Source organism: Streptomyces sp. NPDC001507 (genome assembly GCF_042894765.1).
Taxonomy (GTDB): domain Bacteria; phylum Actinomycetota; class Actinomycetes; order Streptomycetales; family Streptomycetaceae; genus Streptomyces.
This window is the reverse complement of record NZ_JBIAVV010000019.1, coordinates 1-57,671: the sequence shown is the minus strand read 5'-3', so window position 1 is coordinate 57,671 and position 57,671 is coordinate 1. Positions and strand designations below refer to the sequence as shown.

Here is a 57,671-nt window from a genome sequence, read left to right as displayed (position 1 = left end):
CACGGCGAGGATCTGCTCGGCCTGCACCATGAGCCGCTTGCGGTCGCCCGTCGAAAGGTCCGTCTGCCCGGCCAGCGCCTCGGTGACCGCCTCGACAACCCGCTCGTCTACTCTTCCTGTGCCGGGGGCCGGGGCCGGCGGCTTCCGGGACCGTCCATCCACCAGTCCCCACAGCCCCTCGGCCTCATACCGCTGCCGCATCCGTAGAAAGGTCCGCCGGCTGAGCTGCTGCCCACCCGCCGCCAGTTCGGCGAGCTTCGCTGCCTCTCGCTCCAGCAGATTCCGCCAGGCCGGGTCGTACTCGGGCCGAGGAGACGTGCCTTCGGGAGCGTCCGGGGGCAACCCGGTGAGCACTTCCACCACGTGCTGTTCCCAGAACCGGGCCTGTTCGACGACCGGCGGCGGCAACGCATCCATCAGGGCGAACGGCGGCAGGACTCTGTCCGGGACCGCCTCCGCCCCTCGGTCCAGCACCTCGAAATCGGCGGCCGCCATCACGTAGCCAGCAGCCATGACACTGGTGTCGCCCTCCTCGCTGAGCAGCCGCAAGGCCACCCCCTCCAGGCCGATGACCTGCTGGTTGCGGCCCTCGAACCGGATTCGGTCCCCGACCCGCAGAACCCCGCGTGGTGCCAGTTCAACCATGGCTCACCACCGCGCGGCCGATCATGGAGCCGTCTCCCAGCGGCACTGCCACGTCAAGACACAGGTCCCCGCACCACAGCAGGTGGTAGAGCGTCGGCAGGACGGACAGCGGGTCCCCCACCGCTTCGGCGCCGTCCATGAGCAACCGCGGATCGTCGAAGGCATCCATGAGCCGGTTCGCAACGTCACCGACCCGGTTGCGCGGATGCCGATAGCCCGACAGCCAGCGGACGTTGGCCATCTCCACTGGGTCGGGCTCGTGTACCAGCGCGTAAGACCAGCAGCCCATCTCCTGGCACATCGCTTCGGTCGCCGAGAACTTCACCGCATCCTCCGGGCCGACGCGGTCCGCCGGCCGGACATCGACGACCAGGCCCGAACCGTCCTCCAGCCGTGCGAAGTAGTCCGGCGTATGCGAGATCCGGCGCTTCTCGCCCTGCCATGTCACCCGGAACGGCTGCGAGGCCAGCCCCAGCACTCGCCGGTCGTGATCGAGGAGCATGGCCCGGTCCCGCTCCAGCCACGACTCGAACCCCACCAGCGACTCCGTCGTTGCCGCCCAGTACCAGCCCGTGAAGTGCCGCTGCCCGCGGTACGACGTGAAGCGCCGTACCGGGAGCGCCGACTCGAACCGAACCCCGGAGACCGCCTCCAGCACGTACTTCCGCAGCCCACCGTTTTCACCGTCAGCCCACTCGACATCGACCAGACCAAGATCCATGGCCACCCCCGGCTTCGCGTACCTGACGCAAACGACCGTGACAGGTACAGCGAGAACCGGACCAGGAAATTGAGATCAAACCCTACGTACGGGGCAAACGTCGCCGCTCAGCGCTCGACGCAATGAGAATCCGACAGTACGAACGAGAAGCCGTGAGAATCCGACAGCTTCCGTGCGACAGGACACCGGACGGTCTCACGGTCGATGTCGCATCCGACATCGATCCGACATTGGCCGCGAGATTCCGACACAAAATTTGAGACCCTACAGAGGGGGCTCGGGGCCCGCCATACGGAGGTCTGCGATGCCCCGGAGCATCTGGTCTGGTGCGATCAGCTTCGGGCTGGTGACGGTGCCCGTTCACGTGGTCAGCGCGACCGAGGACCAATCGGTGCGCTTCCACCAGTACCACCTGGACGACATGGCCCGGGTGCGGGTGCGCAAGTTCTGCGAGCTGGAGGACCGTGAGGTCCGCTCGGACGAGATCGGCAAGGGCTACGAACTGACCAAGACGCAGGTCATCCCGCTCACCGACCAGGAGCTGCGCAACCTGCCGCTGCCCACGGCGAAGGCGTTGGAGATCCACGGGTTCGTGCCGTTGGAGTCCGTCGACGTCATCCGTATCGGCGAGGGCTACTACCTCCAGCCCGACGGGCCCGTTGCCGCGAAGCCGTACGAACTCTTGAGGCAGGCGCTGGAGAGGTCCTCGCGGGTCGCGGTGACCAAGTTCGCCTGGAGCGGCCGGGAGCGGCTAGGGCTGCTGCGGGTGCGGGAGAACACGATCGTTCTGCACGCGATGCGCTGGCCCGATGAGGTCCGCGATCCCAGCGAGCTGTACCCGCCGGCGGCGGACGTCTCGGACGCGGAAGTCGGCGAGGCCGTGGCACTGATCGAGCGGATGACCACCGACCGGCTGGAGGCCCGGACTTCGCCGACCACTACACCGAGGCGCTGGAGAAGGTCCACCACTCGCGTCCGTGGCCAAACCGCGAGGGAAAGGGCCTCGCTACGGGTAGAGGCGCCTCAGCAGAATGAGTCCCGACCCGGCTCGTCTGGCCGGTCGTTGGCCGGGATTGTTCTGCGGGCCTCGTGCTGGGCGCGGGTCTTGGGCCAGGTCGGCTGCAGCCCATCTCTGCGGTGAAACGGGGGGCTTGGGAAAGGATTGGTCAGGGTGGGGTCAGGATTGCGCAGGTCGCTTCTTGTTCATCTCGCGGCTCTACTCGCATAGACCCAGGTGGTGGTGTCATGCCGTCAGCCGCCCGGCACGCACCCCACTTTCCGGGCCGATCCCGCGGGAGACCCCACTGATGCGCCGCTTCACCGCTATTACCTGCGCCCTGGCCCTGGCGGCCGCCGGCGTGATCGCCGCTTCGGCCGGCACCGCCCAGGCGTCGACCTGCTCCCACGCCTACCTGCCGCTGCCCGACTCCTCGTGCACGCCCGGCGCCTACAACCCGGATGTCACGCAGTCGAACATCCACAGCACGATCTGCGTGTCCGGCTGGACGGCCACCGTCCGCCCGCCGACGTCCTACACCAACCCGCTCAAGGCCCAGGGCATCATCGACTACGGCTACTCCGACACCAACATGGCCGACTACGAGGAGGACCACCTGGTCCCCCTCGAACTCGGTGGCTCGCCCCGCAGCACCAGCAACCTGTGGCCCGAGCCGTACTCCGGCACGAAGACCGCCACCACCAAGGACGGCGTGGAGACGAAGCTGAAGAACGCCGTGTGCGCCGGCACCATCACCCTGTCCGCGGCCCGCAGCGCCATCAAGACCAACTGGACCACGGCCCTGCAGGTGACCGGCATCGGCTGACCCCGCCCCCGCCGGGACATCCAGCTGGATGTCCCGGCGGGGGCGGCGAGTTCCTGCCCGGGCCGGTTATCTTTGCCCTTCCGGATGCCGGTTCTCGGCTGCGGGCCGCTGTCTGGCTAGGTGACGTTGACGCCGTGGGCCCGGGCGAGTCCGTCGAGGCCGTCGGCCCAGCCCTGGCCGATGGCGCGGAGTTTCCAGACCTGCTGGCCGTTGGTGGTGTGGCGGTAGAACTCGGCGATGGACATGGCCCGGACGTCGGGGTCAGCGGGGGGCTGGAAGGTCCAGGCGGCTCCGGTGACGCAGTCCGTGTACAGGCTTGCGTGGGTGAGGGCGCCGCAGGTCAGGCCGGTGTCGACGTCCATGTTGATGGCGATCGTGATGCGCTGGATGTGGGTGGGCAGCGCGTTGAGGTGAAGGGCTGCGCGTTCGACGGTGTGCGGGCCCTCGCTCTGCTTACCCAGCAGGCGGGCCGCGCCCTGCGCTGTCGAGGGCTGGTTGTAGAAGACGAAGTCCTCATCGCAGGTGACCTGGCCGTCGGCGTTCGTCAGGAAGAGGGTGAGGTCGGCGTCGGCGCCGGCGAAGCTGAAGGCGATGAGCAGCCCCTGCCGGGCTTCCTCGGGCAGCACCAGGTTCTGCCCCGGAGTGAGCGCGGTCGCGGTGCCACGGCCCGTCAGCGCCGGGGCGTGGGCCGGCGCCGTCGGAGCGGGCGGCGTCGGGGGAGCGGTCTGGGTTTTCCACTCGGCGAAGGGGCGGATCCGGTAGCGGTCGGGCAGGGGAGCCGCGTGCGCGGCGGGGACGTTGGCGCGCACGTCTCCATCGAGGTCGGCCAGGGTCGCATCGCCGGATCCGGCGTCGTCCTGGGCGTGGTCGAGAAGGCTCTGCAGGCCGGGCAGCCGGCTGGTGTCCAGGGGCTTGATGGAGCTGGACAGGTTCCCGGACGCGGTCGTGGTGACCGAACAGGCGACGTCCTGGCCGATGTCGAGGAACCGCAGCGCGTCGGTCGTCTCCCGCCACGGGCCGGCTTCGATGGCCTGGCGCGTCCAGCGGCCGTAGGCCACGAACCCCAGACGCTGAGTGTCCGGCAGGCGCGTGAGCACGGCCAGGTCGATCGCGGTGATCCCCGGCGCGACAGCGAACGCCTCTTTGAGCGTGGCCACGACGTTCGACCCCATCGAGGTGAGCCACCACAAAGTGCGGTCTCGCTTGCTCAGGGCCTTGAGCGTGGGGCGCCCGCTCGGGGTGAGGCCTGGCATCTGAGCGGGCAGCGAGTCGATGTCCTGCTGCCGCATCACCACCGACAGGACAGTCCCGTCCGCTCCCACCGCGCAGCCTGCGGCCGCGTTGTCGGAGAACGCGTAGTTGACCGCCTCGCACACGGTCTCCTCGTCGTTGGCGACCAGGGCCTGCCACCACTGGCCGGCCTCAGCGGTCAGCTCGCCGTGCACGGCCTGCAGGCGCGCCTCCTCGGCGGCCAGATAGGCAGGGGCGTCTTCCTCGGCCCTGCGCTTGGCCACTGCCCTCTCGGCGCGGGCGAAGAGCCCCAGCCCCGCCAGGTGATGGGCCTGGGCCTCTGCCAGGGCCCAGGCCAGGCTCAACTGCTGAGGCCCGGGAACCACCGGCGGCCGGGCCGACGGGAAGGACTGCAGATGGACACTGGTCGTCTGCCGCCGCAACTCCTCCAGCCGCGCAATCGCCGCATCCCGCTCCGCCTGCTGCTGGGCACGCTCCGCCTGCCGGCGAGCACGCTCCAGCTGCGCTGCCGACGGGGCCACAGCCCGCGAGCCGGTTGTACGGCTCGGGCTGGTGCGGCGGCGCCCTCCGCCCAGGGAGGTGGAGGCAGAAAACGGGCCCATCCCCGAAGAGATCCGCGTGCCGCCGCTGCCCATGCTGATGCGCGCCGCGCGGGGCCCCACGGAGGTGCGTACACCCCGGGTGGAGATCCGTACGCTCATCCCCGGCACACCCACACGAAAGCCGAAAGCCATGGTCCCTCTCCGTTCCTGCCTTCCTCACGCACAGCGCACCGCTTGCGTCGCGACCACTCCGGCCGCCCCACACGGCCTGGCTGCTTTGCGGCCGGCACAACCGATGACGACTGGAGAGCCGGTGGGCCGCCTCACCAACTTTGTTACTAGCCCGAGCACAGCCGCACCGCAGCGCGCTCGCTACCGGTAGAAGACGGCGACACCGCCGTGATGGGAGCACGCTCCCTGGTGATGAGCGGCGTAGCTGTAGGTGCCGTCATTGCACAAGGCGGTGGCCCCTGCCGCAGCAGCCGTGCCGCCGGAACCCGACGAGCCGCCCGATGACGAACCGCCGCTGCTGCTGTCCGAGGAGCCTGAACTCGACTTGTGCGTGGCCGCCGACGCTGGCTTGGCCGTCTTGGTCACGGTGACCGTGGGGGCCGGCGCCGCCGACTTCGTCACGGTGACCGCCGGGGCCGGCGCCGCTGTCTTCAATGTGGTAGCCGTAACGGTGACCGTTGGGCGCGGTGCGGGACTGGCCGCGCTGGAACTACCACCGCTGCCGAACGCGGCACCGACCGCGAGTAGTGCGAAACCGCCGGCCCACACACGCTTGCGCTTGTGCAGCGGGCGGATGTCAGGCATACGGACAGGCTCAGGCGGACGGACCGCCCACGGCCCGGGCTGGTACTGGCTCACGCGACGATCCCCCCGTGACGGACACCCGGACACACGCCACGGGGCAGTCGCATACTTTACAAAACATCCCTATAAACTGCGCAAGCCCCATGAACATCACTGATGTTGAGTGACAGCCGCGCCGACATCGCGCCAGCATCAGTAGGCACGCCAGCCTGGCGATCGCGAGAAGGCCGTCGCGGATACCGCGGCACCGGCACACGGAGACGGGGCGCCGGGCGGCCGCGGACCGCGCCCTCCCCGGCGCAGCGCGCCTTCGCTGCCCGTGACGCGTGACTCAACTTCGCCCAGCAGATCCACGATGAACGCAGTGGAGGCCCGTTCCGTCTCGGCCTGGCGCGGCTCGGGCTGAACTCGTCGGCGGGTGTGCGTCTGCGCGCCGTACCCCGCGCGATATGGCGCTGGCTCGGTAGGGCAGCATCTGGGCAGCCGTCGCCTGACCGTGAGGGGCCGTCATGCTGTCCATCCGCCGCGCCATGCCGATCGTGGTGCTGTCCTGCCTGCTGCTCGCGGGCTGCAAGACCGGTTCGCTGGGCGGCTTGTCGCCGTCTGGGAGCGCGAGCGCTTCGGCGACGGCCGCCGGTGGGAGCGGTGCGGCCAGCGCGGCGCGGGCGATCGCGGTGGGGGCCGGCCCGCAGAAGAAGTACACGGTGCAGCAGCAGCCGGCCGCCGGTTCGTGCCACTACCGGTACGAGAAGGGTGAGCCGCTGGAGGACCCGGCCTGCACTCCGGGCGCGATCTCCCCGGCGGTCACCCAGGCCAACCTGGCGTCGACGATCTGCCGCAAGGGCGGCTACACCTCCGGTGTGCGGCCCTCCACCTCCGTCACCGGCAAGGAGAAGAAGCTCAACGCGGCTTCCTACGGCTACACCGGCGCGATGGGCGAGGCCGAGTACGACCATCTGATCAGCCTGCAGCTCGGCGGTGACCCCAACGACCCGCGCAACCTCTGGGTTGAACCCCAGGACCCGGGCCACAAGACGAGTCAGGGCATCAACAACAAGAAGGACCCCGTGGAGACGAAGCTGCACACCGCGGTCTGCGCGGGCAAGGTCACCCTCGCCCAGGCCCAGCAGGCGATCGTCACCGACTGGACCACCGCCCTCACCACGCTCGGTCTCAGCTGACGGCCTTTGCCCGGCGAGACGAACCTCGTGCGGTCGGCAGGCAGGGTGTGCGATCGTGAGGGTGTCCGGGCCCGCTGCTTTCCCCCGTAGCTGTGGGCCCGGACTCGTGTTCAACCACCGACGGGGTGTCGGCCTGCCCGGTCTGCCGCCCGGACTCCTCGCTGCACACCGTCGGCTTACGGGCGCTGCGCTTCGGCTTGGGGCGGCGCCGGCCAGGTGAAGGTCGCGCAGGGAGATCTTGCTGTCGTGGTTGCTCCACCTGTTCGGGCTACGGCGTCTGTTACGCACTTCCCGGCCGCGGCCCGTCGGCCGGAGGCGGTCCGTGCGGCCCGCTCGCGGCCCCGGAGCCGCCTATTCCGCGGCACCGGCTGATGACAGGCAGTCAAATCGTCATGTTCATCACATACATGTTGTTTCCATGCGAGAGTCACAGAAATATCCGTGATTCGTCACGTGCTTCGCGTTTCCCTCACCTCGTGCCGGTGGGCGGGCAGGGTGTGCGTGTGCGGCCGACCGGCCGCCGACCCGCACCACACACCCCGCCTGACCTGCGGCTATATGCCGTGCGCCTGGGGGTGTCCGGCCCCGTGAAGGGGGATCCCGTGTCTGTTTCTGTGACCGTCCGCCGTGTGACTGCCGCTGCTGCCGTGGCTGCTGCCTGTGTGGGTGGGCTCGCGCTGCCCGCCGCGGCCGCCGACCGGCCCGCTGCCCGCCCGCATGACCGGGCGGTGGTGATCAGTGACGTGCAGTACGACTCGCCGGGCCGCGACGACCGCACCAACTGGTCCCTGAACAAAGAATGGGTGGACGTCACGAACACCTCCGGGCGGGAGGTGAACCTGGACGGCTGGACGCTCTCGGACGAGGCCGGCCACACCTACACCTTCGACCGCTTCCGCCTGGACGGCCGCTCCACGGTCCGTGTCCACACCGGGATCGGCCGCGACCGTTCCACCGACGTCTACCAGGACCGCCGCAGCTACGTGTGGGACAACGACTCCGACACGGCGACCCTGCGCAACGACCACGGCCGCTTCATCGACGAGGTCTCCTGGGGCTACCACCGCGGTGACGGCCACCGGATCGGCGACGGCGACCACCGCGATGGCGGTGATCGCTGGATCGGTGGCGAGCACCGCGGCGGCGGCGACCACCGGTTCGACGGTGAGCACCGTGAGGGTGGCGATCACCGGATTGGTGGTGATGACCGCCGTGGTGCGCACTACGGGGGCGACGACCGCCGGTTCGAGGGCGAGCACCGCGGCGGCGGCGACCACCGGTTCGACGGTGAGCACCGTGGGGGTGGCGATGACCGGATTGGTGGTGATGGCCGCCGTGGTGAGCACCGCCGGGGCGACGACCGCCGGTTCGAGGGCGAGCACCGCGGCGGCGGCGACCACCGCCGCTGACCGCACGCGGTGCCAGTGGCCGGGAACCCCGGTCCGGTCACCGGCACCCCCCCGCCGACCGGCGGTGTCCGGGACGTACCGCCGGTCCGCCGCCGCGTACTGTCTCCCTGTCCGGCCCGTCACCCGCTTCCGCCGTGGTGACGGGCCGGAGGGCCTTTCAGTGGGCGTAGGTGACGGTGATGGGCTGGTCGGGGCAGGCGGCGAGGCGCTCGGTGAGCGCGTTGTGCTCGGTGGGGTCGACGCTCAGCTGGTAACGGGTTTTGTCGGCGACCCAGTTGGTGACGTACTCGCACCAGTAGGGCGCGTACGGGGGCAGCCACTCGGTGGGGTCCTTGTCGGCTTTGGACCGGTTGGAGGCCGCGGAGACCGCGATCAGGGCACGGGGGTCGTCGAGGTCGTTGGCGTAGGCCTCGCGTTCCTTGGCGGTCCAGGCGGAGGCGCCGGAGTCCCAGGCCTCGGCGAGCGGGACCAGGTGGTCGACGTCCAGCTTGCTCGCGCTGTCGAGGTAGCGGTCGTCGTACGGCGAGTACCAGCTGCCGCTGGTCAGCACGCACTTCGGTCCGACTTCGGGGGCGGTGACGGCCTCGGCCAGGAGGACCTCGGCGCGCGTGCCGCGCGTGTTGCAGCCGTCCTTGTCCGCGTCGGTCCAGTGCTTGAACTTGTCCCGGGAGTAGCCGGCGCGGCTCTCGTCCGCGACAGTCAGCGCTGCCAGCGCGTCGCGGACCGGCAGGGTGATCGTCTCGCCCGGCGCGTGGCGCACGGGCGCCGCGGCGGCGTGGGCGGCGGTGGTGGGGGCGATCAGGACGAGCGGTGTGAACAGCGCGGCGATCAGGGTGCGTCGGGTGCGGGCGAGGCGCACGGACGGGTCTCCGTTCCGAAGATCACGAACAGGGCTGTGATCTTCGTAGCGGTCCCGGCGGTGTGGTGTGAGCCGGCCGGGGCTGGTTCACCCGACCGGCGAACTAGTCACACCATCGACGGGCGAGCACCGTGAACAAAGCCGCAGTGGGCTGAGTTCGGCGGCGCGGCTGCGGTGGAACGCCCCGAGCTTGGGCTCGTTGCCCAGGCCGCTCACGCGATCGTCTCTTGCGTGGCCCAGGGCGTTCGCCGGCATCGCAGACGGCGCCGGACGTCCGGGGTGCTGACGCAAGGCCGCTTCCGCCCGGCGCGTGGGTGGCTGGGCGGAAGCGGTGCGGTGTCCCCTTCGGTCGTTCTTCAGCACAAGGGGGCCGCGCGGCCTTCCGGATGGGAAGGTGTGACGCCGGGGGAGGCGTCCGTGTTCCATGGTGCGCCATCCCGGCTGTGCCGCAATGACGGGTACGGTTTCGCGCTCAAAAGCGTTCATTCGGGCACGATTTGGTCCCGTATGTGGCGGTGATGGAGTAACGGGCCGACCGGGCTGTGCAGGGGGGACCGGCGGGTCGTTGGGGACCCGCGGGGCATTGTTCCGTAATCGCATGATCGCGTTGAGTGGCTGGCGTTGGTCGCACTGAACGCAAGGAACGAGCGGAGGCTCAGCAGCTTTTAGCCGAGGCAGCTGTACGGCTACGACCATTCGGCAGCGAGACCTTCATCCGGGTCAAGCCCGTGATGTTCTTCGGGGACTGCACCGGTCCCGAGGGGCAGCGCTACCGCCGGGTATCGCAGCAGCGGTGCAGGCGGATAGTCCGCCTGTCCGGACGACGTGAGGTCGACGGAGAACTGAGCGACGTCTGGATGGACTCTCCCATCCTGCTTCTGGAGGACGGCAGCGCCGGCCGCTTCTGGCTCGATCCCGAGCTGCGGCCCGAGCGGGAGGGAGAGTACGGGTCGTCGACCGACCCGGACCCGCTCAGCAAGCGCTCCTTCATCGACCCGCGCGGCGGTTTGGTTGACGAGCTCAAGCGGTACTTGGCCGACGCCGTCGTCCGCTACGAACGCGGGAACCACTGAAGCCCGCCGGGCGAGGCCCCGGCGAACCGGAGCAGTGGAACCCTGTCGGGAACCTGCGGTACACCTGGCGGCATGAAGTTGAGCGACCTCAGCCCGGTGATGGCACGCCGTGAAGACGGCGGCCTCAGCTATGACCGCTTCCGCGCCGACCCTGCACTGGCATCCCTGGACTGGCCCGACGACGTCCTCGAACAGTTCCTCTTCGACCACGGCGACAACGCCGCCTTCGTGCGTGCCTACGGCGGCATCGACCTGCGCGACGTCAGGTGGCGGCTGGAGACGATCCCGGCCGCGGACTTCGTCAAGATGCCGACCGGAGCGTCCGATGCCCGCTGTATCGAGATCTACGCCGAGAACCCGGTGCACTGGGTCAACGTTCGCCGCCCCGAGGTGGGTCGCCACTGGGAAGAGCACGGGACGTGGCTACGCTCGCCGATCCTGATCGCCCGACGCCTCCTGCACCCGTCAGACAGCGGGCTGCAGGTCGTGGAGGGCAGGACACGCGTTGGTGTCCTGCGCGGCCGCCTGCGCGAGGGGCTGCACGTCGCGTCCCACCATCAAGCCTGGGTCGGGCGTGCGTGACAACGCTTCGCGCACAACAGTGCGTACTCTGCGAGCGTTTGACTGTTTCTGGAGGAAGAGCTGCGGATGACTGAGAACCCGTCGGTGCCTGGGCCGCGCCGGGACCTGGCGATGCACAACGACTGGTGGGCTTCGGGCTGGGACCACGTCCTGCCCCGCCAGGGTTTCCCACTGACGATGCTGATCGGGACCGCGAGTCAGCCCGGTTTCACCGGCTCCCTGGACGACCTTCTGCAGGAGATCTTCGAAGGCCACTGGGACATGATCGGCGGCGATCTCGACGGCGCGCTCACGTTCTCGTGGCCCGATGAGGAATGGGACTACGAGGAGGTGCCCGAGGGGCGCGAAGCGAACGAGGCACATCGCTGGGAGAAGTTCGGCGCCATGCTCACGGCGGCCGGCTGCCCGGTGCCCAAAACCGTGCGGGACCTGTCGGAGCTGTACCTGACGTGGGGCCTGGCGCGCCGCGAGGAGACACCGGACGGCACCCGGTGGTCGATGCCCCCAGTGCTGCCGTTGCCTGGTGACCTGCTGCCCCTGGATGCCGACCTCGCCAAGCGGCTCGACCGGATCCGCTGGACCTTGCGCACCGGCCCTCTCGTCGACGGGCTCATCAACCACTTGGTCGACGATCTGGGCGAGCCGCAGGAGATCCTCACCTCCCTGGACCGACTGGCGGCCGCCACCAGCCAGGATGCCGACGACGTGCGCATCGCCCTCACCGAACTCGTGGCCTCCGGGGACGCCCGCGTCCAGCGGGGCCAGGGGCGGGCCGACGCGGAACGCCTGGAGGCACACCAGCGCTTCCGCCTGCTCATGAACTGGGGCCGCTTCCACGAGCACCGACTGCAGCTGACCATCAATGGCGACGACGCGTGACGGACAGCGCGCCGGGAACCGTGGGAACGCAAGACACGCGACTGATCGTGATCCGGGGCAACAGTGCCTCGGGGAAGTCGTCCGTCGCGGCCGGCCTGCGCGAGGAGTTCGGCCGCAACCTCGCGATCGTCGGCCAGGACAACCTGCGCCGCATCGTGCTGCGCGAACGCGACCGGCCAGGCGGCGCCAACATCGGCCTGATCGACCTGACCACCCGCTACGCGCTCAACAACGGCTTCCACGTCGTCGTGGAGGGCATCCTGTACGCCGACCGTTACGGCACGATGCTCCAGGACCTGGTGCACGCCCACCGAGGTGTCTCACGCTGCTACTACCTCCACGTGCCCTACACCGAGACGCTGCTGCGGCACGCGACGAAACCCGATGCCGAGTACCTCAAGCACGTCACCGCTGACCACTTGCGCGACTGGTACCGGGAGAAGGACCTGCTGCCCGACGGCCTGGAGTCCGTGATCGACGCGGCAAGCACGTTGGACGACACCATCCAGCAGATCCTGCGCGAGAGCGGCCTGGACCAGGTGCTCCCGATCGACCGCTGACGCCCCTTTCGGCCCCGCGTCCGGACACACCACGAGCCCCGGAGAGTGAAGGCATCCCCGGGGCCCGGTGTATGGAGTCGTGCTGTTCAACGACAGCGCGACGTCGCCGTCACGCCTCGGGCTGTGAGGGCTCCACCTGGCGCAGGCAGTACACGCACCGGGATGCCGAGTCGACGCGTCCCATGCACCGCCGGCAGTCTCCGCGTTCACGCACCGGTCCCCGGCCGTCCGCGCAGCCGGGGCAGGTCATCACCGGCTGCCGTAAGCCGAAGCTGACCACCCACCCGTCGCCTTGGGCGGCGTCGCGCGCCAGCTGCGAGACCCCGGAGGCGGAGCGCGTGTCTTCGTCGTCGCCGGTCTCCACCGCCAGGTAGACGGCTAAGCAGTCGTCGGTGTCGCACACGACAGCGACTCCTGTAGGCATTCGATCCCCTCTCCAGCTGCAACTGCGCCCAACAAGACCATCTTGCTGACGGGAACGTCCTCCCACTGGCGTCCCCACAAAGCCGGGTCCGTGTGACTCGAATTCGAATCGGATCGTTCGAATCGGACGCGGGGAATCGAACCCCACGCGGCACTGCGCCGCAGCCGCCGGCCTCGCGCTGCCCGGCTACCGCCTGAGCTGAGCAAAGCCCCTTGGCCTCCCGCTCAGGTACCCCCGGCGTAGCCTGCTCGGGAGCACGAGCCGTGACGATGAGCCTGGTTCGGCTTTGCACGCTGCGGGGAGAGGGAACCGGGTATGAACAACGGGCAGACGGACACGGCCGTACTGGTGGCGATGCTCAGCGAGCGCGCTGCCGTGAACGTCCGGATGGCACTGGTCGCGGATGCACAACAGTGGCAACTGCACCACGGCCAGGTCACCTTGGACGACGACACCCCGGTTAAGGAACGGGCCTGGCGCTACAGCACGGCGAGTTTCCTGGAACTGCGCCTGCCCGGCCCGACGGTCGCCGCGCTGCTGCGGGGCAACGACCAGGACATCCACGGCCTCCACGTCGTCGTCCCTGGGCCGCCGCCCTCCAGCGCCTCCATCTCTCGGCTGCGTGGCCAGCAAGAGCGAGACCGGGTTACCACGCCGTGGCCGCGCACTGAGTGGACCATCAACCGGGACGCCAACACGCCCCAGCCCAGCCACGACCTGCTGGTCGGGGACGGCCCTTCTTTCCTGAACCTCGACCAGGCCCTCAGCGCCTTCCTGCACCAGCGCCGCCACGACAGCAACGCGGGCCGCTCGGACCTGTGGCGCATCGTTCTGCCGCAGCGTGCGGGCTGGCTCTCGCAGATCACCATCCGGCCCGACCTGCTGACAGCCGTCGTCGACGGCGAGGCCCTGGACGGCGCGGTACTCGAGCTGAGCTGGGCGGCGGGCAACGAGCTCCAGCCCGTCTACGGCGCCGGCGCCTATCGCTTCGCGTTGCCCAACGGACTCGCGCACGACAGCCTGCTGATGCTCCGCCGCGACGATCAGTGGCTGGACTGGCGTCACTTCGCGGCTCCCTCGTACGGGCGCGCCCGCGATGCCTCGGTCGTCTGGGAGCAGCCCGGCCCGGAGCTAGAGCTTCTCCTGGCGAACGGAGAGGGAAAGCACCTGGAGTGCAAACAGGAGGTCCCGGAGGGCGACTCGCGGAAGAAGATGCTCAAGACCATCGCCGCCTTCGCATCGCAGGACGGCGGCACCGTCCTGATCGGTGTCCGCGACGACCTGCAGATCGTGGGCCTGCCCGAGAAGCCCACCGTCGACAAGCAGGAACTCCAGGTCGTCGGCATGATCCGGGACAGCGTGGAACCAGCGCCGCCGTACGCGTCACGCGTGATTGACCATGACGGCAAGAAGGTCCTCGCGATCGAGGTCTCCGGCGGGGGCCAGATGTACGCCTACCGCGACCGTGACTCACAGCGTCCGGAGTTCTACGTCCGCGTCGGCCCGAACACGGTGCCCGCACGTCACCCCGAGATCGCCGCCGGATTCCGACAGGCTCCACCCGCCACAAGGTTCTGAGGGTCGCCACATTGGCGACCGCGGGCGATGCGGTCGAAGATCAGGATGCTGGGGCGGGTATGGCTCTTGACGATGCTTGGACAACGGACAGATCGTGGCTGTTCGCGCCGATGGTTCACCCGGCGGAAGAGGGGCTTCTGTATGTCCATCTGGCGATACCACGTGCATCCCGACGGCTCGTTCCACCGGCTCGGCAACTGGGACGGCCGGTACGACGGATACACCCAAGAAGAGCTCGCACGCTACTGCTCCTGTACCCCGCCCAGCTCGGAGCGCTGGCCCTGCTCGCGATGCCGGGGTGATCTTACCCTGTACTGGTGCAGCCCGTTTGGGCCCGGCAAGCCGTGTCCGACCACCCCGCGCTGAGATCGCGGCGCAGACGGCCCTGCGCTGGAGACGGAGGTAGGTACCCACGGCGTCGGTGTCGGCGCTCTGCTGTAGCACCGAAACTGAGGCGGAACCCAAATCGCGTCGCCGAAGCCAGAACGACAGACCGCTGGCCGGTACCGCGGTGGGCGCCCCTCTCGGTACCGGATCGGTCGTTGACCGGGCCAGGCGGCGGCGCGTGAACCGCTCGGAGTCTGCACCGGTCCCGGAGCGGTTCAGCGGCCTATTGCGTGCGGCGTTCTACTTGAACCAGTAGCGGACGCCGTGGTGGTGGGAGCAGGTGCCCTGGGAGTGCCGCGAGTAGGACAGCGTGGCGTCCTTGCACTTGGCGGTCTCGTACTTGTCCTTGGGCTTTTGGTGGTGCGTCCAGCCGCACAGTCCGGTGGTGTGGCTGATGCAGTGGTGCGCGGTGTTGGTCGACGGCAGTGTCGCCGCGGAGGCAGCTGGTGCGCTGAAGAAGACACCAGCCACGGCAACGGCCACGGCTGAGACGGCAAGACGAGCGCGCAAAGGGACCCCCCCTTTTTGAAGCGGAACAAGTGCAGAGGGACTCTATACGCGCTTCAACCGCTTACGGACCCTTTTGGGGAGCCGGAGACGACGTTGGTCCCCACAGCCGCGCCGATCCCTGGTCCTGTCAGGGTGGTGGCCTGGGCTGCCAGCGGGCGATGACGTTGCGGGAGGCGTGGTCCTCGGGGTCCTTGGCCGGGCCGCCCACAGCGGCATCATGTGTTCACGTTTGAAAGCTGTGTATCTCTTGTATCCCGCCGGCTTTCACTTTGCGCTTTCTTTCACTTCTCCCGGGTTGCATACAGGCCACAGCTCATCAGGCCTGGGGGTGCGAACGAAAGTGCCATGCATGGGACGATTTCCAGTCACCGAAGAGTGGCGCGGGGATGAGTCACAGGAGTCGTTTCAAGCGCTCCCGTCCCACGTCATGGCCTTGACAATTTGCTTCACGAGGTCATCGATGGCTCGCTACTCATCTGTGGGTGACGGGATTTTCTGGGTGCAGATTTGCCGGTGCGACGCAATCATTGGCGAAACTTGGCCACTTGCCCGCATCGTGGGGTCGATCGAAGGGGAGGCGGTGGGGGCACCAGCTCCGAAGTCTTCGTTTGCCCTGTTTGATCATTCTCGGGGGTGGCTGAATCTTGTGCTTCTTTGCTGCATGGGCCATTGACCTGCGGTGATGAGTGCGGTTCTGATGAGGCGGCCGTAAGGGCGGGGTAAGAGCTCCGTGAACAGTTGGGGTGGGGGATGGGCTTTCTTTGGCATGCGCGCTTCACGGGTGGCGCGCGTAGACGTGCTGTCTCGCTGGCCGTGTCGGCCGCTTTGATGGCTGCTGTGCCGGCTCTGGCCGCGCCGACAGCGGGTGCGTACGCCGACGACGCCGCGACGACCGACCAGGTGACTCCGGAGGCGCGGGCGGACGCGGAGAAGGCGGCGCAGACGGGGGAGCAGGTCGAGGTCGTGGGCGAACGCACGCCCTACACCACGACGTTCGCCAACCCGGACGGCGTGACGTTCACGCTGAAGGACTCCGCCGTGCCAGTGCGGGCTCGCCAGGCGGACGGATCCTGGACGCAGCCGGACGCGACGCTGGAGGCGCGGTCGGACGGGACGGTCGGGCCGAAGGCATCGGTCGCCAAGATCTCCTTCTCCGGCGGTGGAAACGGTTCCGATCTGGTGAAGCTGTCCCTTGACGGGCGGTCGCTGACCGTGGGGTGGCCCGGCACGTTGCCGAAGCCGACGCTGGACGGCGACTCGGCGGTGTACGCCGACGTCCTGCCGGGCGTGGATCTGCGGATGACCGCCACCGCCGAGGGCTACCGCGAGGTGCTCGTGGTCACCTCGGCGTCAGCCGCCTCGAACCCGGACCTGAAGAAGCTCTCATTCCCGGTTAGAGCCGACGGGCTGTCCCTGCAGGACGGTGGGAGCGGCGGCCTGTCCGCGGTCGACGACGACGGCAACATCGTCTTCCGTGCTCCTGCCGCCCAGCAGTGGGACTCAGCGGGAGATGCCGCCGACACCGCGACCGCCTCCCCCGCGGCCGCTTCCCACTCGGCGTCCCAGGCTTCGTTCACGACAACGACGCAGGCCGACACTGCGGACAAGACCGCGAGTGACGACGGTGAGGCGACACCGGACCCGACCGAGGGGCCCAGCGACGGAGACTCCTCCGCCCGCCTTCCGGTCACCGCGGAACAGGACACCATCACGGTGACCCCAGATGCGTCGATGCTGAACGATGACTCCGCTGTGTTCCCGCAGTACATCGACCCGGACGTCGGCATGACGGCCTCCGAGCGGACTCTGTTGTCCTCGGACGGCGACACCTTCTACAACTTCTCCGGCGGTGACAGCGGCAAGGGCGTCGGCTACTGCGGCACCTACGTCACCGGCGGCTACGCCTACTACTGCGGCTCCGGCTACAAGAACCGCATGTACTTCGAGTTCTCGCCGGCGAAGCTGGCGGGAAAGCATGTCCTGGACGCCACGTTTGCCATCACGGAGAAGTGGTCGATGTCCTGCACCCCGTCGTGGGTGGACCTGGTGCGCACGGGCAACATCTCGTCGTCGACGAACTGGCCGGGCCCGACGGCGAACTGGGACCTGATGGTGGACCGCAACGTGTCCGCGGGACGCGGTTCGGCGTGTGATCCCAGTCAGCCGGCCGCCCCGATCGAGTTCAACGACAACCCCGCCGAGACGAACGAGAATCTCACCTCCACCCTGACGAAGTTCGCCAACGGCGACTTCTCCCGGCTCACGCTGATGCTGAAGGCGCACGACGAGACCGATCCGAACAGCTGGAAGCGGTTCGACGACGACGCCGAGATCGATGTGAAGTACGTGGGTATCCCGGCCAAGCCCACTAAGATCGGCCTGGTCGCCGGGACGACTTCTGTGTGTGAGACCAAGCAGTCGGACCCGCTGGTGGTCTCCGACCCGACGCCGGCGTTGACGGCGACCCCGCAGACCGTGGCGGGCGGTGAGTCGGGTGCGTCGCTCAAGGCGGTCTACAGCGTGGACAAGTACACGGCGAGCAGCGATACGTGGTCGACCGTCTTCGAGACCGCGCGGCCGACGAGCGGATATGTGGGCGACAACGTCTCACCGGGCAGCGTCCCCACGTCGACGCTGACCGAGGGGACGCTGTACCGGTACCGGGCGTGGACGCGGTCGTACTACAACAGCGGCGGCGACTATCTGGCCGGCCCGTCGAACGCGGCCAGCAATGCCTGGTGCTACTTCAAGGTCGACCCGACCCGTCCCAAAGCCCCGGGCATCGCGCTGTCGAGCCCCTACTCGGCGTGCGACACCAGCTCCTGCACCGCGGCGGGCGGACCGGGTACCGGCGTGACGTTCACATTCAGCCCCGCGTCCGGCGACGCCGCCACCAACACCAACTACGAGTACAAACTGACCTCTTCGGCCGCCTGGTCGTCACCAATTCCTGCCTCGAAGCCCACGGCGGCGTTCACACCGCCGACGTCGGGCACGTTCACTGTGTTCGTCCGGGCGGAGGACTCGCTGGGCTGGGGCGCCACGAACTCCGTGGACTTCTTGGTCGCGGAGGGCTCTGGCCCGATCGGGCTGTGGCACTTCGACGAGGCGAGCGGTGCCGCGCTCGACACGTCGACGACGGTTGCGGCGGAGCAGGACAACGCAACTCTCTCTTCCTCCGGCGCCTCCCGGGACGCGCGAGGCCGACGCGGCGTGCTCACCCATGACGCGACAGGCGCGGAACTGGCCACCCCTGAGACGGACACGAGCCTGACCGTGGACGGATCGGCAGGCTATGCGGCCACCTCGGGGGCCGTCGTGGAGTCACGTTCCTCCTACACCGTTGAGGCATGGGCCCGTATGGCCGGCACCCCGACGCACAACGAAGTGGTGCTCTCCCAGACGGGCAGCGGCAGCACCCAGCCTGGTTTCGCGATCTACTACTCCACCGGCTACGGTAAGTGGGTCTTCAACTGGCACTGGACCGACTCAGCCGGCACCGCGCACTTCGTGCGATCGCTCGCAGACACAGCCTCCCCGCCGGTCAAGGTCTGGACGCACCTGGCCGGTGTGTACGACACGAAGGCGGACACGATCCAGCTGTACGTCAACGGCAAGGCTCAGGGCAGTCCGCAGGCCCTGCCGAGCGGGGAGCCGGAAGCCGACACCGGACCGCTGGAGTTCGGCCGCGGCAACGGCAGTACCGCGGGAACGTTCACCGACTACTTCAACGGGCAGATCGACGAGGCCACCGTCTGGCAGCGGGCTTTGTCGCCGGCAGCGCTGTCCACCGAGGCGCAGCTGAAGACCAACGACAGCTACGCAGCTGCCGAACTGGTGGCGGCCTGGGACCCGTCCGCGGCGACCGGCACTACCCTCGCCGACACCACCTCCGGATACGGTCCGTCCCTGACCCTGTCGGGCGGCGCGTCGCTGGACGGAACGGGAATCGTCCTGGACGGCACTGACGACGCCGCGACCGCACCGGGGCCGCTGGTGGACGACACCGGGTCGTTCACCGTGACCACCGCGGTCCAGCTGAACAGCGCCGCGCTCGCGGCGAAGCCGACCGGCTACATGGGGCAGGTCCTCGGCCAGCGCAGCGCGGACGGCTCCGCCTGGGGCCTGTGGTACGAGATGACCGGCACCGACAACGACCCCGAAACCGGTGCCACCGTCCCCGTCGGGTTCTGGCACTTCGGCCGTCTCAACACCGACGGCAGCTTCACCGGAGTGGTCTCCGACTACACGGCCGACCTGGGGAGCGCGGTACGCCTGACCGGTGTGTTCGATGCCCAGGCCGGCACGACCGGCACGGTCAGCCTCTACGTCGGCGATGCGCAAAACGGGGACGACACTGCCTACACGGCAACACCGGGCACCGGCGACTTCGCGGTCGGCAAGGCATACGTGAACTCCGCCTGGGGCCACTACCTGCCCGCGACGGTCAGCGACATCCGGGTCTGGGCCGGTGCGATGGCCAGCCAGGAGCAGATCGTCGAAACAGTCGGGGACTGACACCCCCACCGCCGGTGGCGAGGCAGCAGATGCAGCCTCGCCACCGGCAAATCCCGAACGTCCTTTGCTGATGACTTCTCACGTGTAAGGGGTTGTTGCCGTGCGTGCCGCCAGTGATGCGAGACGCCGTAGACACCGAGTGCTCACGGTCGGCGTGACACTCGCGCTGGCCCTGGCCGGCCTGACGCCCGTGGCCGCCCACGCCTCCACAACGAAACAACTGGTTCCTGCCGTACCCGAGCAGCGTTCCGACGCCGTCAAGGCGGTCAAGGGGCTGGGGGCGAAGAAGGCACGGAGGCAGGTGGCTTCGACGAAGGCCGCCAACAAGAAGCAGGCTGAACACGCTCTCGCGGAGCAGAAGGCGACCTGGCCCAAGGCCGCCACCGACACCGCATCCCTGCCCGTCTCCGGCACCGTCAAGCTGACGGCCGGCGGACTGCCCGTGTCCGTGCACCGCAGCGCAGACGCGAAATCCGCCGCGGGCACCGTCAGCGTCCGGGTCCTCAGCCGCAAGGCCGCGACAGCCGCCGGCATCAAGGGCGTGCTGCTGACCGCAGGCGCCACCGACAACGGAGACGCCAAGCTCAACATCGACTACAGCGCCTTCGCCTCGGCCTACGGCGGCGACTGGGCCGGCCGCCTGCACCTTGTGCAACTGCCGGCCTGCGCCCTGACCACCCCGGACAAGGCGGCCTGCCGAGTCCAGACACCCCTGAACTCGCACAACAGCATCAGCAACCAGAGCGTGTCTGCCACGGTGCCACTCGGGCAGGCCGCCGCCCAGCGAAGCGACGCCCGGGCATCTCGCTCGACTGCCCGCTCGGCTCTCTTGTCCCAGACCACGGCCGCCTCAGCCACCGTCCTCGCGCTGACGGCGACGTCGGGAGAGTCGGCATCCGGTTCGGGCAACTACTCCGCCTCGCCCCTGTCGGCGTCGTCCAGCTGGCAGGCCGGTGGATCCTCGGGCGCGTTCACCTGGAACTATCCACTGTCCACTCCACCCGCGGCGGCGGGTCCGTCGCCGTCTCTCTCGCTGGACTACGACTCCGGCAGCACCGATGGCAAGACGGCGTCCACCAACAACCAGTCCACCCAGGTCGGTGAAGGCTTCGAGCTGACCGGCTCGTCGTACATCGAGCGGTCGTACGCCTCCTGCGATGACGACGGCCAGGACGGCAAGCACGACCTGTGCTGGAAGTACGACAACGCCTCGCTCGTCTTGAACGGCAAGTCCACCGAACTGGTCAAGGACGACACCACGGGAGCCTGGCACCTCAAAGACGACGACGCCTCCACCGTCACCCACTCGACCGGCGGCGACAACGACGACAACGACGGCGAGTACTGGACTGTCACCACCGGCGACGGCACCAAGTACGTGTTCGGCCTCAACAAGCTGCCCGGGGCCGACACCCAGCGGACCAACTCGGTGTGGACCGTCCCGGTCTTCGGCGACGACTCCGGCGAGCCCGGCTACGACAAGGGATCCACCTTCGCCGACCGGTCGCTCACTCAGGCCTGGCGCTGGAACCTCGACTACGTCGTCGACCTGCACGGCAACGCCATGTCGTACTGGTACACGGCCGAGACCAACTACTACCCCAAGAACGGGGCCTCGACCGCCAACACCCAGTACACCCGCGGCGGACACCTGGACAAGATCCTCTACGGCCAGCGTGTCAGCACACTGTTCACCGGCACGGCCTCGGACGAGGTGACGTTCTCCTACGACGAACGCTGCACGGCCTCGGACTGCTCCTCGCTGACCGACTCCACGTCCGATAACTGGCCGGACGTCCCGTACGACTTCATCTGTGCGAGCGTCGCCACCGACTGCAACACCAACAGCCCCTCGTTCTTCACCCGCAAGCGTCTGACCAACATCGACACCTTCGCCTGGTCGGCAACCGACAGCAAGCACATGCCCGTGGACTCATGGGCGCTGACCCAGAAGTTTCTGGACGGCCAGGACATCGGTAACACCTCCGACCAGACCCTGGTGCTCTCCTCGATCCAGCACACCGGCAAGAACGGCAGCGACATCAAGCTGGACCCGGTGACCTTCACCTACCAGCTGCGGGCGAACCGGGTGGACTCCACCTCGGACGACATCCTGCCGCTGAGCATGCCGCGGATCGCCACCGTCACCTCCGAGACCGGAGCGATCACCACGGTGACCCTCTCCGATCCGGAGTGCGTACGTGGCTCGAAGATGCCGTCGTCCGAGGACGACGACACCCTGAGCTGCTATCCCCAGTACTGGCACATCAACGGCGCCACCGAAGCCTCCCTCGACTGGTTCAACAAGTACCGGGTCACCGCCGTGCTGAGCACCGACCCGACCGGTCTGGGCGAAGGCGTCGAGAACTCCTACAGCTACGCAGACCCGGCCTGGCACTACAACTTCGACCCCCTGGTCCCCGCCGACGAGCGGACCTGGTCGGACTGGCGAGGCTACGGCAAGGTCACCACCACCACCGGCGCCGCCGGCACCACCCAGTCCAAGACCGTCAGCCTGTACATGCAGGGCATGGACGGCGACAAGCAGTCCGACGGCACCACCGTCCCCGCCACCCGGACCGGCCTAGACGTCTCCGGCTTGGACGTCGCCGACATCACCGACAGCGACCAGGACGCCGGATTCCAGCGCGAACAGGTCACCTACAACGGCGACACCCCGGTCACCGTAACGGTCAACTCTCCCTGGTCTCAGCAGACCGCCAGCCAGCAGAAGTCCTACGCCAGCATCAAGGCGTACTACGTCCGCACCGGCCAGACCTCCACCTCCACCTACCTCACCACCTCCGCCACCTGGCGCACCCGCACCACCAGCACCACCTACGACGCCTACGGCATGGCCACCCAGGTCAACGACACCGGCCAGACCGGCGTCAGCGGCGACAACACCTGCACCCGCACCTGGTACGCCCGCAACACCGCCGTCGGCCTGACCGACCTCGTCTCCCGCACCCGCGTCGTGGGCCAGGACTGCTCCGTCGCCGAAACCAGCCTGAACCTGCCAGCCGCCTCGACGTCCCGCGGCGACGTCCTCTCTGACATGGCAACGGTGTACGACAACACCTCCGCCACCACCTGGTCCGCCACCCAGACCCCGACGCTGGGCGAGGCGACTTGGACCGGACGGGCCGCCGCCTACCCGGCCGCGGCCACGAGCGGCGAACGCAATCCGACCACGTGGCAGACCGTCGCCACCACCACCTACGACGACAGCGGTGGCACCGCAGGGCTGGGCCGTGCCATGACCGTCACCGACGCGGCCGGCAACACCACCTCGACCACCTACACCCCCGCTGACTCGGGCCCGCTGACCAAGACCAAGGTCACCAACGCCAAGACCCAGTCCACCTACACCTACACCGACTACGCCTCCGGTCTGCCCACCAAGGTCTACGACGTCAACAACAAGATCACCGAGACCACCTACGACGCCCTGGGCCGCAAGACCGCGACATGGCTGCCGAACCGTTCTCACTCCGGGGGCCAGACCCCGAACTACACCTACGCCTACAGCGTCACCAACGACGCCCCGTCCTGGCAGTCCACGTCGACCCTGAAGGCCGACGGCACCACCTACACCACCATCTACTCCATCTACGACTCCCTCCTGCGGCCTCTCCAGACCCAGTCCCCGACCCCCGACGGCGGACGCCTGCTCACGGACACTCGCTACGACAGCCGGGGTCTGGCCTACGAGACCTACGCGGACGTTTTCGACTCCGCGAACCTCCCCAGCGGCACCTACGTGCGAGCCGAATACGGCGGCGCACCCAAGCAGATGGAGACCGTTTTCGACGGAGCGGGCCGGGCCACGAGCAGCAGCCTGTACGTGTACGGCGTCAAGAAGTGGTCCACGAGTACCAGCTACACAGGTGACTCGACTGCGACGACCGCCCTGGACGGCGGTTCGGCGACCCGTGCGATTACCGACATCTTCGGCAACACCGTCCAGCAGCGGACCTACTCCGGCACCGACCCCGCTGATGCGGACTACGGCGCCGGAACCGGGGCCGCCTACACGACCACCAAGTACTCGTACACCCTCGATGGCAAGCCGCAGACGGTCACCGGACCGGACGGCGCACAGTGGTCCTACGTGTACGACCTGTTCGGTAGGCAGACTTCGGCCACCGACCCGGACCTGGGTACCACGGCCACCAGCTACACGAACCTGGACCAGCTGGCCACCACCACCGACAACCGCGGCACCGAACTCCTCTACGCGTACGACGTTCTGGGCCGCAAGATCGACGAGTGGCAGACGTCGCAGACGGACGCGAACAAGCTGGCGCACTGGGACTACGACACCACGGCCAAGGGCCAGCTTTACGACTCGATCAGCTACGTCGGCGGCAACGTCAGCACTGGCAGCGCCTACACCCGCAAGGTCACCGCCTACGACAACCTCTACCACGCCACCGGCACGCAGTTGATCCTGCCGTCCAGCGACCCGTTGGTCACCTCCGGCGCGGTCAGCTCGGCGACCCTGTCCGTCTCCTCGTACTACAACATCGACGGCACCCAGCAGTACTACAGCGAACCCGCGGCCGGCGGCCTCAGCAGCGAGACCGTGGACTACGAGTACAACGGCCTCGGAATGGTCACCGATGTCGGGGGCGCCACCGGCTACCTCCTGGCTTCCGACTACAACGCCCTCGGCCAAGTCAACCAGTACACCCTGGGCACCTCTACGGCCTCCACCGCCAAGAAGGCGTACGTCACCAATACCTACGAGGAAGGCACCGACCGGCTCAAACGCAGCCTCACCACCGACGCCACCCGCAGCGTCCAGGACCTGAACTTCGCCTACGACCAGGCCGGCGACGTCACCTCCACCTTCGACACCGCCAACCTTTCCGGCACCGGCGCGACCGACTACCAGTGCTTCAGCTACGACGGCTACCAGCGGCTCACCGACGCATGGACCCCGTCCACCGCCTCCTGCGCCACCAGCGGCCGCACCACCACCAACCTCGGCGGAGCCTCCCCCTACTGGACCACGTACGCCTACACCAGCAGCGGCCTGCGCACCACGGAGACCACACACGCCAGCGCCGGCAACACCACCCGCACCTACTGCTACAACACGACCAACAAACCCCATCGCCTCACCGCGATCATCACCGCGGCCTCCTGCACCGGGGTCGCCGCCACCTACGGCTACGACAACATCGGTGACACGACCACCCGTCCCAACGGCACCGACACCCAGTCCCTGACCTGGAACGCCACCGGCGACCTCGACACCGTCACCGAGAAGTCCAACGCCGGCACCACCAAGAGCACGGTCAATCACATCTACGACGCCGACGGCAACCTCCTCATCCGCCGCAACAGCGGCGGCGAGACCACCCTCTACCTCGGCAGCACCGAGGTCCACCTCGACACCTCGACCTCAACCGCCAAGTACTGGGCACAGCGCTACTACAACGCCGACGGCACCGCGATCGCCCTGCGCACCAACAAGACCGGCACCCAGACCCTCACCTACCTCTCCGGCGACCCCCACGGCACCTCCACACTCGGCCTCGACGCCACCACCCAGGCCGTCACCAAGCGCTACCTGACCCCGTTCGGAGCCACACGCTCAGGCGGCACCGGCACCTGGGCCGACGACAAAGCCTTCCTCGGCAAAACGACCGACCCCACCACCAGCCTCACCTACATCGGTGCCCGCGAATACGACTCCACCACCGGCCGATTCCTCAGCATCGACCCCATCCTCGACACCGGCGACGCCCAATCCCTCAACGGCTACACCTACGCTGACAACAACCCCGTCACCCTCAGCGACCCAGCAGGTACAGAAATCGGGTCGAAGCCGAACTCCTGCCAGTACGACATCTCGTTCTGCACGCCCGCCGAACTAGGCACGACCTCCCCGGCTCCTGGGGGCCAGAAGGACGGCACTGCGAGTACCACCAGCACCGGAACCCTGTACGACTCGCAGGGTTCCACGACGTCGGCCGGTGTCCCTGTCCCTGGGGCGGTTCCCTACTACGACCCGACATGGGCGAGCGATCCGGAGGTGATGAATTGGGCGAACATCGCTGGTCACGGGTTGGGAAACTTCTTCTTCGGCATCGGCCTGCCCTTTACCAACCTTCTGGACATCACGAGCGCCCTGTATACGCCCGCCTGTGCGCTGGAGGGGCAGTGCCTGACTGACCGGTACAAGGCCTGGGGCAAGGACCACGGCCTGCATCCCGACTCCAACGCGGCTGGTCTCGGGGCAGCAGTCGGTAGCCTCGGGACAGGCGGCGGCAAGGGGGCAACCGCTCCTGAGGAAGTCCCGATGAAGCCGGGGTATAAATCGGCTCCGTTCAACCCGGAGGATCCATACTCTCCCGAGTCGGTGGAGGGGCGGCGAGACTACAACAAGGAGCTCTACAAGCGCTCGAACACGGACCGTGCCGCCGACCTGGGCTACAACAAGGTCATCAAGGCGAACAGGGCGCCATTCCACTCACATGGCCAGGACGTGTACTTCAACGGCAAGAATTACATCACGCCGGACGTCGACGGGCACAATGTCTCAGACGGCTGGAAGATGTTTAACCGACAAGGGCGGCGGATCGGTACGTATGACCCAGATCTCAACTACCTCAAGCCATGAGAGTTTCGCGATCGAGTTGGTGTCGGCAGGCGCTGGCAGGATCGTCGTCGGTGACTTCACCGAGACCTTTCCTGTAGACCTCACGTTCTGGGATCCAGAGCACTACGAGAAGAGCTGGGCGAGTGCACTGCGCCGAGTAGAGGAGGCGAACGTGACCACTTCCTGTCTCGTCTCCTCCATCACAGACCCCAAGACGGCCAACTTCGTGTTCTGCTGGCCTCTCTATCGGATACACGACGACATTTTTGTGCAGAATTTCCTGATCATTCTCAATGATCTGGACCATGCTTTTGACCCGGAAAATCCCTGGTTTTCAGTCGGCCCCCGAGAGGTCGTCGACGAGGAAGGAAACAACATCTCGGAATGGCGCGTTGATGTAGCGACCGTACGGAGATTCCGAGAGGTATCGGGATGGACCTGAGTCGGCGGCGGGCTGCGGGCAGGCCTAGAGTTTGCCCAGATGAGGCACCGTCTCCTGCGGTGCTGGCTGGGGTTAGAGCTGAGATGCAGAGCCGTAGGCTGACGTCTAACGGAAACTATGGCATCAGAGGCGTGCTCGATGCTGGCTGAAGCCTTAGGGTCGCCCATCTAATTCCTTGAGGAATCCGCTCCCTTGTCATACGGGCTGCCCGCACCTCGTCAGGTGCGGGCAGCCCGTAATATGCGTCATGGAGGTTCCCGCTTAGAATGCTGGGGAGCCATGTTTGATATCACCTTCCATTGAAGAGACGGTAATGTCGAAGTCACTGGCTATCCTCTCGAGTATCCGGAAAATTGGGTAAGATTCAGAGAGTATGCAGGAAATTTGCTGACTCCGGAAGTTCAAGGCCCGAGCCATTACTGCAAGCATCCTTTCAGGTGTTCGAATCACCTGGTGAATGATCAATTTGGCGGGCAGGGGAGTCGCGTCCGGGTCTAGTCGTGCGGTGAGATCGTACCGTAACTTTTCTCTCATTTTATTGCAGCGCTCATTATTCCGCTTCTGACTGGATGCTGTGTATCGACAAATTACGAAAAGTATCCGGGGGTCACTTCGTTTCGACCGCACCCCTTGTTGGTGTATGAGGGTCAAGATCCGCCGTCCTGGAGTTGCACGGAGGCCCACACCGGCCGGCCGTGAGCGGCGCGCCGGGCCGCACACGCCCGGCATCCGAACGCCACCGGCCCCGCCCGCCACCTCGCCCGCCCCACCCCAAGATCATCATGCCCGTTCAGCTGGTTCAGTGCTTGCGGGCCGGCCTGCCACGACGGCAGCGCCCGGGCCAGATGCGCTGCCGGCACCCGGCACCCCCGGCCAGCTGCTGCTGGGCGGTGGTGTCGAGCAGCACCTCGCCGTCCGGACGCTCTCGGTTTTCTCGCCGTACCGGGATGGGCCAGCGCCACCATTCGGCCAGATCGGTCACCTGAAGCCGGTAGGCGGCCGCCACCCGGTGCACAAACGACCACGTCGTCTCACCCGCCGCGGGCACCACCCGCATCACCGCCTCCACCCCAACCGCCCCCCGCGACCCCGTAACGCCCGCCATCCGCTCGTAGCCGCCAGGTGCGCCGATGCACAGGGAAACGAGCACAGGTGCCGCCCGGTAGCGGCAGCCCTCGCCGGCACCGCGGCCGCCACCACATCGGCCAGGGCGACACTCGGAACCACCGGCGGCTCGGATCGCACCCGGACACGCCCTGCGCAGCGACCTCATACCGAAGAGCCCGGCCCGCTCGACGGCGCGGTCCACCGGCGGTCCCCCACGACGTACGTCCTGGCCCGCCCACCCGGGTTCGGCGAGGCGGCCTGGACCGGCACCGCGGCCTCCCGGGCCGCGAAGTCGCCGTGCGTGTCGTGACGTCAGGCGGGCCCGTAGTGCCCGGCCCGCTGCTCCATGGTGCGCAGCGCCGGGCGGCGCCGTCTCAGGCCACCCCTGGGACGGCCGTTCCCGACGGCCTCGGGGGCCCCTATCTGTTTCGTCAAGCCGGGTGAGGATGGTCGGCATGACGGATCGGGATCGGTTGGGGCGGACCGCGGTGCACTATGCGGCTGGTGGCGGGGATGTGGACGGCCTGAGCGCGCTGTTGGCTGAGGGCGCTGACCCGGGGGCTGTCGACGCCGAGGGTTGGGCTCCGCTGCATTTTGCTGCTCAGGCGCAGGTGCCTGCGGCTGTCGAAGTCCTGCTGGCCGCGGGGGCGGCGGTCGATGTCATGGACCGTCATGGCAATACGCCGTTGTGGAGGGCGGTGTTCTGTTCGCGGGGCGAAGGCGGGACGATTCGGCGCCTGTTGGAAGCTGGTGCTGACCCTGACAGGGACAACGTTCATGGCGTGAGCCCGAGGGCACTGGCGGGGCGGATTGCCAACTATGACGTTGCTGTTCACCTTCCGGCTGGGGACGACACTTCCTCCTAGACGCCGAGTGCCGTGGCTGGCTGGGGTGCGTAGAAGGTTCCGTCGCGGAGCATGGCGAAGAGGACGTCGGCCCGGCGTCGGGCGAGGCAGAGCAGGGCCTGGGTGTGGTGTTTGCCCTGGGTGATCTTCTTGTCGTAGTAGGCCCGGGAGGCCGGGTCGCCCAGAGCGGCGAATGCGGAGAGGAAGAAGGCCCGTTTGAGCTGCTTGTTTCCTCGTCTGGAGGGCTGTTCGCCTCGGATCGAGGAGCCTGAGCTCCGGGTCGCCGGGGCGAGGCCGGCGTAGGCGGCGAGGTGGCCGGCGGTCGGGAAGGTGCTGCCGTCGCCGACCTCGATCAGGATCCGGGCTCCGGTCCTGACGCCGATCCCTGGCATCGACGTCAGGACCTTCGCAAGAGGGTGGTCCTCCAGCAGTTCCTCGATCCGCCCGGCCAGCAGCGTGCGCTGGTCAAGTACGGCCGTCAACGAGGCGGCCAGGCTCGGGACAATCAGCGCGGCTGCTTCGGTCCCCGGAACGGTCACGGTCTGCTCGTCCAACGCCGCGAAGATCTCGTCGACAAGCCTCTCGGCCATCCTCGGCGCCTTTGGCCGCAGCAGGGTGACCAGCCGCCGACGGCCGGCCTTGCGGATCTGGGCCGGAGATCCGAACCGTTCCAGCAGCGTGAGGACGGCTGGGTGCTGCAACCGCGGTCCCAGCACCCGTTCCAGCGAGGGGTGGATCTGGGTCAGCAGGCCGTGCATCCGGTTGGCGACCCTGGTTGCCTCGCCGGCCAAGTCGTCGTCGAAGCCCACGATCATCTCCAGCTCGGCGATGGTCTCGTCCTCGCCGTCGATCGCCCGCAGCGTGTGGGGCATCGCGCGAGCGGCGTCGGCGATGATGAATGCGTCTCTCGCATCAGTCTTGGCTTCGCCGGGGTAGAGGTCGGCGATCCGCCGCATCGTCAGCCCGGGCAGGTAGGCGACCGGGCAGCCCATGTCCCTCGCCACCGCCAGTGGCAGGGCGCCGATCGAGGCCGGCTGGTCAACGACGACCAGCACCGTTCCGTGCTTGGCCTGGAGCTTCGCGAACAGCTCGCGGAGCTTGGGTTCGGTGTTGGGCAGGCGCTTGTCGAACGCCTTCTTCCCGGCCGGGGTGACGGCGGTGGCGTGGTGTTTGCCCTTGCCGACGTCCAGGCCGAGGAAGACGTCGATGTCGCCGGTGTCGATCACGTGCAGGCCCCTCCATCACGCTCTCGTCCGGCCTTGCCAGGGCACCGAGCTGCCGCATCCACGTTACGGAGAGCTCTTCCGGCCTGTGAAGCCGGTGCTCAAGCCCCTCATCAGCGGTCCGTCGATGCCTCCGGACCCGGTGACACCACCCCCCGGATCATCAACAACAGGAGGGGGAAGTCATGCCGGACCCGAAGGCCGGAGGCCCCATTGCGGAGCCGATGAAGACGGTAACGGGGGGGGACCAGGCCCTCTGGCGAGCCCCCGCGAGCAGGCATCTGGGCCAGTGGAGGTGCGAGCCACCAGCTCATTGATCTCGCCTGTCCGGCAGTCTCAGAAGTCGCCAAGTGGCAGCGACGGACGAGTGGCCTGGTGACGGCGATGCCAGCAGGACCAGTTCAGCGCGTGGCGGGTGTGCCGCAGATGCGTAAGCGAGAGATCAGAGATAACTGCCATGAGCCGCCGCTCATCCACCACTTCGCTCTCTCAGTCGCAACACGACCTGAGGCAACACAGAGTGTGTCTACAGCATCTCCGGTGTGTCACCGCTGACCAGATTTTGAGCACGGTCGGCCGAAGACGTAGACGTCCATGTCGGCGCAGAGGAGGAGGCGCCCGTCGGGCATGAACTCCAAGGCCGTGACAGGGGCGTCGCCGGGCACGGTAAACGTGTCGGAGGCGGCGTCGCGGAACGGCGGCGGCCAGGCGCCGCCGGGCGTCTCCCAGACCGTCACCCGCCCGGCGGAGTCGCCCGTCGCCAGCAGCAGGCGTCCGTCGACGACGCGCCCTGCGAGCGACACCATCCGGCCCCGCCAGGCACCGGCGGTCGCTGCCTCGTGCGACGCCCCGAGAGGTGTCGCACGAGGCACGGGCCCAGACTCGACGGCCACCTGCGTACCGTTCCCCTTCGCATTCCCGCCACTTCGGTCAGACCTGGACGGCTGGCCGTGACCGGTCGCGCCGCGGTTCCATCGCGCGAGGATGACGGCGTTGACGCCGTCCCACGCCCGGATCGTTCCGTCGTCGTAGGCGATGACGGCGACGGGGCGCCCCTGTACGCGAACGCAGACGACCTTCGACGCCTGCCATCTCCTCTGCAAGTGATGTCTCGTGAAGCCGATGCCGCCATGACTCCAGAGCACCACCGAGCCGTTCGCCAGGGCGGCGGCGATGGCGAGGTCGCCGTCCGCGGGCGCACAGGCGAGCGCGGTCACCCGGCTGGCGCATTTCTCCAGCCGATGCAGCGTGACACCGCTGACCAGGTCCCACACCTCGACACGGTGGGTGTAATCGGCGGTGACAGCGACCGGGCGGCCCTCTAGGTAGCCGATAGCCGCCGCTACGGTCCAGCGCGGCCACCGCCATTCCATCGCCATGCCAGTCACGAGGTCCCACACTTTCACCGGGCGGTTGGCGGACCGGGTCACGGCGAGCAGCCGGCCGTCGACCACGGCTGCGACGACGCCGGTCAATGCCGAGACCCCGTCGGAGACGGGAGGTAGGGCCGGCGCCCCCGTGTCCATCCGCCAGCTACGCACCGTCGTGTCACCGCCCGCGGTCACCACGCACCGCGGCAGGTGCCCGTCGCCGGCGACGGCCGCGCCGACGACGGCCCTGGTGTGGCCGTCGCCCGGCGCCCGGCGCGGCGCCGTGAGGTCGCAAACGTGGACCGATCCGTCGGCCGCTCCCAGTACAGCGGTGACGGCCTGGCCGGCGGAGACGTGCAGGTGCAGGGTGGAGAACGACGTCGGCTCGGAGGGACTCGGGGCCGTGACGGCGATCGATGGCCGCCACGCCGACGAAGAGGCGGTCAGCTCGCGGCTCTCCAGGTCGAGCAGCCGCACGGCGCCGTCCTCGCAGGCCAGGACCGCCGTGGGGCGGCCGCCCAGGTCGGTGCAGGACACCGCGACGGCCGGAGACGGCAATATCAGGGAGTCCACTTCCCGTGGCGCGCGCGGCCTGCGCAGCGACCAGACGCGCAGGGTGGCGCCGTCGGTCGTCACGGCGAGGGGAATGTTATGGACGACGGCGCAGCCGATCGAGCCGATGGCCGGTCGCCCCGGTTCCGCCGCGGTCGCCGTGAGCTTTCCGCGCAGCGGGTCCCAGACGTACAGGACGCCCTGTGGACCACCGGCGACCACGACGTCCCAGCCCCGCCGCAGGATCTCGTTGCGCGCCTTGGGGTCTGCGTCCACGGTGACCGTCGCCAGGCTGCTGGGGCTGCCGTCCGCCAGCCGGATCCTCCAAGGCAGCGCCGTCGCGTCGGCGAGGTCCCAGGCGCGCAGCTCACCGTCCGACGATGCGCTCACCACGGCCTTCTTGCCCGCCAGTTCAAGCGTGACGAAAGCGGCCGTCGGCCCGGCATCCTCGTCCAGCGGGGCGGCGGTGCGGATCCGCCCCGAGGCGAGGTCGTAAATGTGGACGGCACCTGTGTCCGTGCCGACGACCAGCAGGTCATGGCCGGCCAGTGCGGCCGCGGTCACGGCGGTGGCATTCAAGTCCGCCACGCCGGGCGGCAGTTCGATCGAACGGCCTGTCGCCATCTCCCAGCCCTGGAGGGACCCGCGGCCGGCAATGACGACGGTGTCCCGCCCGGCGAGGCCGACGCAGGTCGCCGAGTCGGCCGGCCCGCGGCCGTCGGCCAGGCGATGCACCGACAGGGTGACCGGCACGCTGCCCGCGGCAGCCCACACGGGCCGCCAACGGCTCTCCTCTATGACGGAGCTCAGGCTGGCGAGCAGCGCGGTGTGCTGAAGGCGGGCGGCGTCGCACGCCAGGACGTGCCGGCGGTCCTGCGGCGACATTTCGTGGTAAACGTCCAGATGGGCGCGGTAGACGGCGGCGGCAAGCCGCGCCCGCTCGGTCGAAAGGCCACGCAGCCACGGGACGAGTCCGGTGGGCCGAGCGTGGACGAGGAACTCGCCATCGGTGATGAGTTCGTCGAGACGCCCCGCTGCCGCGGCCTTCGCCGGCAGGTGGCGCAGGACGTACGGGTCGGCCTCGTGCCACCGCGGCGTGCCGTCGGCCGCCCGGGGCACCGTGTCCCGGAGCCGTACGTACCACCGCGTCTCGGCGTCGGGCGGCGCGTCGTTCCGTCGCAACTCGTCGGCCAGCGCCTGGTGGTAAAGCCGATAGACCGAGCGGCCGTCCTCGTCGAGGGTCTCGACCAGATACGGTCCGACGGCGTCGTCGCGCAGAAGGTGGGCCAACTGCTCGGCGATGGGCGCAACCTGGTCCGGGCGGTCGGCCGCGAGTGCCGCCCAGACCTGATGGAGGGGCATGCCGTGGCCCTCCACGTAGGCGAGCGGCAGTATGAGCGCCCTAACCTCCGCCGCCCGCTCGGGGCTCAACTGCCGCGCCAGGGCCCACCGGAAGGCTCGGCCCACCAACGCCGATGAACCGGACGCCGGATCGTGCTTCGGCAGCTCCAACGCTGAGCGCGCCGACGGAATCCCGGAGCCGGCGACGGAGCGGGCCATCAGCCGGGCAACGAGGTAGATCGCGTGTGCGGCCTGAGCGATCTCGTTGGCGGCCGAAGAGATGAGGGAGTCGGGCAGGCCGGTGCCGCTGTGAGGCCCGAGCGGCATGCGAAGGATGCGCTCGGAGTACCGCACAAGGTCCTCGGGCTCGTTCCATTCCGGAGCCGCGAGATCGACGACCCGGGCGTAGGGCGCCTTGTCCGCCACCGCGTCCGCGAGGTGGGGGCGGGTCCCGATGAGCAGCCGCAACCGGTGTGCTGCGCCCGCCAGGTCGGCCAGGAAGCGGGCTATGCGGCGCTCCTCGTCATGAGCCACGCCAGACTCGTCGAGCGCGTCGACGACGATGGTACTGATGCTGTCGAGCGCGCCCAAGCGCTCACGCAGCGCCGCCTCGGTAGGCTCGGGGCAGCCGAACGCAGCGGCGAGGGCGGAGACGATTTGCGGCAGAGCCAGGGCGCGGGCGTGTACGGCCACGGTGACAGAGCCGCTCGGCGGCAGCGTCCCGGGTGTGACGGCGTCGGTGGGAATGGCGCCGCGCGCGGCGTCGTCGGAGAGCGTGACGAGGCGGCCCAATACTGCCGACTTGCCCACACCAGGCGGACCGGTCACCACGAAGACGCGGGCGTCGCGGTCGTTCTCGCCCCGCAGCCATCCGGCCAGTCGCCTCAGGACGTTGACCCGTCCCGTGAAGTAGTGGCCGGTCTCCCCGACGGCCTGCCGGCCCGTCCCCCGAGGCGAGAAGTGCTCCACCAACTCCCGGTAGCGGCGCTGCTGTTCGGCGGCGCCGTAGCCGGACGCCGCACCGAGCCACCGCACGAAGTGCCGCTGTTCAGCGACGTCGAGGTCGCGGTCGACCATGAGAAGCTCGGGGACGTGGAAGGGGTTGGGGAAGAACCCGGTGGCAGGGTCCCCCCGCACGGTGTCGTCGCACAGCTGCGCCCAGTCCGCGTGATGGTCCACGCCGCGCCGCCGGAACTCCGCGTTGAGCGCGCCAACGAGATCCGGCAGGGAGATATGACTTGCGCGGTTGCCGAGCCAGGTCTCGTCGCCGAGCACATGCGAGAGCGCCGCGCTGAACTCGCCGTCCTTTGCTTCCTCGGTGATCCGCGCGGCGCTGAGCACGCCGAAGGACTTCAGGAAGCGGTGGTCGGCGCCCGGCGCGTGGGCGACCGCGTGCTTGGCCCGGACGGCCCAGGCCACCGCGTCGACCGCGCCCCGGCCCGCGTAGCAAGCGTCTATCACTAGCAGGATCCGCCGGACCCCTTTGAGGGCGGGGAGTTCCACGAGATGGCGGGTGCTCACGGCGCTGAGCCTGACCTCAGCTGCTCCGGGATCGGACCCCGAGCACATCAGAAAGTGTTCTTCGCCCTCCGCTTGCCCATGTCCGCTGTAGTAGAGGAGCAGGGCGTCGCCATCGTCGAAGCCTTCAGGGATCCACCGCAACAGCGGCCCCAGAACCTCCTCGGGGCGGGCCGGGTCCAGACTGCCCTCGGGGAAGACGGGCACCGGTGCGTACCCGACAGCGGCGAGTGAGCCGAGCACGCTTGGCAGGTCATCGGCAACGCCGGGCAGATCCGGCAGTTCCTCGTGCGTGTACCGCGCGGCGCCGAAAGCCAGCACATAGCGCCGCGGTGGCTCCACGTCATCCGTCATCCCGCTCGCAGGCCCTCACCAATCGCCACACCCGTCTCCCGGGCGGTCAGATGGCGCAGCAGGTCGTGGACCTTCCATCCGTTGTCCACCGGTACGTCACGCAGGACGCGCGCCGCGGCCTCAGGAGGCGCTTTCGCAGCGCCCGCAGCGTTCAAGGCGGGTGCGCCGACAGGGGCGAATAGATCGGCGAGCCGCTTGACCGAGGCCACCACGTCGTGTTGGTCGGCGAGGTTGGTCCAGCAGGCCAGGCCGTCCGGCCAGCAGCCCCGCCCGTCACGGGGCGCGGGGCGCAGCCGGTCGAAGACCAGCGAGGGCATGCCGAGCGGGGATCCCAGCGTCACCAGGGTGCGGACGGGCCACTCGGGATGGGCGCACAGGGCCTCGTACGCGACAACGGACCCCAAGGAGTGCCCGACGAGCACGGCCGTGTCCGGCCCGACGCGAGCCGCGACCGCCTCCATGGCCCGCTCGCGCACGACGTCCTCGCTGAAGTAGCGGCGCACCTGCCGCAGTACGCCGAGCAGAAAACGCTCGGCCACGGGCCCCGGAAGGAAGGGCGAGCGCAGCAGGGCGTTCATGGCCCGCTGCAGTGTCCGCGGCGTGGGCGCCTTGGTCCCGTGCTGTTCCCGCGGACTGCCTGCCGCAGCGGCCCACGCCAGGAGGAGGTCTACCTCGTAGGGATCGGTCACCTCGGCGGCGGAGCGCGGGCCGGCCTGCCCCCCCTTCGCCGCTGGGGCACGGAAGACGTCGCCGTAGAAGGCGACGTCGACGTCCTTGACGTCGGGCACCGCCCCCGGAGGGAGGTCCCCGGCCCGCTCGGCCACCTCAACGCCGTCCGCGAGGGCGGCGGCAACGGGTCCTTGGAGGCTCGAGCGCCCCAGATATTCCTGCCCCACCCCGTGGAGAACCACAACACGCGCCATCACTACCCCGTTCCGCGTTGGCCCGCGACCACGACGCGCCCCTGAGACAGCACGGTCATCGACGAGCTGAACGCAACTGCCGCTTGGCCGCACGAAGTTGTCACGAGCGAGCCCGCCGCCTCGCCTCGTTGTTGCGCCAGTCTAGTCAGAACGGCAGGCGGCCAACGGCCAGCGGGTGAGCAGCACCACACCCACGACGACGGCGCTTAACAGCACGGCCGACACCACGAACGGCCAGCCCCCATTGCAACCCGTGCGACACTCCTTGAAACTCCCCACCCCGCTGAACGCCGGACCGAGCAGGGCGACAAGCAGCCCGTCCGTTGTCTACGGTTCTCATCGCCCCTGCGCTCCTTGCACAGTCTGCGTTTGGCATGTCCGCGTCCCTCCCAGACCCGCCACCATGGACGTCATGCAACACAGGAGGCGCCGCCACCCAGCTCACCAGGGGCGGCGGGAGCGCCCTCGGCCGTCAGCCCGTTCGCCAGCAGTGCCTGCTGTGAGGTCTCACTGGTGATGCGGTGACCGCGCGTCGTTAACCTGTGGGCCGCAGGTGGATTGCGACGCCTTCTGGAACCTGTGCGGGGTGATTGACCTGCGATGCTCCAGGTTGGATGAGACTGCTGCAGATGCGGTGAGAACGCCTACTGTGGCGGGCTGGGGAGTACGCAGGGTATCGATCAGTGTTCGCAGCTCCGGGGAAGCTTCTTCCCAGACGTCTTTGGTGGTCGAGCTGATGGGGCTGCGGAGCACTGGCCGTAGCCCAAGCAAGATGTCCCGGTTGAGGAAGCAGCAGAGGTCGTCGCGCAGCCTTCGGCGGGCACCGTTGTGTAGGGCTCATGCGCAGCCCGGACCATGCGCGGTGCAGCGGCAACTCCACCGGGCCGTGCTCGGGTCCGGTCAGCGTTATGGCCGGCTCACGCGACGGCCCGGGGTTGTCGGTGGCGCCGGGCACAATGGCACGCATGGCTCCCAAACCGCACTACCTGCCCGCCGCCTTGATCGGCGGCTTCGGCGTGCCGGAGACTGGCCGGGTCGTCGGCCTCCGGCACGCGAAGGTGTGCGTGCGCCGACGGAAGGAGCCGGAGAAGGTGTTCGGGCCGTTGAAGGCGGAGAACATCGCCTACCAGTACGGGCTTTACGACGTGGATGACCCGAGCAGCGACCTTCCCGCCGACTTCGCGGAGGCCATCTGGCAGGAGTACGAGGGGGCTCTGCCCACCGCGATCCTTGCCCTTGAGCAGGGCACATTCACCAGGGATGACTGGAAGACCATCCTGCTGCACGTCCAGGCGCAGTCCATCCGCCATCCCGACTACGACCGCGTCGCCGTCACCTACATCCAAGGGGAAGGTGGCTTGCCCACTCCGGGCCGTGATCACGTGCAACGCCAGCGGCAGACCACGTTCCGAGAGACCCGGCAGTGGATGGCCAATGCACGCTACGCCCTCATACGCCGAGGCGCGGCCGCGCCTCGGTTCGTGCTCAACGACAAGGGCTACATCCCCATGCACGACACCCTGCTCGACCTGAAGGGTGTCCTCTTCCCGGTCTCCGGCGACATCGCCGTGCTGATGGTGGTGGGCGCCGCGCAGCCGACCGACGACTACGAGGCCGGCCCGCTCACCGAGCGCACCCTCAACGCCAAGGGCATGGAACTCGTGAACCGAGCCGCCTGGACAGTCACCGAGATCACCTGCGTGATGGGCCACCCCGACGACGCCGACTACCTGCTACAGCTACCGGAAACCGGATCCACGCTGCGCCTTCCCCGACTCGGCCCGTATCGCGGCAACCGAGAACCCAGCTACTTCCACTGGGTGTTGACCGGTACAGGAGTGCCGCGCCCGCGAGAATGCCAGGACTTCCGGTGAGGCGCCCAGACCGCCTAGCGCAGCGGTGCCGTTGACCCACCACGCCCCTCCAGCGCAGGCTCCCTGGCCCCCGTTCGTCCTGGCCCGTGCCGACGAGTGTCGTACGGCCCGTCCCGGGACGCCCCTGCTGTCAGTGCCGCCTGGCATGGTTCTGATCATGTTCGACGGACTTCATGACATCGCCTGGGCGTCGATGGAGCACGCGTACGGCTCGGCCGAGGAGGTACCGGCGCTACTGACGGCGCTGCGCTCCCCGGACGCCGAGGAACGCCGCAAGGCCCTAGACCGTTTCTACGGCGCAGTCCACCATCAGGGCAGCGTGTACCCCCCCACGGCGGCCAGCCTGCCCTTCCTGTTCGAGCTGGCCGCCGACGGCGCCACGCCCGACCGGGCCGCCGTCGTCGCGCTGCTGGTCAGCATCGGCCGGGAGTCCCTCGACCGGGGCTTCGAGGACGACGGCACCGAGATCGAGTACTACCCCCCGATGGGCTGCGCGCAGGCCGTCGCCTTCCTGCGCGAGCGGGGTGCGCAGTTCGCCGAACTCGCCCGCGACCTCGACCCCAACGTGCGGCTGGCCGCGATCCCCGGGCTCGGGCTCTTCCTCGACGACGCCGACCGGGCCGCCGTCATGCTGCGCGAGCGGCTGGCCGCCGAGCAAGGCATCGCGGCGCGGCTGCGGATCGTTCAGGCGGCGGCCACCCTTGCACTGCGGCTGCCTGCGGTCGCGCAACAGGTGATGGACTGGCTCGGCGGGCTCGCCGCCGACCCGGCCCAGGGCCCCGTGACACGGCTCGCGGCCCTGGTCCAGCGGGCCCGCTGCGCCCCGGATGAGATCGACGAGGACGTCGTGGTGGCCGCAGTCGCCCTGCTGCGCGAGAGTGCCCGCGCCATACCCGTGCGGCCGGTCGCACCGGCCCCGAGCCGCCCGGCGGCTCCCACGGAAGGAGTTGCGCCCCAGATCGTCGCCGCCTTCGAGGATCTCGACCGGTACACGCGCGTGTACGCACCGACCACGGCCCTGCTGCGTACGTTCCACGAAGCCCTGGGGGCCCGGGTGTCCGAGCGCACCGCGGTGCTGGCCGAGCAGTTGAGCAGCCCCGACCCCGGCTCGCGCCTGGACGCGGTGCGTATGAGCGGGGAGCTGATGCGCACCTGGCGCGGGGATCACACCCGGCTCCTCCTGCTGATCACCGACCAGCTCACCACGGCCGATCAGGAGGTTGCCGCCGAGGCTGCGGCCGTCCTGGAGGCCTGCCACCCGATCGCCGCCCCGGCCCGGGAGGCACTCGCCGCACACATCGATGCCCAACGCGCGGTGCACGGCCCTCACGTATGGGCGGCCCCCGACGTGCTGCTGCGCAGAAGCCATCAGGAGGCCGTGCGGGCCTTGGCGCGCCTCGGCGACGCACGCGCGCTGCCGAGTCTGCTGGCCGCGCTGGACAGCGACATCGACGCCTGGCGCGCGATCCAGGTCGCACAGCATCTGCCGCAGGCGGCGGACCAGTTGGTGCCCCGGCTCTGCGACCACCTGCGCCGGATCGACCTCTCCCAGCAGCAGACCGAGATGAGCGCCAACGCGATCCTCTCCGCCCTGGCCACGCTGGCCGACCCGGCCGCGCTTCCTGTGGTGGTGGACACGCTCGGTGCCGCGGTGCGCCATGAGCAGGACCGCGTCACGCGATCAGCTCTTGAGGCGCTGGGGGCGTTCGGCCCGGCGGCGGCCGGCACACGGGAGACGATCCGGCTGCTGACCACCGCCACCGATGCGCACGTACGGCCTGCCGCCATCGCCGCGCTGTGGGCCGTCGACGGTGACCTGGCCGAGGTCATGCCGCTCCTGCTCGACCTCCTCGACGACCGCATCACCTTCCGGATCAGCGACGCGGCTGACCTGCTCGGCGAGATAGGCCCGCCCGCCTCCGCCGCCCTGCCGCTCCTGCGAGACCTCCTGACACACGACTACGAATGGGTCCGAGTGCACTGCGCCGCCGCGCTCTGGGAAATCGGAGGCCAGGCCGAGGCACCGGCCGTCCTGAACGCCCTGCTGCAGGCCATGGCCAAGAACCCCGCGACGGCCAACCACGTCGTCGCCTGCCTGGAACGCATGGGCCCCCTCGCGGCACCGGCCCTGCCCCTGCTCCGCGAGCAACTGGCCCTGCCCCGGCGCGGCGGCAGGTTCCAGAGCATCGAGCACGACGAGGAACTCCAGCGCATCGGCCATACCCTCATCACCCGGCTCGATCCTCCAGCGCCGGGCACCGCCGCACCGCGAACAGCCTGAGTCTGCGCCGCCCCTCCGCCACCACCACCCTCTCGCCCCCAGCGTGCGGTTCCGTCAGGGCGGACATCTGCGCGCCGTCGCTAGGCGTACGAGCGGTCGGACAGGCAGCGTTGTCCACTTGCGTGTCGGCGGCGTTGTGCGTGTTTCAGGGCACGAAGGGCCCCTACAGGACGCCGGTATCCGGCTCCCAGTCCGGATCCACCTCCGGCTCGTCGGCCAGCGTGTGGGCTTCGATGCCCGCGAGGTCCAACTCCTGCTCGATCAGGGTGAGCCTGCAGACCCGGCACCCGAAGTGGCGCGGGAAGAACCAGACCTCGCCGTAGTCCCCACTCCTGTCGCGCCCGCTGACGAAGGCGGGACTCTCACAGGCCGGGCAGGGATGAGGGATGTGCAGGAGCCATCTGCTGGGCACGGGCGAGCCGACAGGCTGGCGATGACCGCCGCCTTCTCGTCGGCGGGCAGGTGATCGGTCGTCCTCGCGAAGTTCTCCCGGGCCTGCCGGAGCTGTGCCTGGTAGCGCAGCTTCAGTTCGGACATCGCTTCTGTGACGAGATGTCTGCTCGGCTCAAAGAGCCGCCCCCAAAACCGCTCCTGCTCCCTCGACAGTGCGGCAAGGAGCGAGTCGATGCAGGTCACACCGGAGGCCAGCAGCTTCCTGCACTCACTGGCCGGACGGCCCCACCCCATGTGCGTGATGCCGTTGCGGGCATCCCGCAACGCGTTGAGGTCCGCCGCCGGCAGCCGCTTGTCGCCCAGTACTTCCCCGGCCCGGTCCACGGCGTCCTCACCGCCGACCGTCCTCAGCGCGGCCCGACCCTTGGCTGTCTTGTCCTCATGGCCGCCCAGCACCAGCAGATCGCTCACCTTAGGGTTCTTGGGAGTCAGCAGCCCCGGTGTGACGGACACCAGATACGCCTTCGCCATGTGCTCGACGGCCACTGCCATGTGATGCACCGCGAAGTCCTGGTCAGGGGGCTCCTCCAGGTAGGCTTCGATGGAGGTCCGCGCCCACCGCCGGGCGGAGCTCACCAAGTCCTCGTAGATTTCAACCTGGTTCATCAGCTAACCGTAGAGCGGCATGCCGAACCCGGCCCCGGAAACCAGTACTTCGGCTACTGCCAGCCTCCGCCTGTACTGGGCAGCGCGAGATGTTGCGTCTGGACCCGTGCGCGGGCCTGGCTCATCATCAGGGGATGGTTGCACAGCAGACGGATCTGCAACGGTTGCGGGAGCTCATCGACGAGGTACTTGCCGATTCCTACCAATCGCCCCGGCACAAGGACTTGCCCGCCCTCTGCGACCGCCTGCGACTGCCCTCACCCCCGCCGGAAGACGGCCATTCCAAGCACGAGCGGCTGACAGCCAGCCTGCAGGCATGTCCGGACGGCCACCTGGCAGGCGTCGCCGAAGCGATACTCGACCACCAGCCGCTGCCCGCCTGGCAGCGCAACCGGATCCAGGACCTGCTGTGGCTCGGACGTCCTCACGTCGAAATACCCGGCCGTACCCGACGGGAGCTGGCCCGGGACTTCGACCTGTCCGACCATCTCGAACACGCCGATCGGTTGATGAACCTGCTGGAGCGGATCTGGGACCTGGGCGGCGACCTGCGTGAGTGGGGCGGTTCCACCACCAGCCTGCGTGACGAATTGAGCGCCACGTGGTCCGCTTCCGCGACGACTGGACAGTCGAGCGTCTCTTTGAGGAACTCGGCGCGTTCGGCGCCCCACATCCCCGCTTCGGCCGCTTCCTCGAAGGACTAGCCTCAGCCGAGACCATCCCGGACGAACAGGCACAGCGCCGCTTCATCGAGATGGCCAACCGCCACCTGGAGCCGCTCGGCGCGCAGCTGCGCCAGGAAGGGGAGTCGGACGGATACCCGCTGTTCCACCTCGTCCAGCCCGGCCACGGCTCGGCCCGCCGGCCGCGCAACGTCATCTTCGCCACCTTGGGCAAGCCGGACATCCGTTTCACGGACGCACTCGACAACGACATCGAGATCGCAGAACGCGCCGACCAGGTCCTGGTCTACGACCGCGACATCACCAAGGACGGCCTGCTCGGGCGCGACCTGCTGACCTGGTGGCAGGAAACCCGCCACGTCTTTGACCCGCAGGAAGCCACCCGCTCCCTGTACGCGCGGATGAAGGCATCCCTGCCCCCCGAATCAGAGGGCCAGAAGAACCTGCTGTGGCTCTACTACAACATCCACCAGGACAACCTCCCGGACGTGCCCGCCCTGCTGCCGGAGGTCTGGGTTCACTGGGATCACAAGACCGTACGCCAACGTGGGGTCCATGCCCTGCAAAACCTCCGCATGGACTTTCTCATGCTGCTGCCGGGAAACCGCCGCGTGGTCCTTGAGGTCGACGGCATGCAGCACTACACGCGCCGGACCGCCGACGGCAGCATCCAGCCCGACAGCACCACCTACGCCGCCACGATGGCCGGGGACCGCGACCTGAAGTTCAGGGGCTACGAGGTGTTCCGGTTCGGCCATGACGAACTGCGTGACCTCGACACCGCGCGGCCGCTGATCACCGATTTCTTCGACAAGCTCCTCGGGCGCCCGCCCGGCAGGCCACCGCAGCCGGCCTGACCCGGCGCCCGGGCCTCCGCACGGACGTGACGCCGCCAGACCGCCGAAGGCCGGCATGCAGGTTCAGCACGCGCTGACGCAGGCCGCCACTGCCCCGGCATTGGCAGGGCGCAAGGCCGCGGGGGCTGCCGGCGCGTCTGTCAGAACTTCGCGTACCGGATGTCCAGGCAGTCACTGCACAGATCGGCCAGATCGAGGTCTGTGGCTCGATGGCACGAGCCACAGATACCGCCGAGCGGGTGCGCGCCCAGCAGGCACAGCAGGACCTGCCCGTCGGGTTCGTCGGCCGTCTGGGTCGGCACGACGCCGGCCGACTCCTGATCGCGTCCATCGCCGCCGGACTCGGCGGCACGACGTCGGCACTGCTGCACGCACCGTGGTGGCTGTCCGCCATGGCCTTCGCCAGCCTCGCCCTCGGGCTGGTCGTCATCGCCATCCAGTCGCTCATCCCGCAGGAGTCCGCCCACCGGCTGGCCTGGTGGCGCGACCGCCGCCGCCACCAGCAGCTGTGCCGTCAGACCCGCCGGCACGTCAGGCCTGAGCGGGTGCCGCATACGGCTGCCGAGACCGGTGGCGGCGCTGGGCCGGACGGCCGCCACGCGTGACCCGGCCCTCCTCCGCGCCTGCTGTACCGCGACCACCGCCATCGCCTGCGGCACGACAGCGGCGAACACCTCACCCCGGGACGGAGGCGGCCGGACGCCGCGGGGGACACACGATGCGGTGGGTGAAGCCGAAGGCGGTGACGTCTTCGTCCGGCAGCCAGAGTTCGATGTCCAGGAACGGCAAGCGGTCCGCCAGCGCCTCGGCGTAGGCAGTCGCTCCCGCTACAGCAGCCCCACCTCGGCCTGGATGTGCCCGAAGGCCTGTGCCATGTGGACCAGAGCCTGGCGCAGCAGGTCTTGGCGCTCGGTATGTCGCATGGTGGGCTCGGCGGTGATCGTGACAGCCATCTCCGGGCTGGGGCCTCGCCCGGTAGGGCCGAGCGGGTTCAGATCGATGAGGGAGCCCAGGCCGGGCGTCACGCCGGTGTCGTCGCTACGCTCGGCGCTCAGGCGCAACTCGGTGGTGGGCGGCGCGGCCCAGCGTCGACCGGCCGGATCACCGAGCACTTCGGGCACAAGCTCGGCGGCCGCCTGCCAGGCATGCAGCAGAACCTCCTGGACCTCATCGAAGCCCAGCGGTGCGCTCTGGTGGCCGCCCAGCGCTTCCGCCCAGGCGGCACTGTCTTCGATCAGGACGTCCGCGCACGAGACGACGGCGGAGTCCATCACGCCGGGACACGTGATCATGCAGGCGGCCGATATCGCCGGCCGCCCGTCCGGGGCTCGAAGGATGCTCGTGTAGCTGGCGGCGTGCAGCGAGTTGTCGTGCGGGCCTGGCTCCCACTGTCCCGTCGGGAGGTTGCCGCCGCGGCGCTGGGACAGCATCGTCACGGCACCGGCCAGCGGACTGAAGGCAAGTTGCTGCTCAAGGTGCTGGCGCCGTGCCTTCGTGATCTCCAGGGTGGAAGCCTCCGCCCAGGGAAGGGTCACCAGGGCGCGCAGCCGCAGCTGCGGTTTCGGTATCTGGCTCGTCCACCTGAGCGCGGACCGGGTCATGTCCAGACCGAGGCGCACGGCGGGCTGCCATCGCCAGACACCGTTCTGGGAGCGCACGAGACGGCCAGGACCCCACCTGCCACCATCCAGCTTCACGACGCTGACGGCGCCCCTCACCGCTCCAGAAGTGCTTACGGGGTAGCCTATCGCCGCGAGCGGATCCCCGCCGGCGTCAGCCCGGCCCGCGTCGACGATCGCCTGCCACACGGGGGTGCGCACCACGACGGGCGAACGCGGGGGAGCCAGGCACAGCACCCACCCCAGCTTCCCGTCCAGGAAGTGGTTCAGATCCTGCAGCGCTGCCGGTCCGTGGCGATACGCCTCACCGGCCGGCGGCCCAAGGCCCACATCGGCCAGCTCTTCGTACGCTTCGAGCATCTCGCGTTCCCACTCGGGCAGGCCCTGACCGATCCGCGGCGCGCCCGGCCACTGCGAGCCTGCGACGGCGTCATGCAGGAGCTGGGACAGCGTCTCGGCCGTGGGCATGCCGGAGGCGGCGATGCCGGCGGAGAGCAGGCGCTGGATCTCGGTGCGCGGCAGCCAGTGCGTCCCGTCCGCCTCGCGTACGGGCACCGCGACCGTATCCGTACGGGGCGTGCCAGGCTTGCCGACCGGCGCGGCCACGACGAACAGGCAGCCGGAGTCCTGGGCGGGGACGTCGATCTAGAGCACGCAGGATCCCTGTTGGTCGTCGGACCAGTCCACCGTCACCCCGCGCGGGGCAGGAGTGATGTGCGCGCGGATCAGCTTGCGGATCTGGTCGCGGTCGACCAAGGCGCGGTCGACCGGAACGATCGCGTCGAGAATCTCTACATCGTTCACCAGCCGCGTAGCGATCCCCAGGACGAGGACACCGCCGCCGCCGTTGGCGAATCCGCAGACGTCCTTGGCGAGTTCCTCAACTGCGCGCGGGTCACGCAGCGCATACGGCACGGCCTTGGCGTCCAGCCACTGGCCCTCCGGTTGTTCCAGCAGCAGGGCAGGGTCGTGTGCACGCAGCGCAGCCCGGACGGCCTTGAGATCCATCGTCGACACTCAGGAAGTATCCCGGCCCAGCCCGCTCTCCGGACACGTATTTCACCCTCGTCCTAGGGCAACCGCCAACGCGCCATCGGCCCCTTCGCGGCTATGCCGCTCCTGGCGCATGCAGCGCGCCCTCTGACCTTCTGAGCCCCCGCGGGCTGGGCTGGCCCCCCCGGGGGGAATAAACCGTGCCAGGGCGAAGGAGGAGCGGGTGGTGCACGGCTTCATGACGGGACAGGCGCTGGTAGGCACCGCTCCGGCCGATGGGGAGAAGCGGTTCGTGGCAGGTGTTTGGCCTGGCCCGCGCAAATGCTGGATCAACTTCCCGGTGGCAGTGATCGTCGCTACGGTGACACAGAGAGTTTGAGTTCTCGGTACAGAGAGTTCTCGGCACCGGGTCTTCTGGGGGGCGTTATGGGCAGACGTCGTGGTTTCTTCGCGGAGCTGAACTACCAGGCGCAGCAGGCGGAGAAGCGTCGACGACAGCAGGAGGCTGCCGCGCATCGTGCTCATGTCGCAGCGCTGCGCGAAGCCGAACGGGCCATGAAGGCACATCAGCGTGCGCAGGCGGCGGCGGTGAGAGCGTCGGCTGCGGAGAAGAAGGCCGCGGAGCGTGAGGCTGCGCGGCTCCTGGTGGAGTCCCGGCTGGCTGAGGTCGAGTCCCTGAATACGGATCTGGCCAGCGATCTTGCTGACATCGACGGGCTGCTCGCCTGGACTCTGGATGTGGACGACTATGTCGATCTCGAAGCGCTGAAGATCTCGCAGGTCGAGCATCCTCCGTTCGAGCCTGGTGGCCTGGCTGTTCCTGCGGCTGTGGTTGCCCAGCCGGAGTATGGCCCTGAGCCGGTGTATCAGGAGCCGGCTGCACCCACGGGACTCTCCGCTGTGCTCGGCGGGAAGAAGCGGCACCAGCAGGCTGTCGAGAAGGCCAGGGCCGCCTTCGAGGAGGCGCATGGCGACTGGGAGCGTGCCAGGGACGCTCTCCATCAGCGCCACGCCGAGGCGGTGGCCCGGAGGGAGAAGAAGGAAGCCAAGCGTGTGGCCCAGCTGGCTGCCGCCGAGGAGAAGTACAGGAAGGAATGCGAAACGCGCGAGGCAGAAGCGTCTGCTCGCAACGCAGAGCTCTCCAAGCTCATCAATGATCTTGCCTTCGATGTGGAGTCCGCGATCGAGGAGTACGTCGGCATCGTCCTGTCCAACTCGGTCTATCCCGAGGTCTTCCCGGTCGAGCACGACCATGCGTTCCGTCTCGCGTCGCGGGAACTCACGCTCACGGTCAGCGTTCCAGAGCCCTCAACGGTGCCCTCGGTCAAGGGCTACCGGTACGTGAAGACGAAAGACGAGATAGCCGCAAGCAGTTTGCCGGTCCGTGAGCAGAAAGAGCGGTACGCGAACGCGGTCTGGCAGGTCGCCGTCCGCAGCCTCCACGAGGTCTTCGAGGCCGACCGTGCCGGGAAGATCCACTCGATCGCGCTGACGGTCGGCGTCGACACCATCGACCCGGCCACGGGACGCCCAGCCACCGTTCCTCTTGCTGTCGTTGCCGCGGACCGTGAGACGTTCAACGGGTTCGACCTGGCCAGAGTTGTCCCGCAGGCCACGTTGCAGCACCTTGGTGCCGCGCTGTCGAAGTCGCCTTTCGACCTGGTAGCGGCAGACACCAGCCGCGGCATCCGGGTTCGAGGGCAGTGACGATGCGATTCAACCCGCCACCAGGGTGGCCCACGCCGCCCGAGGGCTGGACACCTCCACAGGGATGGAAACCCGACCCGGCCTGGCCGGCCCCACCGCCCGGCTGGCAGCTCTTCGTCACCGACGACGCGTCCGCATCGGACAACAGCATCGATGTGTGCACCACCGTGCCGGCCACCGAGGATCCCGCCGACCCGACGCCGGGAATACTTCAGTTCAGGCAGGACCAGACATCTGCTGATCCTCCGACTGCGCAGCCGCTGAACGGAGTTGACCCCGCGCCGTTGCTGGCCCGTATCGCCGCTCTCGAAGCCGAGCTCGCCACCGCACACAGCGGCGCCCCAGTGATCGATCTCAGCGACCAGCGCGCACTACAGGACGTCGGCATCTATCGCTACCACCACCCTCTGGAGAACGCTGCGGCCTACAAGGAGCGCCTCCACAACCTCGAAGGCCAGATCGACGAGATCATCAAGAGCGGCCGCGCGATCCTCGCTGCCGACATGTTCACCTTCGACGGATCCCTGGCCCGAGGGCGAAAGCTTGTCGGCGACCTGTCCAAACTGATGCTGCGGGCCTACAACGCGGAAGCCGACAACTGCGTGCGCTCGCTGCGATCGGGGAACGTGCGCGCCGCGCGCAAGCGCCTGGAGTCGGCGGTCACCGCGATCGAGAAGTTGGGGGTGATCATGGAGATGCGGATCAACCCCGAGTATCACGCTCTGCGCATCACTGAGCTCGAACTCACCGCAGACTTTCAGATGAAGGCGCAAGAAGAGCGCGAACGCGCTCGCCAGGAACGCCAGCTCCTTCGCGAAGAGCGCCGGGCTGAGCAGGAGCTGGCCGCCGAGAAGGAGCGACTCGAGAAGGAGCGCGCGCACTACATCAGCGTCCTGGACTCCCTGAGGGCCAAAGGCGACGACACTGCTGTCGCTGAGCTCTCGCTCCGCCTCGCCGACATCGAAAAAGCCATCGCAGCAAACGACTACCGCATTGCGAACATCCGCGCCGGCTACGTATACGTCATCTCCAACCTGGGTGCTTTCGGCCCGAACATCGTCAAGATCGGCATGACCCGCCGCCTCGAGCCGATGGACCGTGTCCGCGAGCTCGGCGATGCTTCAGTGCCGTTCCGGTACGACGTCCACGCCATGTTCTTCTCCGAGGACGCCGTGACACTGGAGTCCGAACTCCACAAGGCGTTCGCCGCTCGCCGCGTCAACTTCGTCAACGAACGACGCGAGTTCTTCTTCGCCACACCATCCGAGGTGCGAGCACTATTGGCAGACAAGGTAGGCGGCCTGCTCGAATTCACGGAGGAACCCGCGGCTCCCGAGTACTTCCAGAGCCGTAGCCGCTGGCCGCAGCAGAGCTAAGTGCGATCGAAGGGTCAGGGACAGCGCCAGCGATATTGGTGTCCTCCGAGCCCGGTGCAGGCACACTCCCATCCGCTGTCCTGGGGCAGTTCGGCGATGCTGTGCGCTACCACGGAGGCGGTCCCGCCTGCACGGCACCGTCCAACAGCACTACAGGGCAGGACACGCCTGTTGTCGCGGACGGCGTGCGCCCGTTGCTGGTTGGGCACCCGGCGCGGCGCACCCTGCACGGGAATGCCGGACTGCCTGCCCGTGTTACGGGAGTGTGGTTGTGGAGGGGGTAGTGTCCCCGGGCCTCACCTATTGCCTATGAGGACGATCGTTCGGCTGAAGCCTCATGGAGCCTTTCGCCGCGTAGGCGACCGCCCCTTCACGATCACGAGCATGTCCTGCCGCCCCGGCTCCTCTGCCTGGGACGCGTGTGTCCACGGCCGGAAACCCCGCCCCCGGTGACGGTTCCCGCAGCAGTGCCGGCCCACGACGCTCAATACGCCCCGAAGCGCCAGCGCGAAGATGGTGCCGTACCGGTGCTGGGTAGCTCATAGTGGACTGCTTCAGCCCTTGATCTCCTCAGAAACGGACGCCTGTGACGACTGCTGCCAGCGAGCCTTCCACCGAGCGTGTTCCCGGCCGGGTCTGGACGGTCCGCTTGACCGGTCATGCGGACCGGACCGCGGCGGTGACCTGCAGTACCGCGGCGTGCCGGATGCCGCCGCGCTCGAAGGACCTGTCCGGGCTGCGGGCGTTCGCCGCGCAGCATGCTGCCGCCCATGCGCGGGTGGCCACCGTCCACGCCAACGCCTGGTGCCATTGCGGCTCCACGCAGTGCGCTGCCCACCCGGACTACCCCGCTCACTGCGCGGGCGGCGTGGCACTGATCCTGCTGCACGATCCCGTCGTGGGACGCGTCTGGACGCTGGAGGAGGTCTGCGAGGCGTGCGCCCCGCTGATCCCCAACGCCCGCGTCCTAGCCCGCGCTGCCCGGCCCCCACGTGCGAGCCAGCGCCGTGACGGGCAGGTGCCGGCGCCTCAGGTGCCGATGCCCGCTCGGCCGGGTGTTCCCGGTGGCTTCTCCTCGCCCACCGCTCAACCCGCCGAGGGCGAGACGCGGCAGCCCCGCCGTCCACGCCGCACGTCACGTGCTGCCCGTCCCGCCCAGCGCCGCGGACAGGGGCGCTGAACGAGGCCGCCCGGACTGCGGCATTGCCGTCCCGCGGTGCTGGACACCGGAAGCGCGAATCTGGCCTGCCGTGTTGATGTCAGGGCGTCGCGTCACAACCGGCCGGTATCCAGATACCCCACGGACACCTGACCCGGCCGCCGCCAACTGATCCCAGGCCACGCGGGGCGCCTGGTGCCGTGTTGCCGGAGGGCGGCAGTGTTGCAGAGCAACACGTTGGCAACGTTCGGGGCTCTGGAGCGTCCAACCAGTCAGAATGCCCCGGGAACGGGCAGGCGGGCGGGCGCAACGCTAGCCGTTGCTGCTCCTGTTCCCCCGACATGGATCGCAACGGCTTCGGGTTCGTCCATTCTGTAATTCCTCTTCCGCAATCCGCTGGATGGGCGTTACGTCCCGCCTTCCTGAGGTGGGGAAGACGAATGGAGACCGTGGTGGACCGCCCCCTACTGTCGATGAGAGCGACTCTGGTGTTCCTGCTCGCGCTGCTCGCAGGCACGGTCGCAGGTGGGTTGACGGTACTTGCGGGGGAAGGAGCGCCGCGCAGTCTGCTTGCGGGTCTCGCCGTCGTGGGGCTGGCGGTGCCGTTCTTCAACCGCCTCATCGACACCGAGGGCGGCGGAGTCCAGCCGCCGGGTCCTGCAGGAGCCGGTGCCGGTGCCAGCTCCGCGGAGGGCGAGAGCAATGGGTGAGCTGCGGCCTCTGGGGGACGACCTCAACGACGCCTCCCGCGCCCTTGCGATGGCTCTTCGAGAGCTGTTCGAAGGCATGCACGTATCCATCCGACGGTATGCGGCGCGGCGCCAGCGCGACCCGGGAACGTTCTCCCGCTACCTGAACGGCACCCGCTTACCCCCATGGCAGGTGATCACCGACCTGTTCGCGGATCTCGCCGAACACCGCGGAGCCGCAGTGACCACCGAGGCCATCGAGTTCGTACGGAAGCTGTACGGGTCGGCCGTGGACGCCGCCTCCTCGCCGAAACACGCGATGGAACTCCTGGAACAGCAACTGGCCGACGCCGAGCGCGTCTCCCGGCGCTCCAGCGTCCGCGGCGACGTCCTGGGAGACGCGCTCCTGGACCGGACGCAGCGCATCGCCGATCTGGAGACGCGACTCAACCAGCTGGAAGCCGACCGCAGCGCAGAGCAGCGACGAGCGGACGCGCTCGCCGCTGCCAGCCCGGACATCTCCGGCCTCCTCCAGGAACGCAACGCACTACAGCTGGAAGTGGAGCGGCTCGGAGAAGACCTCAGGCAGGCGCCCAGCGTGCCGCAGCAGAAGACCGCTGCAATCTGCTCGAACGCCAACTGGAGGCCGTGGAGAAGCCCGCCCCCTCGCTGCCCGCCGTACCGCATGGCATGCCCAAGATCCTGATCGTCGATGACCAGCCGGACAACCTGCTCGCGATGACCGCGGTTCTGGCGACGCTCGATCAGGAACTCGTCACCGTGCCCTCCGGGCGAGAAGCACTCAAAGCACTCCTCGATCACGACGACTTCGCGGTCATCATCATGGACGTGCAGATGCCGGAGATGGACGGCTACGAGACCTGTGCCCACATCAAGCGTCGCCCCCGCACCCGGGATGTCCCCATCATCTTCCTGACCGCCATGGGCGTGGACTCGGAACACTCCGCCCGCGGATACGCGGCCGGCGCTGTTGACTACATCAGCAAGCCCTTCGACCCCTGGGCCCTGCGCGCCAAGGTCGCCGTGTTCACCTCCATCTATCTGGAGCGGTGCGCCCAACAGTGAGCCTGGCCGGTGGGAGAGGCATTCACACTTCCCGCCATCCCACCAGCCAACATCATGATCAGGGCTGAGGTAGTGCTGAGACGCTGAGTCCATCGCCGTCCAGGCGGTCGTCAGCCCGCTGTGTCACGCAGAAGCCGCTGGTGGTTGCGTGCTGTCGGCTTCGTGGCCGTTCGTGTCGCTCTCGGGCGAGTCTGCGGAATGGTTCTTTTGGAGGGCATCGTGGACGTCGCCGATGAGGTTGATGGTAGTGACGCGGGGGCGTGAGCCGAGGCCGTTGAGCGCAATGACGGAGGCGGTTCCCCAGACGACGGCGGTCAGGCCCGCTGCTGTGGGGCGTGTGGTGGCGGGGGTGCCAGCCCATGTCATCCAGATGGTTGCAGCTCCCCACAGAGCCCAGGTCAAGCGGGCTGCGAAAGTGCGGGTGGCGGCGGAGAGCAGGCCGATGGCGATGCCGCCTGTCAGCCACAACGTGTGGACTTCTGACGCGGTGAGCGGCAGCCCGCCGGTGTGGGTGGCGAGGAAGCGGTTGACGGGCTGGGTGATGGTGGCCCACACCGAGCCCGCATGCTCGGCCAGAGGGCTGAAGAACCGTTCGAGAACCACACCGAGGGGAGCGAGTGCGAGGAACACCACCGGCATCAGGCAGATCAGCAGCCACCACGGGGTGTGGGGACTCCAGGGCCGGCGCAGGAAAGCCTTGATTTCATCGGCGCGGGTGTCGATCCACCGGCCGTCCATAATCTGCAGCCACCGCTGCCGCACTGGGAGCCGCCGCTGGCCAGGGGGCGGCTGCGTGGCGGGAGCGGTAGGGGCTTTGAGGTCGGCGATCACGTCGGCGAGTGCCGCGCGCAGCGTCCGGGCCAGATGGCGGTCGTAGCCGCACACCGTGACCAGCGCCATGACCGCGGTGCCGGGAAGGGTGAGGGACAGCCACCACAGGTGATCGTTGCGGGCGAGGGAAGTGGTGTAGCCGGCCCCGGCGGCCGCGAGTACTGCTGTCAGACCGCGCAGCAGTCGGGGAGCGAGATCACCGAGCCGGACCGGGAGCTGTCGCGGGAGCGGTTCCCGGCGGACGGCGGAGCGTATCCAGGGCCAGGCCACGGCGATCCAGTGCCATGGGTCGATGGCCAGCACAACGCCGAGCATCAGCATCGGCGCGGTCAGAAGGTGCCAGGCGGCAGGGGTGGCGGCCTGCACGGCTGCGCTGCTCATGGCCAACACGCAGCCCAGGGCCCGCCCCAGCACGAGCGTGGAGGCCTGCCAGCGCTCGCTGCGCCGTACCACCTGGCTCGTGGCGGCAGTCGAAGCGGCCACTCCCAGGAAGTCGGCTGCTTCTGCACGCAGGACGCGTCCCTCGTCCAGCAGGCGCCGGGCGGTACGCAGGGCTTCTGCCGGGTCTGCGAGCAGTGCCTGCGTATCCAGGTCCGGTCCCTCCTCCGGCTCCGAAGATCCAGAGGAGGGGGCGGTGTCGGGATCGAGCAGCCGCAGCAGGGCAAGTTCTTCTTCGAGTTCCAGACAGCGGCGGTGGGCGGTCGCGGCCAGCGCCTCTGCCTGATCGCGCGCCTGACGGGCCTCCACCAGATCCTTTTGCGTCTGCTCCAAATGATGCAGTACCTCGGCGAGTTGCTGCTGGGCTTGCTCGCTGTCGTCCTCATCCGATGCGGCAGCCAGCTGCTGCAGGCGGGCGTCGAGGCTGGTGTTGAGCGCGGTCAGCATCACCACCAGTTCCTGAGCGGTCGCCAACTCTCTGGCCAGCCGGCGGCTTTGCTGGTCGGCCTCGGATAACCGGGAGTGACCGTCGTGCAGGTAGCGGGCCACCACAGGGGGAGTGCCTGCCGGTTGCTTGCGCACGGCTACCTGGGCGGAGGGCGGATTGGCAGCGCGTTCCCACAGGCGGACCGCTTCCGCCTTCTTCTGGTCCACCTCGTGCGGCAACGCGGTCGCCTCCACCAGCTGCGTCACGACCCGGCGGGACGGGACAGCGCCGCTGTAGTGGTTGCCGATACTGGAACGTGACCAGTTCAGCTCCGCCGCGAGATCGTTGTAGGTCTTGCCGGATCGCTCCCACAACTCGCGCAGAAACACCGTCAGCCGCCGTGCTTCAGGCGTCTCCGCTCGGATCGGTGCCGGCTTACGCCCCCGCTTCTTGCCGTCGGCCATCCACGCCCCTACCTGCACCATGACGTTGTCCTGGACATTGCCAACAATGTCCAGAGCCGACCTGCACGAACCCTCAGCGGCCCGTGTGGACAATTCCCCACCGCCGCAACCTCAAGACGAACCGCTCTTCCCCGGACCTCGTCTTGGAGCCCGCTCATGACCGCGCAGACCAACCAGACCGCCCCCGCCGCCTCCGCGCCTGCCCGCACCGCACCTGCCCGCCGGCCGCGCTCCCGCAGCGGGGACATCGCCCTCGACACCCGCACCGGCCTCCTGCTCGACCTCACCGTTTCCGCCGGCCCTGCCCAGCGTCTGCCCCGCGGGCGCGCCCAGGACCGCTACCGCTGCCTGGCCTGCGGCCTGCCCCTGGAGTACTGCGGCCCCCGCACCCGCCCCGACTACACCGCCCGCTTCCGCCACACCCGCCACGACCCGGACCGTTGCAACGCCAGCCCCGCACGCCAAGCCAGCGTCCCCGCTGCCGTCCGCCACGCCCGCACCCTGGCCCGACACCTCCACACCGCCCAGCCCGGCACGGACATCGCGCTGGCCGTCACCGCCATCGCAGACGGCGACTGCCCACCCGTGCTGGCCCTGCGGCTGCACGCCCCGCACGGCACCACCACGGTCCACCTCGCCTACGCCAGCGAACTGTCCCCCCACCAAGCCGAGCAACTGGCCCACGCGGCCCACGGCACCACCACGCACCACTGGCTGCTGTACGACCGCCTCACCCCCGACCACACTCACAGCCTCGGACACATAACCGTGCGCCTCCACCGGCAAAACCAGCGCCTGGAGCGCCTCACCCCCACCGCCACCCAGCGCCGCCTGGCCGCCACTCCCGTCGCCGTCGCCTGGCGCGCCCAGGGACTCCTGCTGATTCCCTTCGGCGGACACGCCGTCCTCCACCAGCCCCGCAGCGGAGAAGACTGGACAGGCCCCGCCGTCTCCCAACGGGACTGGAAGATCAGCCACCCCCAGCCGGCCACGGACGCGGCCTGGTGGGGTCTGGTCCCCGTTCCGCTGTGGGCCCTGACTGCCCCCATGCTGCTGGCCGCCGCGCCCCAGACCATGGCTGAGCTGGAACGCGTCCAACACGGCCGCGAAAGCTACCGGCGCGCTCAGGCCCGCGCCCAGTTCACCCAGGCACACACCAAGCTGCCCCTCGCGCGCGCCGCGGCGCCGATGCTGCCGGTGGCGGCGGCCGAGGAAGACACTGCTGTATCGCCGGCGCAGCCCACGCCGATACCGGCGCCGTCCGCCTCGATCGCCGTTGCGCGGTCGCGGCTGGCCCGGCTGCGCAAAGTCCTGCGGCGACTGTTCCGCCGGTCCTGAACCTCGTCGACGACCACGGGGCCCGCTCTCGGGCTCCGCCTCATATCCAGGCGGTGTGAACGGCGCTCCCAGAACAGGACGGCCCGTGGAGCCACAATCACGGCCCCCCCGGTGCAGCGGGAGCAGGATGGTGGACGTGGTGATGACGTGAGGAGGAGCGGCGTATGGAAGTGGGGGAGCGGTGGGCGTACCGGGCGGCACCGCACCACGGCCCGGTCGAAGAGGTCGAGGTGCTGAAGATCGGCGTACAGCGCCCGGTGCGCATCAAAGTGCGCTTCGTCGCCGAGGACGCCGAGGGCCGCGAGGAGTGGGTGCCGCCGGTCCGGCTGCGCGTCCTCTGGCAGGACAAGGACGTGTGGCTGGCCCGTGAGCAGCAGTGGAGCGAGCTGACGAACGACGGCCCGGACGAGGAGGATCCCGCGTTCCGGGCGGTCATCATCCTGTTTGACGAGCACCTCTGGGACGGGCTGGTGACCTTCGGCGTCAACTACCGTGACCGAGGCCTGCTGTACGTCGAAGACGTGCCCGCTCTGGCCGCGTTCCTCGAGGTCCCCGAACGCTTCTTCCACACCGATCCGCGGGCCTTCACCGACACCGACGGCACGCTGACCGCACCCTGGCCCACCACCGTCGAAGTAGCACGCCTCCTGGCCCGCACCCGGGCCGACCACCTCGTACCCTTCCTGGACCAACACGAACGCCAGGCACAGCAAGAGGCGATCTACGGCCACTACTACCGCGGCCGCGGCAAGAACCCCGGCACCTACATCAGCCCCGAGATCTGCGCCGAGGTCGACCACAGCTCCAAACCCGCCCGCGACCTGCTCCGCCACTGGTGCGGCACCGATGCAGTGGAAAGCCACGAGGAGCTGAAGGCCCTGCGCGACGAAGTACTCCGCATCGGCAAACTCACGGAACAGGCCATCAGCTTGCTCCGCCAGGCCGGACAGACCAAAGCCGCCGACCGGTTCGAACGCGAACTCGGCATCCCCCTCGAGACGCTGCGCCAAGCCGAACGCGACCACTGACACCCCGACCGTCCGGGCACCAACGACAGGAAGCTCCGTGGCCCGCACCAAGCTCAACGAGCGCCAACTCGACGCCCTGCGCCGCATCTGCCACGGCGAGACACCCATCACCTCCGACGACTCCGGCCTCGCCGCGACCGTCTACGCCCTGCGCAACCGGGGCCTGGTCACCACGCCCCGGACCGACGGCCGCTGGACCGCTGCCCCCACCGAAGCCGGCCTCCAGCACCTCGCCCACACCGACGCCACGCTCGCCCCGCCCCCGAGCGCCTCTGCCCCGGCGACGGCACCCGAGGCGGCCGAACTGATCAGCAGACTCCAGCAAGCCGACGGCACCCTGCACATCGCCAACCCCACCCCGGACGAGCGCGCCCGCTGGCGCCGCGCCCTGCACACCGCACGCGCAGATCACCTGGTCCCCGACGGCCACCACCTCCAGCACACCGGAAGAGACAAAGGCGACCTGGTCATCACCCTGCGCCCAGGCCCACCACCACGACGCTCCACACCCCCAGACGAGACCGTCCCCGTTCCCGACGACCTGCCCCCAGACCACCTGCACCCCGCAGCCGTCGCAGCGTGCATCCCGGCCTGCCCCGAGTGCCAGCCCCGCGCCCGCCGTATCCTCCACGCCCTCTGCCATGCAGCAGAAGCCAAGAACTACACGGTCAGCAACCCCGAGTCCGGCTCAGCCGCCAGCCTGGTGATCACCATCGGCGACAGTTCCTTCCCGCTCTCCTTCCACGAAGGCGCCTACGAGGTCCCCGACCCCAGCGGCGCGAAGTACGCCTGGCAACGCGTGACCGCACACACCACACGCCCCTCCCATCAACTCGACCTCAGCCTCCAGCACACCTACGCGCATCGAGGCCGCCGCTCTCACTGGGGAGACCGGCAACGCTGGCGCCTGGAAGACAAACTCCCCGCCCTCCTGCGAGAAATCGCCCACCGCGCACAGACCGAGGACGAACGACGGCAGGCCCAGCAGCGCAAAGAGGAAGAGACACGCCAACGCTGGCTGACCGCGATGCAGCAGGCTCGCACTGCCCTGGTGGAAGATCACCGGCTGAAGACCCTGCGCGCGCAGGTGCAGGCCTGGCAGGAAGCCACTGTCATTCGTGCTTACTGCGACGCACTGGAAGACCACCAGGACACCGATCCCGCAGCGGCCGAAGGAGTCACGGCCTGGACTGCTTGGGCCCGGGCCTATGCCGACCGTATCGACCCCGTACTTCAGAACCCGCGACTACCGGACCCTCCGACGATCACACCAGAAGACCTGCACCCCTACCTGCATGGCTGGAGCCCGTACGAGCCCAAGCGGAAATGAGCCGACGCCGTACCCGGAAGGCGTTCACCTGCTGAGCAAGACCTTCGCCCCGCGATATCTCCGCCATCTGCCGAAGCGGGCCGTACGGAAGCGCGAGGGCGGTGTTTATGGCGTCACGGTCTCGTTCCAGCGGCGAGGACGTACGAACCAGCGAGCCCCGAGGTCGCGACGCCGCCCACTCCCACTGGGCCCACCAGATCCACCGCCTCAACACCCGCAGCTGGAGCACCTACACACCCGTCGCCCACCACGCCGACGCCCAGCAGACAGCGGCACGATGACACACGGCCGGGGGGAGTGTCTTTTTCTTTGTGTAAGCCCTGGTGCTGACGCTTCTTCTGTGTGGTGTGGCGGTGCTACTGGTTGTCGGTGACGCGGTCGCCGTA

The 57,671-nt window shown here is 68.7% G+C and carries 41 protein-coding genes and 1 pseudogene (1 of these 42 running past the window's edge); 26 read left to right on the top strand and 16 right to left on the bottom strand.

The genetic code is table 11. From position 1 onward, the window contains the following. A protein-coding gene (locus tag ACFY0K_RS43595; protein WP_390644589.1) for a Mu transposase C-terminal domain-containing protein crosses the window boundary here: on the bottom strand, positions 1-645 show its start. The gene continues 1,434 nt to the left of window position 1, outside the view; only the first 645 of its 2,079 coding nucleotides appear in the window; the start codon lies at positions 643-645; the stop codon falls past the left edge of the window. Further along, on the bottom strand, positions 638-1,366 hold the full coding sequence (locus ACFY0K_RS43590) for a TnsA-like heteromeric transposase endonuclease subunit (protein WP_390644588.1): 729 nt from the start codon (positions 1,364-1,366) through the stop codon (positions 638-640). The genes ACFY0K_RS43595 and ACFY0K_RS43590 overlap by 8 nt, the downstream gene beginning before the upstream one ends. A 304-nt stretch (positions 1,367-1,670) precedes the next feature. Here ACFY0K_RS43590 and ACFY0K_RS43585 point away from each other — a divergent pair, with 304 nt between their 5' ends. Continuing rightward, positions 1,671-2,507 carry a Ku protein gene (locus tag ACFY0K_RS43585; RefSeq protein WP_390644587.1) on the top strand — a complete coding sequence of 279 codons (837 nt, stop codon included), beginning with the start codon at positions 1,671-1,673 and terminating at the stop codon, positions 2,505-2,507. 166 nt (positions 2,508-2,673) lie between these two features. Next, the gene (locus ACFY0K_RS43580; protein WP_390644586.1) at positions 2,674-3,189 is read left to right on the top strand and encodes a hypothetical protein; all 516 of its coding nucleotides are present in this window, start codon (positions 2,674-2,676) and stop codon (positions 3,187-3,189) included. 116 nt (positions 3,190-3,305) lie between these two features. Here ACFY0K_RS43580 and ACFY0K_RS43575 read toward each other — a convergent pair whose 3' ends face one another. Then, complete coding sequence (locus tag ACFY0K_RS43575; protein ID WP_390644585.1) at positions 3,306-4,961, bottom strand: TerD family protein; 1,656 nt, start codon at positions 4,959-4,961, stop codon at positions 3,306-3,308. Positions 4,962-5,354: 393 nt separating this feature from the next. Beyond that, positions 5,355-5,798, bottom strand: a complete 444-nt coding sequence (locus ACFY0K_RS43570; protein ID WP_388604843.1) for a DUF3761 domain-containing protein — start codon at positions 5,796-5,798, stop codon at positions 5,355-5,357. Positions 5,799-6,307: 509 nt separating this feature from the next. Between ACFY0K_RS43570 and ACFY0K_RS43565 the strand changes: the two genes are divergently transcribed. Continuing rightward, entirely contained in the window at positions 6,308-6,979 is a 672-nt protein-coding gene (locus tag ACFY0K_RS43565) for a hypothetical protein (RefSeq protein ID WP_390644584.1), read from the top strand. Positions 6,980-7,608: 629 nt separating this feature from the next. Further along, the gene (locus tag ACFY0K_RS43560) at positions 7,609-8,388 is read left to right on the top strand and encodes a lamin tail domain-containing protein (protein ID WP_390644583.1); all 780 of its coding nucleotides are present in this window, start codon (positions 7,609-7,611) and stop codon (positions 8,386-8,388) included. Between the two features lie 157 nt (positions 8,389-8,545). Here the strand turns inward: ACFY0K_RS43560 and ACFY0K_RS43555 are convergent, their stop codons facing one another. Further along, positions 8,546-9,247: an HNH endonuclease family protein gene (locus ACFY0K_RS43555; protein ID WP_390644582.1), complete on the bottom strand. Its 702-nt coding sequence runs from the start codon at positions 9,245-9,247 to the stop codon at positions 8,546-8,548. An 857-nt stretch (positions 9,248-10,104) separates the two neighbouring features. Between ACFY0K_RS43555 and ACFY0K_RS43550 the strand changes: the two genes are divergently transcribed. From ACFY0K_RS43550 to ACFY0K_RS43535, 4 genes are all read left to right on the top strand, one after another. Next, positions 10,105-10,320: a hypothetical protein gene (locus ACFY0K_RS43550; RefSeq protein WP_390644581.1), complete on the top strand. Its 216-nt coding sequence runs from the start codon at positions 10,105-10,107 to the stop codon at positions 10,318-10,320. Between the two features lie 72 nt (positions 10,321-10,392). Beyond that, positions 10,393-10,902 carry a hypothetical protein gene (locus tag ACFY0K_RS43545; RefSeq protein ID WP_390644580.1) on the top strand — a complete coding sequence of 170 codons (510 nt, stop codon included), beginning with the start codon at positions 10,393-10,395 and terminating at the stop codon, positions 10,900-10,902. 66 nt (positions 10,903-10,968) lie between these two features. After that, positions 10,969-11,781: a DUF6042 family protein gene (locus ACFY0K_RS43540; RefSeq protein ID WP_390644579.1), complete on the top strand. Its 813-nt coding sequence runs from the start codon at positions 10,969-10,971 to the stop codon at positions 11,779-11,781. Positions 11,782-11,801: 20 nt separating this feature from the next. Then, complete coding sequence (locus ACFY0K_RS43535; RefSeq protein WP_390644578.1) at positions 11,802-12,341, top strand: kinase; 540 nt, start codon at positions 11,802-11,804, stop codon at positions 12,339-12,341. A gap of 109 nt (positions 12,342-12,450) precedes the next feature. Here the strand turns inward: ACFY0K_RS43535 and ACFY0K_RS43530 are convergent, their stop codons facing one another. After that, entirely contained in the window at positions 12,451-12,744 is a 294-nt protein-coding gene (locus ACFY0K_RS43530; protein WP_390644577.1) for a hypothetical protein, read from the bottom strand. 336 nt (positions 12,745-13,080) lie between these two features. On the opposite strand from ACFY0K_RS43530, the gene ACFY0K_RS43525 reads away from it, so the two are divergent. Beyond that, positions 13,081-14,343, top strand: a complete 1,263-nt coding sequence (locus ACFY0K_RS43525) for a helix-turn-helix domain-containing protein (protein WP_390644576.1) — start codon at positions 13,081-13,083, stop codon at positions 14,341-14,343. A 627-nt stretch (positions 14,344-14,970) separates the two neighbouring features. Here ACFY0K_RS43525 and ACFY0K_RS43520 read toward each other — a convergent pair. After that, positions 14,971-15,213, bottom strand: a complete 243-nt coding sequence (locus tag ACFY0K_RS43520; protein ID WP_390644575.1) for a DUF3761 domain-containing protein — start codon at positions 15,211-15,213, stop codon at positions 14,971-14,973. A gap of 855 nt (positions 15,214-16,068) precedes the next feature. Between ACFY0K_RS43520 and ACFY0K_RS43515 the strand changes: the two genes are divergently transcribed. From ACFY0K_RS43515 to ACFY0K_RS43505, 3 genes are all read left to right on the top strand, one after another. Further along, complete coding sequence (locus ACFY0K_RS43515) at positions 16,069-19,758, top strand: LamG domain-containing protein (RefSeq protein WP_390644574.1); 3,690 nt, start codon at positions 16,069-16,071, stop codon at positions 19,756-19,758. Positions 19,759-19,912: 154 nt separating this feature from the next. Next, a complete protein-coding gene (locus ACFY0K_RS43510; protein WP_390644573.1) occupies positions 19,913-26,392 on the top strand; it encodes an RHS repeat-associated core domain-containing protein in 6,480 nt (2,159 codons plus the stop codon). After that, positions 26,361-26,813, top strand: a complete 453-nt coding sequence (locus ACFY0K_RS43505) for a hypothetical protein (RefSeq protein WP_390644572.1) — start codon at positions 26,361-26,363, stop codon at positions 26,811-26,813. Before ACFY0K_RS43510 ends, ACFY0K_RS43505 begins: the two co-directional genes overlap by 32 nt. A 799-nt stretch (positions 26,814-27,612) precedes the next feature. Here ACFY0K_RS43505 and ACFY0K_RS43500 read toward each other — a convergent pair. Together ACFY0K_RS43500 and ACFY0K_RS43495 are read right to left on the bottom strand one after the other, a co-directional pair. Beyond that, entirely contained in the window at positions 27,613-27,870 is a 258-nt protein-coding gene (locus ACFY0K_RS43500; protein WP_390644571.1) for a hypothetical protein, read from the bottom strand. Between the two features lie 362 nt (positions 27,871-28,232). After that, a complete protein-coding gene (locus tag ACFY0K_RS43495) occupies positions 28,233-28,355 on the bottom strand; it encodes a hypothetical protein (RefSeq protein WP_390644570.1) in 123 nt (40 codons plus the stop codon). A 20-nt stretch (positions 28,356-28,375) separates the two neighbouring features. Between ACFY0K_RS43495 and ACFY0K_RS43490 the strand changes: the two genes are divergently transcribed. Continuing rightward, positions 28,376-28,786: an ankyrin repeat domain-containing protein gene (locus tag ACFY0K_RS43490; RefSeq protein ID WP_390644569.1), complete on the top strand. Its 411-nt coding sequence runs from the start codon at positions 28,376-28,378 to the stop codon at positions 28,784-28,786. Here ACFY0K_RS43490 and ACFY0K_RS43485 read toward each other — a convergent pair. The 3 genes from ACFY0K_RS43485 to ACFY0K_RS43475 form a co-directional block, all read right to left on the bottom strand. Continuing rightward, positions 28,783-29,991: an IS110 family transposase gene (locus tag ACFY0K_RS43485; RefSeq protein ID WP_390644568.1), complete on the bottom strand. Its 1,209-nt coding sequence runs from the start codon at positions 29,989-29,991 to the stop codon at positions 28,783-28,785. The two genes, ACFY0K_RS43490 and ACFY0K_RS43485, sit on opposite strands and share 4 nt — an antisense overlap. 542 nt (positions 29,992-30,533) lie before the next feature. Next, the gene (locus ACFY0K_RS43480; RefSeq protein WP_390644567.1) at positions 30,534-35,123 is read right to left on the bottom strand and encodes a hypothetical protein; all 4,590 of its coding nucleotides are present in this window, start codon (positions 35,121-35,123) and stop codon (positions 30,534-30,536) included. Continuing rightward, the gene (locus ACFY0K_RS43475) at positions 35,120-35,947 is read right to left on the bottom strand and encodes a hypothetical protein (protein WP_390644566.1); all 828 of its coding nucleotides are present in this window, start codon (positions 35,945-35,947) and stop codon (positions 35,120-35,122) included. Before ACFY0K_RS43475 ends, ACFY0K_RS43480 begins: the two co-directional genes overlap by 4 nt. A 1,064-nt stretch (positions 35,948-37,011) precedes the next feature. On the opposite strand from ACFY0K_RS43475, the gene ACFY0K_RS43470 reads away from it, so the two are divergent. Together ACFY0K_RS43470 and ACFY0K_RS43465 are read left to right on the top strand one after the other, a co-directional pair. Further along, positions 37,012-37,920 carry a hypothetical protein gene (locus ACFY0K_RS43470; RefSeq protein ID WP_390644565.1) on the top strand — a complete coding sequence of 303 codons (909 nt, stop codon included), beginning with the start codon at positions 37,012-37,014 and terminating at the stop codon, positions 37,918-37,920. A gap of 157 nt (positions 37,921-38,077) precedes the next feature. Then, the gene (locus ACFY0K_RS43465; protein WP_390644564.1) at positions 38,078-40,201 is read left to right on the top strand and encodes a HEAT repeat domain-containing protein; all 2,124 of its coding nucleotides are present in this window, start codon (positions 38,078-38,080) and stop codon (positions 40,199-40,201) included. A 261-nt stretch (positions 40,202-40,462) separates the two neighbouring features. On the opposite strand, the gene ACFY0K_RS43460 is transcribed toward ACFY0K_RS43465, so the two are convergent. After that, the gene (locus tag ACFY0K_RS43460; protein WP_390644563.1) at positions 40,463-41,260 is read right to left on the bottom strand and encodes a hypothetical protein; all 798 of its coding nucleotides are present in this window, start codon (positions 41,258-41,260) and stop codon (positions 40,463-40,465) included. Positions 41,261-41,394: 134 nt separating this feature from the next. Here ACFY0K_RS43460 and ACFY0K_RS43455 point away from each other — a divergent pair, with 134 nt between their 5' ends. The 3 genes from ACFY0K_RS43455 (at position 41,395) to ACFY0K_RS43445 (ending at position 43,405) form a co-directional block, all read left to right on the top strand. After that, the gene (locus ACFY0K_RS43455) at positions 41,395-41,964 is read left to right on the top strand and encodes a hypothetical protein (protein ID WP_390644562.1); all 570 of its coding nucleotides are present in this window, start codon (positions 41,395-41,397) and stop codon (positions 41,962-41,964) included. Then, entirely contained in the window at positions 41,862-42,800 is a 939-nt protein-coding gene (locus ACFY0K_RS43450; RefSeq protein ID WP_390644561.1) for a hypothetical protein, read from the top strand. The genes ACFY0K_RS43455 and ACFY0K_RS43450 overlap by 103 nt, the downstream gene beginning before the upstream one ends. A 209-nt stretch (positions 42,801-43,009) precedes the next feature. Beyond that, a complete protein-coding gene (locus tag ACFY0K_RS43445; RefSeq protein WP_390644560.1) occupies positions 43,010-43,405 on the top strand; it encodes a hypothetical protein in 396 nt (131 codons plus the stop codon). Between the two features lie 222 nt (positions 43,406-43,627). On the opposite strand, the gene ACFY0K_RS43440 is transcribed toward ACFY0K_RS43445, so the two are convergent. Further along, positions 43,628-45,025 carry a hypothetical protein gene (locus ACFY0K_RS43440; protein ID WP_390644559.1) on the bottom strand — a complete coding sequence of 466 codons (1,398 nt, stop codon included), beginning with the start codon at positions 45,023-45,025 and terminating at the stop codon, positions 43,628-43,630. Positions 45,026-45,064: 39 nt separating this feature from the next. Continuing rightward, complete coding sequence (locus ACFY0K_RS43435; RefSeq protein ID WP_390644622.1) at positions 45,065-45,427, bottom strand: helix-turn-helix domain-containing protein; 363 nt, start codon at positions 45,425-45,427, stop codon at positions 45,065-45,067. 411 nt (positions 45,428-45,838) lie between these two features. On the opposite strand from ACFY0K_RS43435, the gene ACFY0K_RS43430 reads away from it, so the two are divergent. The 4 genes and pseudogenes from ACFY0K_RS43430 to ACFY0K_RS43415 all read left to right on the top strand — a co-directional run bounded on the left by ACFY0K_RS43430 (position 45,839) and on the right by ACFY0K_RS43415 (position 51,429). Continuing rightward, positions 45,839-47,119, top strand: coding sequence for a hypothetical protein (locus tag ACFY0K_RS43430; RefSeq protein ID WP_390644558.1), 1,281 nt, complete (start codon positions 45,839-45,841; stop codon positions 47,117-47,119). 2 nt (positions 47,120-47,121) lie between these two features. Continuing rightward, positions 47,122-48,495, top strand: coding sequence for a DUF4041 domain-containing protein (locus ACFY0K_RS43425; RefSeq protein ID WP_390644557.1), 1,374 nt, complete (start codon positions 47,122-47,124; stop codon positions 48,493-48,495). Positions 48,496-50,127: 1,632 nt separating this feature from the next. Further along, positions 50,128-50,364 carry a hypothetical protein gene (locus ACFY0K_RS43420; RefSeq protein ID WP_390644556.1) on the top strand — a complete coding sequence of 79 codons (237 nt, stop codon included), beginning with the start codon at positions 50,128-50,130 and terminating at the stop codon, positions 50,362-50,364. Next, positions 50,357-51,429: pseudogene (locus tag ACFY0K_RS43415) on the top strand (response regulator). Before ACFY0K_RS43420 ends, ACFY0K_RS43415 begins: the two are co-directional and overlap by 8 nt. Before the next feature lie 123 nt (positions 51,430-51,552). On the opposite strand, the gene ACFY0K_RS43410 reads toward ACFY0K_RS43415, so the two are convergent. Continuing rightward, a complete protein-coding gene (locus ACFY0K_RS43410; protein WP_390644555.1) occupies positions 51,553-53,589 on the bottom strand; it encodes a helix-turn-helix domain-containing protein in 2,037 nt (678 codons plus the stop codon). Positions 53,590-53,745: 156 nt separating this feature from the next. On the opposite strand from ACFY0K_RS43410, the gene ACFY0K_RS43405 reads away from it, so the two are divergent. The 4 genes from ACFY0K_RS43405 (at position 53,746) to ACFY0K_RS43390 (ending at position 57,566) form a co-directional block, all read left to right on the top strand. Then, positions 53,746-54,927: a hypothetical protein gene (locus tag ACFY0K_RS43405; protein WP_390644554.1), complete on the top strand. Its 1,182-nt coding sequence runs from the start codon at positions 53,746-53,748 to the stop codon at positions 54,925-54,927. 164 nt (positions 54,928-55,091) lie between these two features. Continuing rightward, entirely contained in the window at positions 55,092-55,955 is an 864-nt protein-coding gene (locus tag ACFY0K_RS43400; RefSeq protein WP_390644553.1) for a hypothetical protein, read from the top strand. Positions 55,956-55,992: 37 nt separating this feature from the next. Continuing rightward, positions 55,993-57,285 (top strand): hypothetical protein, encoded by a 1,293-nt coding sequence (locus tag ACFY0K_RS43395; protein WP_390644552.1) that lies wholly within the window; start codon positions 55,993-55,995, stop codon positions 57,283-57,285. A gap of 107 nt (positions 57,286-57,392) precedes the next feature. Beyond that, a complete protein-coding gene (locus ACFY0K_RS43390) occupies positions 57,393-57,566 on the top strand; it encodes a hypothetical protein (protein WP_390644551.1) in 174 nt (57 codons plus the stop codon). Positions 57,567-57,671: the final 105 nt, after the last annotated feature.

Coding starts and splice junctions, on each gene's coding strand:
- ACFY0K_RS43570 (WP_388604843.1), bottom strand. CDS start 5,798: ATGCCTGACATCCGCCCGCTGCACAAGCGCAAGCGTGTGTGGGCCGGC.
- ACFY0K_RS43460 (WP_390644563.1), bottom strand. CDS start 41,260: ATGAACCAGGTTGAAATCTACGAGGACTTGGTGAGCTCCGCCCGGCGG.
- ACFY0K_RS43565 (WP_390644584.1), top strand. CDS start 6,308: ATGCTGTCCATCCGCCGCGCCATGCCGATCGTGGTGCTGTCCTGCCTG.
- ACFY0K_RS43445 (WP_390644560.1), top strand. CDS start 43,010: ATGGCACGAGCCACAGATACCGCCGAGCGGGTGCGCGCCCAGCAGGCA.
- ACFY0K_RS43470 (WP_390644565.1), top strand. CDS start 37,012: ATGGCTCCCAAACCGCACTACCTGCCCGCCGCCTTGATCGGCGGCTTC.
- ACFY0K_RS43410 (WP_390644555.1), bottom strand. CDS start 53,589: ATGGCCGACGGCAAGAAGCGGGGGCGTAAGCCGGCACCGATCCGAGCG.
- ACFY0K_RS43420 (WP_390644556.1), top strand. CDS start 50,128: ATGAGAGCGACTCTGGTGTTCCTGCTCGCGCTGCTCGCAGGCACGGTC.
- ACFY0K_RS43480 (WP_390644567.1), bottom strand. CDS start 35,123: ATGACGGATGACGTGGAGCCACCGCGGCGCTATGTGCTGGCTTTCGGC.
- ACFY0K_RS43430 (WP_390644558.1), top strand. CDS start 45,839: ATGGGCAGACGTCGTGGTTTCTTCGCGGAGCTGAACTACCAGGCGCAG.
- ACFY0K_RS43545 (WP_390644580.1), top strand. CDS start 10,393: ATGAAGTTGAGCGACCTCAGCCCGGTGATGGCACGCCGTGAAGACGGC.
- ACFY0K_RS43435 (WP_390644622.1), bottom strand. CDS start 45,427: ATGGATCTCAAGGCCGTCCGGGCTGCGCTGCGTGCACACGACCCTGCC.
- ACFY0K_RS43590 (WP_390644588.1), bottom strand. CDS start 1,366: ATGGATCTTGGTCTGGTCGATGTCGAGTGGGCTGACGGTGAAAACGGT.
- ACFY0K_RS43465 (WP_390644564.1), top strand. CDS start 38,078: ATGTTCGACGGACTTCATGACATCGCCTGGGCGTCGATGGAGCACGCG.
- ACFY0K_RS43525 (WP_390644576.1), top strand. CDS start 13,081: ATGAACAACGGGCAGACGGACACGGCCGTACTGGTGGCGATGCTCAGC.
- ACFY0K_RS43500 (WP_390644571.1), bottom strand. CDS start 27,870: ATGCGGGTGGTGCCCGCGGCGGGTGAGACGACGTGGTCGTTTGTGCAC.
- ACFY0K_RS43505 (WP_390644572.1), top strand. CDS start 26,361: ATGACCCAGATCTCAACTACCTCAAGCCATGAGAGTTTCGCGATCGAG.
- ACFY0K_RS43580 (WP_390644586.1), top strand. CDS start 2,674: ATGCGCCGCTTCACCGCTATTACCTGCGCCCTGGCCCTGGCGGCCGCC.
- ACFY0K_RS43490 (WP_390644569.1), top strand. CDS start 28,376: ATGACGGATCGGGATCGGTTGGGGCGGACCGCGGTGCACTATGCGGCT.
- ACFY0K_RS43405 (WP_390644554.1), top strand. CDS start 53,746: ATGACCGCGCAGACCAACCAGACCGCCCCCGCCGCCTCCGCGCCTGCC.
- ACFY0K_RS43390 (WP_390644551.1), top strand. CDS start 57,393: ATGGCGTCACGGTCTCGTTCCAGCGGCGAGGACGTACGAACCAGCGAG.
- ACFY0K_RS43540 (WP_390644579.1), top strand. CDS start 10,969: ATGACTGAGAACCCGTCGGTGCCTGGGCCGCGCCGGGACCTGGCGATG.
- ACFY0K_RS43550 (WP_390644581.1), top strand. CDS start 10,105: ATGGACTCTCCCATCCTGCTTCTGGAGGACGGCAGCGCCGGCCGCTTC.
- ACFY0K_RS43400 (WP_390644553.1), top strand. CDS start 55,092: ATGGAAGTGGGGGAGCGGTGGGCGTACCGGGCGGCACCGCACCACGGC.
- ACFY0K_RS43425 (WP_390644557.1), top strand. CDS start 47,122: ATGCGATTCAACCCGCCACCAGGGTGGCCCACGCCGCCCGAGGGCTGG.
- ACFY0K_RS43585 (WP_390644587.1), top strand. CDS start 1,671: ATGCCCCGGAGCATCTGGTCTGGTGCGATCAGCTTCGGGCTGGTGACG.
- ACFY0K_RS43515 (WP_390644574.1), top strand. CDS start 16,069: ATGGCTGCTGTGCCGGCTCTGGCCGCGCCGACAGCGGGTGCGTACGCC.
- ACFY0K_RS43455 (WP_390644562.1), top strand. CDS start 41,395: ATGGTTGCACAGCAGACGGATCTGCAACGGTTGCGGGAGCTCATCGAC.